Annotated in this window: 47 protein-coding genes and 2 pseudogenes (1 of these 49 cut by a window edge); 24 read left to right on the forward strand and 25 right to left on the reverse strand. The window is 69.4% G+C overall.

Going from position 1 to position 44,526, the window contains the following annotated elements:
* On the reverse strand, nt 1-1,241 hold the 5' portion of the coding sequence (locus tag ABT127_RS27925; RefSeq protein ID WP_351455591.1) for a DUF2254 domain-containing protein. The gene continues 85 nt to the left of window position 1, outside the view; only the first 1,241 of its 1,326 coding nucleotides appear in the window; its start codon is at nt 1,239-1,241; the stop codon falls past the left edge of the window.
* Nucleotides 1,242-1,315: 74 nt separating this feature from the next.
* Entirely contained in the window at nt 1,316-1,726 is a 411-nt protein-coding gene (gene arr / locus ABT127_RS27930) for an NAD(+)--rifampin ADP-ribosyltransferase (RefSeq protein WP_351455593.1), read from the reverse strand.
* Between the two features lie 250 nt (nt 1,727-1,976).
* Between arr and ABT127_RS27935 the strand changes: the two genes are divergently transcribed.
* Nucleotides 1,977-2,504 (forward strand): DUF6417 family protein, encoded by a 528-nt coding sequence (locus ABT127_RS27935; protein WP_351455596.1) that lies wholly within the window; start codon nt 1,977-1,979, stop codon nt 2,502-2,504.
* A gap of 186 nt (nt 2,505-2,690) precedes the next feature.
* On the opposite strand, the gene ABT127_RS27940 is transcribed toward ABT127_RS27935, so the two are convergent.
* Nucleotides 2,691-3,272, reverse strand: coding sequence for a TetR/AcrR family transcriptional regulator (locus ABT127_RS27940; RefSeq protein ID WP_351455599.1), 582 nt, complete (start codon nt 3,270-3,272; stop codon nt 2,691-2,693).
* A gap of 79 nt (nt 3,273-3,351) precedes the next feature.
* Between ABT127_RS27940 and ABT127_RS27945 the strand changes: the two genes are divergently transcribed.
* The 3 genes from ABT127_RS27945 to ABT127_RS27955 all read left to right on the forward strand — a co-directional run bounded on the left by ABT127_RS27945 (nt 3,352) and on the right by ABT127_RS27955 (nt 5,120).
* On the forward strand, nt 3,352-4,125 hold the full coding sequence (locus tag ABT127_RS27945) for an oxidoreductase (RefSeq protein ID WP_351455602.1): 774 nt from the start codon (nt 3,352-3,354) through the stop codon (nt 4,123-4,125).
* 92 nt (nt 4,126-4,217) lie between these two features.
* A complete protein-coding gene (locus ABT127_RS27950; RefSeq protein ID WP_351455605.1) occupies nt 4,218-4,586 on the forward strand; it encodes a VOC family protein in 369 nt (122 codons plus the stop codon).
* A gap of 321 nt (nt 4,587-4,907) precedes the next feature.
* The gene (locus tag ABT127_RS27955) at nt 4,908-5,120 is read left to right on the forward strand and encodes a hypothetical protein (protein WP_351455607.1); all 213 of its coding nucleotides are present in this window, start codon (nt 4,908-4,910) and stop codon (nt 5,118-5,120) included.
* A 52-nt stretch (nt 5,121-5,172) separates the two neighbouring features.
* Here ABT127_RS27955 and ABT127_RS27960 read toward each other — a convergent pair whose 3' ends face one another.
* Nucleotides 5,173-6,111 (reverse strand): alpha/beta fold hydrolase, encoded by a 939-nt coding sequence (locus ABT127_RS27960; RefSeq protein WP_351455609.1) that lies wholly within the window; start codon nt 6,109-6,111, stop codon nt 5,173-5,175.
* A gap of 230 nt (nt 6,112-6,341) precedes the next feature.
* Here ABT127_RS27960 and ABT127_RS27965 point away from each other — a divergent pair, with 230 nt between their 5' ends.
* Nucleotides 6,342-6,950 (forward strand): TetR/AcrR family transcriptional regulator, encoded by a 609-nt coding sequence (locus ABT127_RS27965; RefSeq protein ID WP_351455612.1) that lies wholly within the window; start codon nt 6,342-6,344, stop codon nt 6,948-6,950.
* 71 nt (nt 6,951-7,021) lie between these two features.
* Nucleotides 7,022-7,879, forward strand: coding sequence for a DUF4328 domain-containing protein (locus tag ABT127_RS27970; RefSeq protein ID WP_351455613.1), 858 nt, complete (start codon nt 7,022-7,024; stop codon nt 7,877-7,879).
* An 18-nt stretch (nt 7,880-7,897) separates the two neighbouring features.
* On the opposite strand, the gene ABT127_RS27975 is transcribed toward ABT127_RS27970, so the two are convergent.
* The 5 genes from ABT127_RS27975 to ABT127_RS27995 form a co-directional block, all read right to left on the reverse strand.
* Nucleotides 7,898-8,749 carry an STM4011 family radical SAM protein gene (locus tag ABT127_RS27975; protein ID WP_351455616.1) on the reverse strand — a complete coding sequence of 284 codons (852 nt, stop codon included), beginning with the start codon at nt 8,747-8,749 and terminating at the stop codon, nt 7,898-7,900.
* Nucleotides 8,750-8,756: 7 nt separating this feature from the next.
* The gene (locus ABT127_RS27980; protein ID WP_351455619.1) at nt 8,757-10,136 is read right to left on the reverse strand and encodes an STM4012 family radical SAM protein; all 1,380 of its coding nucleotides are present in this window, start codon (nt 10,134-10,136) and stop codon (nt 8,757-8,759) included.
* Nucleotides 10,133-10,939: an STM4013/SEN3800 family hydrolase gene (locus tag ABT127_RS27985; RefSeq protein WP_351455712.1), complete on the reverse strand. Its 807-nt coding sequence runs from the start codon at nt 10,937-10,939 to the stop codon at nt 10,133-10,135. The genes ABT127_RS27980 and ABT127_RS27985 overlap by 4 nt, the downstream gene beginning before the upstream one ends.
* An 88-nt stretch (nt 10,940-11,027) precedes the next feature.
* Entirely contained in the window at nt 11,028-12,266 is a 1,239-nt protein-coding gene (locus tag ABT127_RS27990) for an STM4014 family protein (protein ID WP_351455620.1), read from the reverse strand.
* Nucleotides 12,263-13,222, reverse strand: coding sequence for an STM4015 family protein (locus tag ABT127_RS27995; RefSeq protein ID WP_351455622.1), 960 nt, complete (start codon nt 13,220-13,222; stop codon nt 12,263-12,265). The genes ABT127_RS27990 and ABT127_RS27995 overlap by 4 nt, the downstream gene beginning before the upstream one ends.
* A 173-nt stretch (nt 13,223-13,395) precedes the next feature.
* Between ABT127_RS27995 and ABT127_RS28000 the strand changes: the two genes are divergently transcribed.
* Nucleotides 13,396-13,722: a DUF8820 family protein gene (locus tag ABT127_RS28000; protein ID WP_351455625.1), complete on the forward strand. Its 327-nt coding sequence runs from the start codon at nt 13,396-13,398 to the stop codon at nt 13,720-13,722.
* A 66-nt stretch (nt 13,723-13,788) separates the two neighbouring features.
* Entirely contained in the window at nt 13,789-14,943 is a 1,155-nt protein-coding gene (locus ABT127_RS28005; protein WP_351455627.1) for a DUF6745 domain-containing protein, read from the forward strand.
* A gap of 87 nt (nt 14,944-15,030) precedes the next feature.
* On the opposite strand, the gene ABT127_RS28010 is transcribed toward ABT127_RS28005, so the two are convergent.
* Nucleotides 15,031-15,480, reverse strand: coding sequence for a spore-associated protein (locus tag ABT127_RS28010; protein WP_351455629.1), 450 nt, complete (start codon nt 15,478-15,480; stop codon nt 15,031-15,033).
* A gap of 235 nt (nt 15,481-15,715) precedes the next feature.
* Between ABT127_RS28010 and ABT127_RS28015 the strand changes: the two genes are divergently transcribed.
* Entirely contained in the window at nt 15,716-16,408 is a 693-nt protein-coding gene (locus tag ABT127_RS28015; protein WP_351455632.1) for a DUF2470 domain-containing protein, read from the forward strand.
* Nucleotides 16,409-16,421: 13 nt separating this feature from the next.
* Complete coding sequence (locus ABT127_RS28020; RefSeq protein WP_351455635.1) at nt 16,422-17,255, forward strand: siderophore-interacting protein; 834 nt, start codon at nt 16,422-16,424, stop codon at nt 17,253-17,255.
* A gap of 21 nt (nt 17,256-17,276) precedes the next feature.
* On the opposite strand, the gene ABT127_RS28025 is transcribed toward ABT127_RS28020, so the two are convergent.
* The 3 genes from ABT127_RS28025 to ABT127_RS28035 all read right to left on the reverse strand — a co-directional run bounded on the left by ABT127_RS28025 (nt 17,277) and on the right by ABT127_RS28035 (nt 20,742).
* A complete protein-coding gene (locus ABT127_RS28025) occupies nt 17,277-18,554 on the reverse strand; it encodes an MFS transporter (protein WP_351455636.1) in 1,278 nt (425 codons plus the stop codon).
* 100 nt (nt 18,555-18,654) lie between these two features.
* Entirely contained in the window at nt 18,655-19,707 is a 1,053-nt protein-coding gene (locus ABT127_RS28030; protein ID WP_351455639.1) for a hypothetical protein, read from the reverse strand.
* 411 nt (nt 19,708-20,118) lie between these two features.
* Nucleotides 20,119-20,742: a DJ-1/PfpI family protein gene (locus ABT127_RS28035; protein ID WP_351455641.1), complete on the reverse strand. Its 624-nt coding sequence runs from the start codon at nt 20,740-20,742 to the stop codon at nt 20,119-20,121.
* 89 nt (nt 20,743-20,831) lie between these two features.
* On the opposite strand from ABT127_RS28035, the gene ABT127_RS28040 reads away from it, so the two are divergent.
* The gene (locus ABT127_RS28040) at nt 20,832-22,169 is read left to right on the forward strand and encodes an aminotransferase-like domain-containing protein (RefSeq protein WP_351455643.1); all 1,338 of its coding nucleotides are present in this window, start codon (nt 20,832-20,834) and stop codon (nt 22,167-22,169) included.
* A gap of 221 nt (nt 22,170-22,390) precedes the next feature.
* On the opposite strand, the gene ABT127_RS28045 is transcribed toward ABT127_RS28040, so the two are convergent.
* Both ABT127_RS28045 and ABT127_RS28050 read right to left on the reverse strand, forming a co-directional pair.
* Entirely contained in the window at nt 22,391-22,705 is a 315-nt protein-coding gene (locus ABT127_RS28045; protein WP_351455646.1) for a hypothetical protein, read from the reverse strand.
* 4 nt (nt 22,706-22,709) lie between these two features.
* A complete protein-coding gene (locus tag ABT127_RS28050) occupies nt 22,710-23,285 on the reverse strand; it encodes a zinc metalloprotease (protein ID WP_351455647.1) in 576 nt (191 codons plus the stop codon).
* A 291-nt stretch (nt 23,286-23,576) separates the two neighbouring features.
* Between ABT127_RS28050 and ABT127_RS28055 the strand changes: the two genes are divergently transcribed.
* The gene (locus ABT127_RS28055) at nt 23,577-24,026 is read left to right on the forward strand and encodes a hypothetical protein (RefSeq protein ID WP_351455714.1); all 450 of its coding nucleotides are present in this window, start codon (nt 23,577-23,579) and stop codon (nt 24,024-24,026) included.
* Nucleotides 24,027-24,381: 355 nt separating this feature from the next.
* Here the strand turns inward: ABT127_RS28055 and ABT127_RS28060 are convergent.
* A pseudogene (locus ABT127_RS28060) lies at nt 24,382-24,813 on the reverse strand (LysR substrate-binding domain-containing protein); the annotation flags it as partial.
* Here ABT127_RS28060 and ABT127_RS28065 point away from each other — a divergent pair.
* Both ABT127_RS28065 and ABT127_RS28070 read left to right on the forward strand, forming a co-directional pair.
* A pseudogene (locus ABT127_RS28065) lies at nt 24,812-25,153 on the forward strand (SDR family NAD(P)-dependent oxidoreductase); the annotation flags it as partial. The pseudogenes ABT127_RS28060 and ABT127_RS28065 sit on opposite strands and share 2 nt — an antisense overlap.
* A 345-nt stretch (nt 25,154-25,498) precedes the next feature.
* A complete protein-coding gene (locus ABT127_RS28070) occupies nt 25,499-26,191 on the forward strand; it encodes an alpha/beta fold hydrolase (RefSeq protein ID WP_351455649.1) in 693 nt (230 codons plus the stop codon).
* Nucleotides 26,192-26,199: 8 nt separating this feature from the next.
* Here the strand turns inward: ABT127_RS28070 and ABT127_RS28075 are convergent, their stop codons facing one another.
* Nucleotides 26,200-26,415 (reverse strand): three-helix bundle dimerization domain-containing protein, encoded by a 216-nt coding sequence (locus ABT127_RS28075; RefSeq protein ID WP_351455651.1) that lies wholly within the window; start codon nt 26,413-26,415, stop codon nt 26,200-26,202.
* A 200-nt stretch (nt 26,416-26,615) separates the two neighbouring features.
* Here ABT127_RS28075 and ABT127_RS28080 point away from each other — a divergent pair, with 200 nt between their 5' ends.
* Complete coding sequence (locus ABT127_RS28080; protein WP_351455654.1) at nt 26,616-27,455, forward strand: MBL fold metallo-hydrolase; 840 nt, start codon at nt 26,616-26,618, stop codon at nt 27,453-27,455.
* A 282-nt stretch (nt 27,456-27,737) separates the two neighbouring features.
* Here the strand turns inward: ABT127_RS28080 and ABT127_RS28085 are convergent, their stop codons facing one another.
* Entirely contained in the window at nt 27,738-28,142 is a 405-nt protein-coding gene (locus ABT127_RS28085) for an FKBP-type peptidyl-prolyl cis-trans isomerase (protein WP_351455656.1), read from the reverse strand.
* Nucleotides 28,143-28,392: 250 nt separating this feature from the next.
* Here ABT127_RS28085 and ABT127_RS28090 point away from each other — a divergent pair, with 250 nt between their 5' ends.
* Nucleotides 28,393-29,781, forward strand: a complete 1,389-nt coding sequence (locus ABT127_RS28090; RefSeq protein ID WP_351455658.1) for an NsdA family TPR-like regulatory protein — start codon at nt 28,393-28,395, stop codon at nt 29,779-29,781.
* 281 nt (nt 29,782-30,062) lie between these two features.
* On the opposite strand, the gene ABT127_RS28095 is transcribed toward ABT127_RS28090, so the two are convergent.
* From ABT127_RS28095 to ABT127_RS28105, 3 genes are read right to left on the reverse strand one after another with little or no spacing between them, the layout of a single operon-like run.
* Nucleotides 30,063-31,337 (reverse strand): methylaspartate mutase, encoded by a 1,275-nt coding sequence (locus tag ABT127_RS28095; protein ID WP_351455660.1) that lies wholly within the window; start codon nt 31,335-31,337, stop codon nt 30,063-30,065.
* Nucleotides 31,318-31,779, reverse strand: coding sequence for a cobalamin-dependent protein (locus tag ABT127_RS28100; RefSeq protein WP_351455661.1), 462 nt, complete (start codon nt 31,777-31,779; stop codon nt 31,318-31,320). Before ABT127_RS28100 ends, ABT127_RS28095 begins: the two co-directional genes overlap by 20 nt.
* Before the next feature lie 41 nt (nt 31,780-31,820).
* Nucleotides 31,821-32,786 carry an aldo/keto reductase gene (locus ABT127_RS28105; protein WP_351455664.1) on the reverse strand — a complete coding sequence of 322 codons (966 nt, stop codon included), beginning with the start codon at nt 32,784-32,786 and terminating at the stop codon, nt 31,821-31,823.
* A gap of 92 nt (nt 32,787-32,878) precedes the next feature.
* Here ABT127_RS28105 and ABT127_RS28110 point away from each other — a divergent pair, with 92 nt between their 5' ends.
* On the forward strand, nt 32,879-33,727 hold the full coding sequence (locus tag ABT127_RS28110; protein ID WP_351455667.1) for an ATP-grasp domain-containing protein: 849 nt from the start codon (nt 32,879-32,881) through the stop codon (nt 33,725-33,727).
* Here ABT127_RS28110 and ABT127_RS28115 read toward each other — a convergent pair.
* The 3 genes from ABT127_RS28115 to ABT127_RS28125 all read right to left on the reverse strand — a co-directional run bounded on the left by ABT127_RS28115 (nt 33,660) and on the right by ABT127_RS28125 (nt 37,024).
* Nucleotides 33,660-34,769: an amino acid kinase family protein gene (locus ABT127_RS28115; RefSeq protein ID WP_351455670.1), complete on the reverse strand. Its 1,110-nt coding sequence runs from the start codon at nt 34,767-34,769 to the stop codon at nt 33,660-33,662. The genes ABT127_RS28110 and ABT127_RS28115 overlap by 68 nt on opposite strands.
* The gene (locus tag ABT127_RS28120; RefSeq protein WP_351455672.1) at nt 34,762-35,796 is read right to left on the reverse strand and encodes an aspartate-semialdehyde dehydrogenase; all 1,035 of its coding nucleotides are present in this window, start codon (nt 35,794-35,796) and stop codon (nt 34,762-34,764) included. Before ABT127_RS28120 ends, ABT127_RS28115 begins: the two co-directional genes overlap by 8 nt.
* A gap of 616 nt (nt 35,797-36,412) precedes the next feature.
* Nucleotides 36,413-37,024 carry a TetR/AcrR family transcriptional regulator gene (locus ABT127_RS28125; RefSeq protein WP_351455675.1) on the reverse strand — a complete coding sequence of 204 codons (612 nt, stop codon included), beginning with the start codon at nt 37,022-37,024 and terminating at the stop codon, nt 36,413-36,415.
* Between the two features lie 86 nt (nt 37,025-37,110).
* On the opposite strand from ABT127_RS28125, the gene ABT127_RS28130 reads away from it, so the two are divergent.
* From ABT127_RS28130 to ABT127_RS28145, 4 genes are all read left to right on the forward strand, one after another.
* Complete coding sequence (locus ABT127_RS28130) at nt 37,111-37,536, forward strand: nuclear transport factor 2 family protein (RefSeq protein WP_351455678.1); 426 nt, start codon at nt 37,111-37,113, stop codon at nt 37,534-37,536.
* The gene (locus ABT127_RS28135) at nt 37,533-38,381 is read left to right on the forward strand and encodes an NmrA family NAD(P)-binding protein (RefSeq protein WP_351455681.1); all 849 of its coding nucleotides are present in this window, start codon (nt 37,533-37,535) and stop codon (nt 38,379-38,381) included. Before ABT127_RS28130 ends, ABT127_RS28135 begins: the two co-directional genes overlap by 4 nt.
* A 534-nt stretch (nt 38,382-38,915) precedes the next feature.
* Entirely contained in the window at nt 38,916-39,563 is a 648-nt protein-coding gene (locus ABT127_RS28140; protein WP_351455684.1) for a fascin domain-containing protein, read from the forward strand.
* Between the two features lie 405 nt (nt 39,564-39,968).
* Entirely contained in the window at nt 39,969-40,322 is a 354-nt protein-coding gene (locus tag ABT127_RS28145; protein ID WP_351455686.1) for a hypothetical protein, read from the forward strand.
* A 104-nt stretch (nt 40,323-40,426) separates the two neighbouring features.
* Here the strand turns inward: ABT127_RS28145 and ABT127_RS28150 are convergent, their stop codons facing one another.
* Nucleotides 40,427-40,801 (reverse strand): hypothetical protein, encoded by a 375-nt coding sequence (locus ABT127_RS28150; RefSeq protein ID WP_351455689.1) that lies wholly within the window; start codon nt 40,799-40,801, stop codon nt 40,427-40,429.
* A gap of 248 nt (nt 40,802-41,049) precedes the next feature.
* Between ABT127_RS28150 and ABT127_RS28155 the strand changes: the two genes are divergently transcribed.
* The 3 genes from ABT127_RS28155 to ABT127_RS28165 all read left to right on the forward strand — a co-directional run bounded on the left by ABT127_RS28155 (nt 41,050) and on the right by ABT127_RS28165 (nt 43,999).
* Entirely contained in the window at nt 41,050-42,846 is a 1,797-nt protein-coding gene (locus ABT127_RS28155) for a SpoIIE family protein phosphatase (protein ID WP_351455692.1), read from the forward strand.
* Between the two features lie 106 nt (nt 42,847-42,952).
* Nucleotides 42,953-43,270: a hypothetical protein gene (locus ABT127_RS28160; protein ID WP_351455694.1), complete on the forward strand. Its 318-nt coding sequence runs from the start codon at nt 42,953-42,955 to the stop codon at nt 43,268-43,270.
* Nucleotides 43,271-43,486: 216 nt separating this feature from the next.
* Nucleotides 43,487-43,999 (forward strand): GNAT family N-acetyltransferase, encoded by a 513-nt coding sequence (locus ABT127_RS28165; RefSeq protein ID WP_351455696.1) that lies wholly within the window; start codon nt 43,487-43,489, stop codon nt 43,997-43,999.
* Nucleotides 44,000-44,526: the final 527 nt, after the last annotated feature.

Here is a 44,526-nt window from a genome sequence, read left to right on the forward strand (position 1 = left end):
AGCTCCCGGTGGCGCAGCAACGGCTCTCGACGTCCCTCGGGAACGAGCGACAGGAGATCGTCGAACCCGGCGAGCAGCCGCCGCGTGACTTGCGGAGTACCCGCTGCGCACCCCCGGATCTCGGTGAACGCGAGGTCGACCAGTTCGTCCCAGCCCGGTACCGGCTGCACCAGCCGGACGGCGCCGCCGCGATCCCGGTACCGCAGCGTGTCCAGCGGTCCCCGCCCCACGGCCGCGAGGAACTGCACGATCCGGTCGATCGCCTGCACCGCGGTCGTCGGGTCGTTGACGGCCGCGGACAGCGCTCGCAGCGCGACATCGGCAAGCACGCGCAGACCGAACCCGAGGTCCTGGTGGAAGGCACGCTCCACTCCCACGAACACGCACGACCGCAGCTGGCGTCGGGACGGCGCAGTTCCACCGTGCACCGAGAACATCATCGTGCCGGGCACCACGAAATCCCCGGTCCGCGGGATCATCCGGAGGACGACACCGCGGCGGCGCGCGATGCGTACGAGCCGCGCGATGTTCACGTCCCGGAGCACCCCCGCCCGGCCCTCGTACGCCACGCGGCCGGTCTCCGGGCCGAGATCGCCGGCGCCACCGTCCCCGTACGGCATCCGCGCCACGACCCGGAACGCCTCCCAGGCGACCCGGTCGACGACGTGGCCCACACGCATCATCCGAAGTGTCGAATTCACGTACATGACGAACAGCAGCAGACTCAACGCCACCGACCCCAGGGTGAGGAACGCCTGAAGAAAGGGCACCGTGGTGACGCGCTTCGGGTCCTGCTCTCCGTCGTACGAGGTCAATACCAGCAACGAAAGCAGAAACGTGGCGAGAAAGACGGCGAACGTGAGCTTGGTGATCCTGCTCCGGACGAAAAGGCGCACCACGCGCGGAGTGAGCTGACCGCCCGCCATCTGCACGGCCACCAGCGAAATGCTGAACACGACACCGATGAAGGTCATCATCGCGGAACTGATGGTGGTGACGACGGTCTTCACGTCGTCGGCGATCCCCATCAGATCCTTGACCGCGTCGAACTCACCGCCGTCCTGGAGTGCCGCGACGATCGCCTCGTCGGCCCAGGAAGTCGCCCACCACACCAGGCACACCACGACCATCGCCGCTGTGGGGGCGAACCAGAACGTGTCGCGCAGATGTTCCCGGAGCGGGGACAAAGCCCGAGGACGCCGCGCCTTTCCACGCGCGACAGTTACCATCCAGTCACTCATGGTGAGACTCTAGGGGTCCAGGTCACAGCCGGAGCGCGGACCCGCTGGCTGTCCGGACCGAACCGCGAACAGTCTCAGTTGATGATCTCGGCGCGGCCGTCCCTGCGCATTGCCGCCAGCCGGTCCCGCCACATCTTGAGGGCCTCGGGAGTCTGCCGCGTCCAGTCGGTGACCTCGCCGACGATTCGGAGCGGTTCCCTGCTGCGATAGGAGCGAGTGGGATTCCCGGGGAACTTCTTGTCGGTGACGTTGGGATCGTTCTCGAAGTCTCCGGTCGGTTCGACGGCGTACACCCGCGGGGCACCGTCGCCGGCGGCGAGTTCGGCAGCGAGTCCCGCACCGTCGCGCAACGCGGTGAAGTAGATGTGATTCATCACGACTTCGGGACGGTAGTTGGACCGGAAACCTGCGCTGAGGTGGTCCCCGACCTGCAAGTCGGCCTTTGTGCCGTGAAAGAACGGCCCGTCATCCAGCGCATCACTCATTGGCGGAACCTATCAAACCAACCCGCCGAGACGGAGGGCCGTCGGCGCGGACATTCTCGAACGCGCGTGCCTCGTGTCCGTCGTCTCTCCCTTTTCGGGTGGTGACCGGCGAAACCGGTCTCCATGGCTGCCCGTGCGCGCTAGCGTCGCGCCATTGCCAGGGCTGGGGAGGTCGCGGGTGGGGCGGTCAGGCGGACACATTGTGCTGTTGCAGCGTGTCGCAGACGTGCAGGGTGGAGAAGATGGCTGGGTGACCACCGGCCCGGGTCTGGATGCGCGGTGCGCGGGGCCCGCCGTCAAGCTCGGGCTGCTGCGCGAAGCAGCCGCTGACGACTTGGCCGAGCTGTCGATCAGAGCCGGCCGGTCCGTGCTCTGGGCGGTGCAGCTCACGTCGGACGGTTGGGATGTACTGCTGTACACGCGGCAGCGTGTGCCGCCAGTGGTCGCGCCGCCGGAGCCAGGCTTGCAGAAGGTGGCCCTTCGCCGTTTCGACCTCGATGTCCTGAAGCGGTTCGTCGCGCTGGGGGAGCGTCTGCGGTGGGGTCCGGAGGAGGGCCTGGCCGCGGCCGTCGAGGCGGCGCAGTTCGATCCGCCGTCGAACAGGTGGATCGTGTACGTGGACGGGGCCCAGATGGATTCCATGGCCCGGGCCTATTTCCTTGAGCGGCAGGGTGGTTCGGCGGCTCCGGCGAACAGGTTCGCCCGCGTCTACGGGGTGACCTATGCGCCACAGCCGCTCGACTTCGCCCCTCTTCGAAGCGGCGGCCGAGCGGACTGACGTCGGTCCACGTGTGCGCTGCGTCGGCGCCCTTGAGCCGACGCACGCGCGCTCCGCGAGTCCGGCGAGCTCCGGTGGCCCCCGCGGCCCTGACCACTACGGTCGGCCGGTGCGACGTCGCCTCCGTCGCAGCGCTCGGGGCGGTGCCGGCCCGGACTGTTCCCGATGGGATGGCGTGCGGAGCGGTCAGTCGCGCACGGGCGGGTGTGCCGTGTGGCGCAGACCGTCGCAGAGGATGGCGGCGATGCGCCGCGCGTCGTTCTCCCATCCGGCGGAGCGCATTCCGCAGATGCCGCCGAGTGCTCTGAGGACGATGCGTCCGCTGACGTCGTCGCGCAGCAGTCCCGCTTCCACCCCGGCGTCGAGCAGTTGATCGAGGGCGTGTGCCATGTCTTCGCGTGCCTCGTCGAAGACGGGTGAGTCCGTCGCCATGATGCTCTCGAGTGCTTCGCCCATGCCCTTGCCGGTGGCCGAGTGGTCCACGAGCAGCAACAGGAAGGCGCGCAGGGCTTCGTCGGCGGGGCGTTCCGCCAGCAGTCGTGCGGGGGCGGCGCACAGCTCCGCGACCTCCTGACGGTAGACCTCGGCGATCAGGGCTTCACGGGTGTCGAAGTGTCGGTAGAGGGTGCCGACCGCCACACCGGCCCGCCTGGCGATCTCCTCCACGTGCGCGTCCGCATCCCCGGCCAGGAATGCCTCGCGGGCCGCCGCGAGAAGCGCCTCGCGATTGCGGCGCGCGTCCGCGCGCAGGGGACGTGACGAGGGCAACGCTCCTCCAAAGGTGAGTCTGGTTCCGTTTATGTGTACCGTTTCCGGAGTCGGGTTCATCTTAGCGAAGGAGCAGGCCATGACGGATATCGATGAAGGGCTGAGGGGGCTTCGGGTCCTGGTCACCGGTGCCAGTCGTGGACTGGGTGCCGCCACCGCGCGGCGCTTCGCGGCGGCAGGCGCCACTGTGATCACTGCCTCGCGCACCGCACCGTCCGAAGACATGCCGGGCGCATTCATCGCGGCCGACCTGCGCACCGAGCGCGGCGTGGCGAACCTCGGGCGGCGAGTGATCGAAGAGTTCGGCGGGATCGACGTCCTGGTGAACAACGCGGGCGCCACGACGCCCTCGACGCCCACCTTGGAGCGCACGGACGCCTCCTGGCTCCAGGACCTGGACATGAACCTGCTCAGCGCGGTCCGGCTCGACCGCGCCCTGGTGCCTGGAATGGTCGAGCGCGGCCGCGGAGTCGTGGTGCACGTATCTTCCATAGCCGGCCAGTTGCCCCAGCCCGGCGACGTCTCCTACGCCGCGGCCAAGGCGGCACTCAACGCCTACAGCCGCGAACTGGCCGTCTCTCTCGGCGGGCGTGGCGTGCGCGTCGTCTGCGTCCTGCCCGGCTTCGTCGCGACCGAAGGCGCGGTCGACCACCTTCAGCAGATGGCCGACCGTCAGGGCTTGGCGTACGCCGACATCGAGCGCCAGATCGTCGATCACCTGAACGTGCCGATGGGGCACCCCGGCGCCCCCGAGGACGTCGCCGAGATGATCGCATTCCTTGCCTCCAGCCGCGCCAAGTGGATCACCGGCGCCCAATTCCGCGTCGACGGCGGCATCCTGCCGACCGTTTGAACGCGCGGGCACAGCTGAATGCCCAGGCACGGCTGACACTCAAACACGGCTGAACACCCGGATCTGAAAACGCCGAAGAACAGGACCACACCATGGTTGTCACTTTGAGTTCCGTCGTCATCGACGCCGCTGAGATCGAGCCTGAGAGCGCGTTCTGGCACCGGCTTCTCGGCGGATCGATCACCCGCACCCCGACCCACCACTTCATTCAGGTGGCGGACCTTCCGGTCATCGTCGTCCAGGCCGCCGCGGGACACCTTCCTCCCGACTGGCCCGACGGCACCTCCCAGCAGATGCACCTCGACCTCACCGTCGACGACCTCCTGAGCGCGGACCGCACAGCTCTCGACGCCGGTGCCATCAGGCTGCGCCCGACGGGCGACGCCGCCATGGAGCCCCGAACCGGCAGCGCGGTCTACGCCAGCCCGGCCGGGCACCCGTTCTGCCTGCGATCGGTGTGACCGCCGTGCACTGCCACTGATTCGAGCGGTTCTGCTGCGTTGCTGCGGGAAAGATCTTCACGGCTGTCACCGCCCCCGCGCGCCAAGCAGGGGCCGGAGAGTAGCGACGCACGGCCCTGATGGTCGGCGGGCAGCAGGAGCTCTCTTCCGGACCCGTGCCGGACCTTCTACCGTGGCAACGGACGAAGGGGGGGAACCGATGCAGTGCCCACATTGTGGTGGCAGTGCCCAACAAGGACCGGACGGCTCCTGGTCCTGCCCTCAGTGCGGTCCCATCAGCGGCATCGTTCTCGCACCGGAGCCGACGGTAAGGTGCAGCGCATGAGCGCCCCCCAGAAAGATGCCGTCACGCAGGCAGAGGCCGCCGCTTCCTTCCTTGCCGCGCAGCAGATCACCGAGCGGGCGTGCGAGAAATGCGGAACCAGCATCGCGGGCGTCAACGGCCGCTACGCCTGTGGTGGCTGCGGGTGGACGAACCACTGGTCGGAAGGCCTCTCTCAACTGCCCGAGGCGAGTGACGACGCCGCGGGCTGAACCGGGCAGGCGGTTCCTCGGGGGCGACGCTGCCTGCGACGGTCGACGGGTGTCAGTCGACGTCGCTGATGAAGTCCGCTAGCGCGGCAGCGACAGCTTCGGGCTGTTCGTCGGGGATGAAGTGTCCGGCGTCGGCCACGACGATTCCGGTGGTGTTGTCGGCCCACGGGCTGAGGGAGGCGGCCATGTCCGGAACGGAGCCGTGGCTGCTGGAGATTCCGAGGAGCGGCACAGTCAGGTGTCGCCGTTCGAGCGCCTCGCGGTTCTTGCGCGCCGACTCCGCGGCATCTCGGTAGTACGCGAGGGAAGCGCGCAGGCCGCCCTCGACGGCAACGGCCGCCGCGTAGTGGTCGATCTCGGCGTCGTCGAACGTGTCGGGAGACAGAGCCTTTGCCTTCAGGAACCAGTCGACGTACAAGCGTTCGCGGCCGGCAAGCAGCCTCTCGGGCAGCTCGGGCACGATGTGGAACGCGAAGTGCCAAGTTTTCCATGCTCGATCCGGGTCGGTGGGAATCGCCTCCGGGAGAGTGATGCCGGGAATTCCGGCGTCGAGCAGAGCGACCTCGCGCAGGTGGCTCTCGTAGGTGAGGGCAAGGGAGAAAGCGACCCAGGCGCCGATGTCGTGGGCGACGAGGGAGTAGGTCGACACTCCCAGAGCCTTCACGGCGGCGTGGACGTGCGCCGCGATCGCGTGCGTGTCGTAGCCGGCCTCGGGACGCTCGGAGTGGCCCTGACCCGGCAGGTCGATCGCGATGACGCGGAACCGGTGGGCGAGACCGGGCATCACCTTTCGCCAGGCCCACCAGGTCTGCGGGAACCCGGCGAGCAGGACGACGGCCGGGCCGCTCGCCCGTCCGCCTTCGACGGCATGAACGCGGACGCCGTCCGCGTCGACCCAGCGGTGGGTGAAGCCGGGCAGATGCTGCAGGGGCAGGTCGTCGACGGGATTGCCTTCGGGGGCGTACGGAGTGCTGGTTGCCGGACTTGTCACGGGAATCCTCCATCGATGCCAGGGGCGCGGTTGGGACGGCATGGCCGACAGCGGTGGTTGGCGCCGCATGGTGCACGTCTCGCGCGGTCGCGAAGTACACGGCACGCCCGGCCATGACCGCGCCTGAAGGCTACACATCTTGAACTGATCGGTTCAAGATAGAATGGTGCGCAGCACAGTCCGCACCATCGACGTATCGATGTATTGACTCATCAGCGAGGAAGTGCCGCGTGGCAGGCAAGAAGCAGTTCGACATGGACGCGGCGCTCGACGCCGCGATGACCCAGTTCTGGCGCGACGGCTACGCCGACACTTCCTTGGACGACCTGTCTCGGGCGACCGGCCTGAACCGCAGTTCCATCTACTCCTCCCTCGGCGACAAGGACACGCTCTTCCTGCGCTGCCTCGATCTCTACGCCACGCGCTATGGCGAGAAGTACGACGCCGCCTTGTCCTGTGCAGCCTCGGAACCCGTTGCCGCTGTCCGTGCGTTCTTCGACGTGACCCTGGAGCGCATCGCCGATCCCGAACTGCCCGATGGATGTCTGATTGCCCAGTCGGCCATGGCGATCCCCGTGCTGAGTCCGCCCGTCGCGGCACGCGCCGAGCAGGCGCTCGGCTTCCAGCGCCGGCGCTTGCGCACTGCCCTGAAGGCGGGCGGGCTGGCCGACCACGACGCCGAGGCCTTCGCCGTACACGTGGCGGCTGTGAACCAGTCGCTCGCCGTCATGAGCAGGGCCGGTGCGAGCCCGGCGCAGCTCCTGGCCATCGTGGGCGTGACCGTGGACGCTCTGGCCGGGGTTCCAGAAGCTCGCCGTCCGGCCGAGCGGCTGCCCTGAGGTAGCGTTCGCAGGTCGCGCGGCCGGGGGGCCGGAGGAAACGCGGCGGTCCCTGGGGAGGGTGCGCGGCCGTGCTGTGCAAGAAATGCGGGAAGAACCAAGCCCTGGTCGAGGACGGGCTGTGCTCCCGGTGTGCGGCCGCCGTGGTCGCGGAGCTGACGCCCGCGCCGGGGCCGGATCCGGTCCCGGACGCGCCACTGCCGCCGCGGGCATGGTCCGCTCCGTACGACCCCGAGGCCCGCTGGACGCTCCTGCGCTCGCCGAACGGGCTCGGCACGCTGGCCGTGGTCCTGCTCTGCCTGGTCGCCGCGGCCGATCTCGCCGCGGTGCTCGCGGGAATCGGTGAGTACCGAAACCTGGTCGAAGCGGCGGGCAGCGGCTGGTCCCGACTCGACGAGGCCGACGCGCGGCGCGTCGACGAGTTGTACGTGTGGTCGGGCCGGATCCAGCTGCTGACCCTGGCCGTATCGGCGGCCTGCTTCATCGCCTGGTTCCTGCGGGTGCGGGACAACGCCCACGTGTTCGTGCCGTCCGGGCAGAGCAAGGCGCGGGCCTGGGCGATCTTCGGCTTCTTCGTCCCGGTCGTGAGCCTGTGGTTCCCGCGCCGCATCGCGCTCGACACCTGGCACGCCAGCACCGGTGCACCCGAAGTCGGGCGCGAGCGGAGTTGGAGGGTGGACCTGTGGTGGTTCCTGTGGCTGGGCGACCTGCTGGTGGGCCGGATCGCGAGCAGCAGGTACGACAGCGCCGAGACGCTGGACGAGATCACGTCGGCAACCGGGTTGGTGATGTTCGCCGACGCGCTCGACATCGTGGCGGCCGGTGCTGCCGTCGCCTTCGTCCGGGCGCTGACCGGTTTGCAGAGCCAGAAAGTCCGAGCGCGGATCGCGTCGCTGCCGGCTGTCGCCGAAGGCTCGTCCCGCAGCTGATCTTGGTAAAGGCGCTCCTCAGGAGAGCGGCGTCGCCGGTATCCGCTCCAGGACCCCGCCCGCGAAGACGTCGTACAACGGCAGGGTCTCCAGATGGACGTAGCCGATGTGACAGTCGCAGACCGCCAGCGGGCATGCCCGGGGCGCGAGCGCCGCACGCCAGGAGCCGTCGTACAGGTTGCCCAGCTCCGCCCGGACGAAATGGCAGCGGCGCACCGTGCCCTCGCCGTCCACCGAGACGACCGAGGAACCGGTGCGGCAGGGCAGTCCGGCCGAGCGGTGCGGGTGCCTGCTGTACGGGAAGAGGGGGTCGACGGCCGTCCAGGCCGCGGCCTCCTCGTCCGTGTACGTGCGGCCCTCCGCCGCGTTCACCCACAGGTACACCTCGGACGGAAGCGCCCTGCGCAGCGTGCGGGCCTGCTCCAGATGCTCGGGAAAGCCGACCACACCGACGCTGAACCGCACACCCCGGCGCGCCAGCTCCCGGGTCTTGCCGAGGAACCGCTCGTAGGGTGTCTGCCCCGGGTGGAACGTGCACCACAGGGCCAGCGTGTCCAGATCGGCGTCGGCGAGCCACTCCGTGCGGCAGCTCAGATTGGTCTGGATGGCGACGCGCGCGACGTGCTCGTGGTGCGAGAGCTCGACCATCGCCCTGCGGTACCAGGACCGCACCAGCCCTTCGCCCCACGGCGTGAACAGGACGGACAGCCGGTCCTCGTGCTGCCCGGCCGTCCAGTCGGTGAACCGCTCCAGAGCCGCGCGGTCCGCCCGCAACTGAGCGGTGGAGTCGCGCCGCTTGGCGAACGGGCAGTACGGGCAGTCGTAGTCGCACGAGGACAGCGGCCCCCGGTACAACAGCGTCAGATCCATCGGTCGCTCACCTCGGTTCGTACGCGGCCATCGCGGCGCGCACCTCGGGGGAGAACAGCTCCGGCCCGAGCGCGTCCGAGTGCGCCAGGCCCTCGGGCGTCAGGCGCAGCCGCCCCGCGTCGTCCCACGGCTCCAGCCAGCCGCGCGCGGCGAACACGGCGAGCTCGGCCGGAAAGTCGTCGAACGGGCCCGCGCCGAACCGCATCCGGTAGTCGTCCAGTGGCATGCCCTCGGCCTGCAGCAGCGACTGCAGCAGATGACGGCGGCGCGCCTCCCGCCCGTCGACGCGGCGCCCGTGCCGCGCTCGCGCGAACTCCTCGGACGTGGTGGCCGTGTAGCCGTCGATGATCGCGCGGATCTCCCGCATGTCGACGGCGTACTCGAAGGAGTAGTGCAGCGACGAGGTGTACGAGCGGGCGCCGCAGCCCAGGCCGATCATGCCGTCGGTCTGGCAGGCGTAGTCGTCCGGCCCCTGCACAGGGGCGTCGGCACGCCGGAACATGCGCATCGACACCTGCTCGTAGCCGTGTTCCAGGAGGTGGTCGCGGCCCTGGCGGTACAGGCGCAGCCGCTGCTCGTCCCAGGCCTGGTCGGTGAGCGGAGCGGCGCTGCGGCCCAGGCCCGTCAGCGGCCGGACGTAGAGCGGGTAGAGGTACAGCTCTTCGGGGCGCCAGGCGAGCGCCGCGTCGAGGGAGGTGCGCCAGCTCGCCGGAGTCTGGCCGTCGATGCCGTAGATCAGGTCGATGTTCAGCACGGGGATGCCGGTGTCCCGGATGCGGGTGAGCGCCGCCTCCACGTCCGCGCGGCGCTGCGGCCGGACCGCGGCGCGGGCCTCCGCGTCGACGAAGCTCTGCACGCCGATGCTCAGCCGGGTCGCGCCGCGCTCGGCGAGGACCGCGAGCCGGTCCGCCGTGGCCGTCGAGGGTGAGGTCTCCACGGACAGCGGCACCGCCCGCAGGTCCGCGCCCGTCCGCAGCTCCGCGATGTCGCACAGCCGCGCCAGCTCGTCCGCTTCGAGGAAGGTGGGCGTGCCGCCGCCGAACGCCGCGTTGGCGAACCGTACGTCCGGACCGTCACCGAGTGCCTCGCGCACCGCCACGGCCTGCCGCTCCAGGGCATCCAGATAGCGGCCCGTCAGCTCGTCCGGGGCACCGATGCGCGTGAACAGATTGCAGAAGCCGCAGCGGACCTCGCAGAACGGTATGTGGAGATAGAGGGAGAGCGCGCCCTTGGGCTCGTCGCGCCACAGGTCGCGCAGCGCGGGACGCTCGGGCAGCGGCCGGTACGCGGTCTTGTGCGGGTACGCGTAGACGTAACTCTGGTACGGGCGTGGGGCGTCGGCGGGCACGGTCCCGACGGGTCCGGCTGCTTCGGCGATGGTGGTCATGCGGTCGGCTCCAGGAAGAAGTGGGCGTAGGGCACGGTCCAGACCGCCTCGTGGCCGAGGCGGTGGCCGGTGAAGCCGTCGTCCCCGTAGGTCGTGCCGTGGTCGGAGCAGACGACGGCGAAGCAGCGGCGCCGCGCGCTCATCGCCGCGAACAGCCGCCCGACGTGCCGGTCGATGTACTCCAGGGCGGCCGCGTGGGTCTCCCGGGTGTCGCCTGCCGCGCGCGTGGCGCCCGGCAGGTGGAACCAATTGGGCTGGTGCAGCGCCGCCGCGTTCACGAACAGGAACAGCCTCTGCTCGTGGGGGAGTTCGGCGACGACCTGTTCCGCGCGCGTGACCTGCGATTCGAACGACGTGGGTGAGGCGACCCCGAACTCCGGCTCCCAGTGGCTCTCCTGGAAGAGTGCGGGCAGGACGCTCCCCAGGGCGCCCTGCCCGTTGAAGAAGCCGACACCGCCGACGCACACCGTTCGGTACCCGGCCGCGGCCAGGCCCGACACCAGGTCCGGGGTGTCGAAGACGTAGGTGCGGCCCGCCGTGGACTCACTGCCCGCGAACCGCGCCGCGAACAGCCGCGGATGCGGGCCGGGCGTCGCGGGCGTCGGCAGGAAGCCCGCGAACATCGCCTGGTGGGAGGCGTACGTGAAGCTGCCCGGTGCGTGCCGCTTCTCCCAGGCGCCGCCCGGCAGATGACGCGCCAGGTGAGGGATGCGGCCCCTCTCGGCCAGCTCGACGGCCACGTCGTGGCGCAGCGTGTCGAGGGTGAGCAGCAGGAGGTCGTCGCGGCCCACCACCTCGTTCATGTCGGGCATGTGGGGCATCGCGTGATCAGCCGTCGTGCTGTTCGCGCTGCTCGTGGTGGTCGGGGCGGTCGGTGGTGGCGAGGTGGTGTCAGGTACGGGCATCGCGGGTCCTTGCAAGCTGGTGTGCGGCGGCGGGAGCCGCCCGGTGCGGGGCGCCGAACGCGGCCGGGGCCCGCGCGGGGTGCGCGGCGTCGGGGAAGTGGCGGAGCACGGCGGCGACCTGGGCCGCGTACGTGTCCCGGCCCTCGGAGCCGCTGCCGGGCAGCCCGGTCAGGCGCGGCAGCAGATCGCCGAAGGCGTTGACCTCGCCGACGGCGAAGCGCCGCCAACCCACCGAGGGCAGCAGGTCGACGCCGACGCAGAGGGTGCGCGGGAAGCAGGCGGCGGCGCGCTCGCACAGGTCGAGGGCGTGCGACCAGCAGGCGCCGGATGCCCGCCGGGCGGCGGCCCACTCGCCGCGCAGGCCGCCGAGGTGGAGGTTGGTCAGAGGGGTCCGGCTGGTGCGCACGACAGCGTGCGTGGCGCGCCCGGCGACCACGACGACGCGCAGATCGGCCGCCCTTCCGTGCAGCGACGCCTTCGGCAGCCAGCGCTCGATGTGCAGCCCGTCCGGGGCCAGCGCGTCCACGATCGCCGCGATGTCGGCCTCCCGTGTGTAGCGCCGCACACGCAGGGAGTTGTGCAGGGCGCCGTCGACCGCCTCGACCGACGTCGTGGCGCGGATCCGGCCGGGGCCGGCCGTCTCCAGGGCGAGCACCCCGGAAGCAGAAGAGCCGTGGGCCGGCTTGACGAACACCCGGGGCATCGCGTGCTCCTCCATCAGCGCCCGCACGTCGTCCCAGCCGCGCACCTCGACGGTGCCGCCGGACGTGGGGGAGGCCGGGACGGCGACTCCCGCATCGTCGAGGACACGGTGGCAGCGGCGCTTGTCGAAGAGCACGGCCACGTCGTCGGGATCGTCGAGCCGGACCCCGCCGTCGAGAGACCGCACGGCCGTCAGGAACCGCCGGTACCACCGGGCTCCGCCTTCGATGCGCGTCGGATCGGACACGTCCCGCAGGGCGCGCTCGACCTCCTCGTCCTCACCCGCCGAGTCGATCCGCACGATCTCGTCGTCGGCGAACGAGGCGCCGCCGTCGCGCAGTACGTCACGCCACGCGACCACGCGGGGAGCCGACAGTCCCGCGTCCCGCACGGCGTCCGTGAACAGATCAACCCGGCGATTGCCGGGATTGCCGACGACCGCGAGACGCAGCGGAGCGGGGTGGGACGCGGACGTCGCCTCCGGTGCGCTGCCCGCCCCCGCCGGTGCCGTCCGCCGGGTCATTCGCCGACCGAGACGTACCGCCACACGGTGTCCCCGTCCCGGTCCTCGTCCGCGTCACCGGAGTCGAGGTCGACCTCGACACCCGCGGGCACCAGGGAGTCCAGGAACCGCTGACGCAGTCCTTCGCTCAGGTAGTTGTGGTGCAGGTCGAGCCTGCTCAGGTGCGTCAGCGGCTGGCCCGCGAGGAGCGCGGTGGCGCCGTCGTCGGTGAGGACGCCCATCGACAGATCGAGCGTGTCGAGCCGGGCCACCACCGGGGCCGCCGCCACGGCCGCCGCGACGTCGTCCTGGATCTCGCTGTTGCACAGGGCCAGGTGCTTCAGGGCGGGCAGCCGGCTGCCCGTCAGCAACGGCTCCACGTCGGCGACCGTGCTGTCGCCGCCGTAGTCCGACGTGCCCAGCCACAGCGCCAGCCGGGTCAGGGCGGGCAGGTCGCTCGCCGCGATGCCGCGCACCACCTCGGCGGGCAGACCGCCCGTCTCCACGGTGAGTGAGCGCAACCGCTCGTGGCGCACCGCGGGGAACGCCAGGCTCGTCCCGCCGCGGACCGCGAACTCCGTCAGCTCCGGGAAGCCGTTCAGCAACGGCGTCACGTCGCTCTGCGTGATCCAGGAGATCTCGCACTCCTCGAAGACCATGTCCCCCAGGAACAGCGCGCGCAGCGCCGTCAGTCGGTCCCGCGCCTGGAGCAGCGCTGCGATGACCGGCTCCGATCCCTCCTCGTACGGGTCGCTCCACGAGCCGACGACGATCGCCTTGACGCCGCCGAGGTCCACGGCCTCGGCGAACCGGGCGAACGCCTCCGGCCACGACTCCTCGCTGTCGTACGACTCGACGGAGATCCGCCACGCGACGGCATCGGGGGAGGGCAGCGCCGACGCCTGCTCGGCGTCTGCCGCCGGGAAGTCGAAGGTGGGCAGGCCGTGCAGCTCCTGCAAGTGGTTTCCGATGGCCATGTCCGCCCCGTTCCCGATCTGTTCGCGCCGTCCGCGATCTCCGCTGGAACTGAAGTTGTACCAACCGGCACTGACAACGGCGGCCGCGGGGCGCCCGGCCGCCGTTGTCAGACCCTGCCCCTACGGTCGGAACCGACGCGGCCGCACTCGGCGGGCCGTGGGACGGGAGAGTCATGTACCGGCAGGGAGACGTGCTGATCGTGCCGCTCGCGGAGGGCGCGGTGCCTCCGCACGTGGCGGACGCTCCGGACGAGCCGCGGGACGCCCGCGGGCGGCTGGTGCTCGCGCTGGGCGAGGTCACGGGCCACGCTCACGCGGTCGTCGGCCCCGGCCGACTGGTGCGCGAGCCGGGCCTGTTCGGTCCGATGCTGCTCCAACTGCCGGACGGCGGGCGAGTCGTGCACGAGGAGCACGCGGCGATCCCGCTGCCCAAGGGCTGGTACCGGGTGATCAGGCAGCGCGAGTACGTGCCGGGTTCGGTGCGGATCGTGGCGGACTGAGCGGGGCGGGGCGGGACAGGGGCAGGGACGGGGCGACGAGTGAGTGGCGACGGAGAGATGCGCGGGATGACCGACACGTTGAGGGCACAGCAGATGACGCCAAGGTCGGGGACGGGTGCACCGGCCGAGGTGGTGGGCCAGGAGGGTGCGGGGAGCGGCGCGGCGGACCTGGCGCACTGGCGGGCGGTCGCCGCCGCCACCGGACCCGCCGACCGGGAGGCGGCCGAGGCCGGGGTGCGGCGCGCCTACCGCGGTGCCGGGCTGGCCGAGCCGAAGCGCATCCTGTGGGCGGACTCGCCACGTGCCGCCGTGACACTGCTCGTGCGGCTCGCCGAGGCGGGCGAACTGGGCTCTTCCGTAAGGAACCTGGTGCGCAACGGGCCGTGGGCCCAGGCCCGAGAGCGGCTGCATGCGCGGCTCGGGCCCGGCGGTTGGGGCGCGCACTGGAACGCCACGGGAGGTCGTCTGTGGGACACCACTCAGATGCTGGTCGACCGCATCAGAACGGGCATCGTGGTGGAACTGGCCGCGCCGTCCCGCACGGTCGCGGGCGCACGTGACCGGAAGAGCGAGATGGCGATCCGGCTCATGCTCCTGGACGCCGTGCTCGGCCAGCAGGAGGCCGCCTGGCTGAGCGCTTTCGATTCGTCCGCAGCGGGGTCCGGAGCGGAGCCGGACTCCCGGCTGGACGGTTTGGCGCAGGTGGCCCGGTCGGCCGGCTGGTGGTGGCCGTACGAGCGGGTGGCCGTGGTGTGCGAGCGGCCCACGGAGCTGCACCGCGACGAGGCCGGCCGCCTCGACAATGCCACCGGACCCGCCCTGGCCTTCCCCGACGGATTCGCGCTGCATGCCTGGCGCGGCATGCCGGTGCCCGCCGACTTCCTGGCCGGGCTCGCCGGGCTGACCCCGCAGCGCATCCGCGACGAGGAGAACGCGGAACTGCGCCGCGTGATGCTGGAGCACTTCGGCTACGACCGCTACCTGACGGAGTCCGGGGCGGAGCCCGTGCACCGGGACGTCACCGGCATCCTGTGGCGGGTCCAGCTCCCCGGCGACGAGGACGTGGTGATGGTCGAGGTCGTCAACTCCACCCCGGAGCCCGACGGCACACACCGCACCTACTGGCTGCGCGTGCCACCGCGCACGAGAACCGCGCGCGAGGGCGTCGCCTGGACGTTCGGACTGGAGGCCGACGCGTACGAGCCGCAGCGCGAGACGTGAGTTCATGGCCGCGTACGCGGCGACGTGGGCCCCGCGCACAGGCCTGGTGCGCGGAACCCACGTCGTGAAGCGGACGACCGGTGAGGGTCAGCGGATCGAGGTGACCCGGTGCTCCTTGAGGGCGCTGCAGTTGGAGCCGTAGATGGAGACGTAGACGTTCTTGATGTTGCCGCCCCAGTCGACGCAGTGCGCCTTGCCGTAGACGGAGACCGGTCCGGCGTACGAGGTGAAGGCGCCGCTGTCGGAGGCACCCTGGCCTGTGTCGCTCACGTACAGCCATGCCGACATGTCCACGGCCGTTCCGGGGTTGCTCCGGATGGTGGCGACACAGTTGCGGCCGTTGGCGGAGTTGTAGGTCAGGTAGATGGTGCCGAGCGAGCCCACGGCTGCGGAGTTGACCGTCTTGTAGCCGCTGCCGCACACCTTCTGCGGCGTGGTGTTGGCTGCCGCGGACGCCGGTGACGCCAGGACGGCGGTGGAGCCGGCTGCAAGTGCTGACACGGCCGCCAGCGAGAGCACGGAACGCGTGAGTCGCATATTTCCCCCTTGTGGTCTTACTTGCTGCTTTCTCTCACTAGTTGTGACAGGCCTGATGGGTGAAGGGTTGTCATGGGTTTTACGGAATGGCTGAGAGGCGTAGTTCTGGCTGGGATTCGTCGCTCCGGCCTCCGGGTGTCGACGCTTTAGGCCTCCCGCACCGTGAATGCACCCCGGGGTGTCCTTGCGGTACCTCATTAAGTAAGGTGAGCCTTACCTAACCCGAGGAGGGAAGATGGTCCCCTTTGTGACTCCTCCGGAGCCCACCGACGCCGAACGCGCCCGGACGATCCTGGCTGCCGCCGATTCTCTGACGCTGAGCGTGAAACGCGGTGACCTCCGGTACGAGTGCGTGGCGCTGCACACCGTCGACGCGGCATCCCGCCTTCTGCTGCTCGACCCGGCGGACCCCTGCCTCACCGCCGCACTCGCCGCCGCTTCCGGCTCCGGCCTCGCGGCCTACGCGGAGTTCACGGACATCGCGCCGATCGCCGTACATGACCGGGTGCGCGCCCGCCTCGCGCTCAGCGGCCGCCTCACCCCGGCCGGTCCCGACACGCTCGTCCTCCGGCCCGCACGGGCCGCCCTCTCCGTGGACGACACCGTGCGCACCCTGGACGCCGCGACGCTCGGCGCGGCGACCCCCGACCCGCTGGCGGCGCACGAGGCGGAACTCCTCGGCCACCTCGACACGGGCCACGCCGACATCCTCGTCCAACTCGCCGAGCTGGTACGGCAGGGCGACCTGTCCGGCATCGACCGGATCCGGCCCCTCCGCCTCGACCGCCAGGGGCTCGTCCTCCGCTTGGAAGGAGACGGCGGCGCCATCGACGACGTACGCCTCGGCTTCCTCACGGAGGCGCAGGGCCCCTACGACGTGGGCCTGCGCATCCAGGAGCTGCTCGACCCCGCCACCGCCCGCCACTGAGGAGACATCGGCCATGCCACGGGGAAACATCGCGACCACCCGGACCAGGCCCGAGACGCAGGGGCCGCTCCGGATCCACGTCGTGCGGCGCGAGCGGCTCTCACCTCACTTCCTGCGCGTCACCCTCGGCGGAGGCGACATCGACCGCTTCCGGCCGATGGGCTACGACCAGTGGTTCCGCCTCTTTCTCCCGGCGCCCGAGGGTACGGCGGCTTCTCTCGACCGGGTGCCTGAGCGGCTGAACACCATCAGCTACCTCAAAATCCTCACCGCTCCCAAGGGATCCCGGCCCGTCCTGCGCAACTACACGGTGCGCGCCCACCGCCCGCACGGCCCCGAAGGCCCGGAGCTGGACGTCGACTTCGTGCTCCACGGCCACAAGGACGGCGCGGTCCCCGGTCCCGCCGCGGCCTGGGCGGAGAACTGCTCCGCCGGGGACGCCGTCGTCCTGGTCGACGAGGGCATCGGCTACCACGCGCCGGACGGAGTGCGCCACGTCGTGCTCGCCGCCGACGAGTCGGGGCTACCCGCCCTCGCCGGGGTGCTGGCCTCCCTGCCCGCGGACACCACAGGCCTTGCCGTAGTCGAGGTGCCGTCGCCCGAGGACCGGCAGAAACTGCTCGCGCCGGACGGTATCGAGGTCGTCTGGGTCGAGCGCGGCGTCACCGGCCCGCCGGTGCCAGGGGCGGCGGCGCTGGCCCGCGCCCGCGAACTCCCGCTCCCGGGCGTCCCGTTCTACGGCTGGGTGGTCGGCGAGTCCCGTCTCGCCACCGGTCTGCGCCGCCACTGGGTGGCGCAGGGCGTGCCGAAGGACCACATCATGTTCTGTGGCTATTGGAAGCACTGACCGCCCTCCGGAAACGACCGTCTATCGCTCGAGCTCCCGGTGGGCGGTCTCCGGCAGCCGAAGGTAGACCGCCGACGACACGAGGCAGAGCACGGCGACGTACCAGGGGAACAGTCCGCTGTGGCCGATCTCCTTGAACCAGGTGCCCATGTACGGTGCCGTGCCGCCGAACAGCGCCACCGTCAGCGAGTAGGGGAATCCGATCCCGGCCGCCCGCACCCGGGCCGGGAACACTTCCGCGTTGACCGCTGCCGAGATCGACGTGAAGCCGGTGAGCAGCACCATGCCCGCGCACTGCGTCAGCAGCAGCGAGCCGAACGACCCCGTCAGCACGTGCAGCAACGGCACGCTCAGAAGCGCGAACCCGAGCCCGAAGAAGAGCAGCAGCGGCTTGCGGCCGAAACGGTCGGAGAGCATCCCGCCCACCGGCTGCAGGAGCGCGAAGAACGCGAGCGAGATCGTGCCGGCGAGCAGCGCCTGCGACTTGTCGATGTCCGTGTTCAGCTCCGCGTACGTCGGCAGGTACGACGTCCACGTGTAGTACGCGAGGGTGCCGCCCGCGGTGATGCCGCAGATGAGGAGCGATTGGCGCGGGTGGTGGCGCAGCGCGTCGAACAGGCCGGGCCGCTCCCGGCGCTCGGTACGGGTCTCCTGCGCGCCCTGCCGGATCCAAAACCCGACGAGACTGAGCAACGCCCCCGCCAGGAACGGCACCCGCCAGCCCCAGCCGTCCATCTGCCCCTCGGCGAGGACGCTTACCAGCAGCGCGGCGACGCCCGACGCGATCAACTGGCCGATCGACGTGGACACGTACTGGAAGGACGAGAACAGCCCGCGTCGACCGGGGCCCGCCGATTCCACGAGGAAGGTCGTCGATGCCGCGAACTCCCCGCCCACGGAGAGGCCCTGGAGCAGTCGGGCCAGCACCAGGACGACCGGCGCGAGGACGCCCACGGCCGCGTACGTCGGGGTGATGCCGACCAGCAGGCTGCTGCAGCCCATGAGCAGGATGGTCACCGTGAGGGCGGCGCGGCGGCCGTGCCGGTCCGCGACCGCGCCCATCAACAGACCCCCGACGGGCCGCATGAAGAATCCGACGGCGAAGACGGCGAAGGTCGACAGCAGCGGGACGAGCGAGTTCTCGGCGCTCTTGGGGAAGACCTGGTCGGCGATGTATGTGGCCAGGAATGTGTATGCGTACCAGTCGTACCACTCGACGGCGTTGCCGACGGAGGCGGCGAGGAGTTGGCGGACCGGGTGAACAGGGCGGGTGGTGGTCGTGGTGGTGGTGTCTGTCATGATCCTGACCCGTTCCCAGGAGCGTCCCTGTTCACGCGGGGGAGATCAAGGCATCCATTGCTGTCCACATGAGCACGAAGGCGATGTAGGGGCCGGGTGGTCAGCGGAGGGTGCGGAGGAATATATCGGTTTTGCCGTTGGTGTCTTCGGGGACGAGGTCGTCGGCCGTGGACCGGAAGACCACCTGGCGCCCGCCGGCGCTGACCGCGTCGATCCCGGCCTGGGCGGGGCGGTCGGTGACGGTCTCGTCGGTGCCCGTCTCCAGGTCGCGCAGTGTGAGCGGTGCCGGGCCGGTCGTACCGGAGGGGGTGTGCAGAAGGTAACGGCCGGTGGGGTCGATGGCGACGCCCTTCACGCCGGGTACCTGCAAGGCGGTGCCGGAGGCGACGTCGTAGACATACGTGTCGGGCCCCGAGAGGTAGACGACCTTGCTGCCGTCGTCGCTGAGCTGGACGAGCTCGGCCGCTCTGTCTGGCCCCTCGATCGGGTAGACAACGTTGTTGTCGGCCCAGTCCCACAAGAGTATGTCCTGCTCACCGCCGTCCTGGTAGGCGAGACGGGTCCCGTCGCCGCTGATGGACGGCCGGATCGCTGCGGTGTTGTGGATGATGTCCACGGTCTGCAGCTCGCCGGTGTCCGGTCTGCGGACCTCGACGCGCTGATTCTGCTCCGGGTACCTGAAGCTGACACTGAACGCCTGCTGGCGTTCGCTCGCGCCCATGGAAGCCTCGCAGCTGTTGAGCGAGCAGGTGTAGGAGGTTGACCATCCCAGGCTCAGATGGTTCTGGTAGAGGGCCATCTGGTCGAACCTGGGTGCCAGATAGGCGAGGACCTGCCCGTCGCTACTGAGCATGGGCGGCGCCGTCGGAGGCCCGCCGAACTGCCGGTTCTGTCCCGTCGTCAGATCGCGGAGGAACACCCGGTAGTTCCTGCCGGTGCTACCGGGGGTGAGGTTGTTCGCGTACGAGGAGAAGACGACGCGGTCGCCGGCTGGTGCGATCGACGCCTGGGCGGAATCGTCGTTGGCTTGAGTGCCGTCGGCCGCGACGCTGACCCTCTCGATACCGACCGAGCGGACGTCGGCACCGTCCGAGCCGTCGACGGGCCTGGCCCAGGCCGATCCAGGTGTGACTGCCGTGATTACGCAGACCACGGCCGCTGCGCTCAGGGCGACCCGTGCACGTCTGTCTGCAACCCGGTTCGAACTTCCCCGCATGTCTCCCCCAGACAACTTCCGCCTCAGTACCCCGTTCGGAGAACCATCGACATGCAAACGTCACGGAGCGACGCGGTCAACGCGTAGATGCGCCAGATGACCTGTCGGGGGTTGTGGTTTCGGCCATCCGAGGACCGTTCCGTCACTCGGCCATCACCCGTCACAACGAAGACAGACAGCCCCTGCAAGAAGAATGCCGTGGGACCGCTTTCGGTGCCGCGGCGCCCGGTCGCGGAGTTGTCGGGGGAGGATCACATGGTCGCTGAGGGTACCCGGAGACCCTGCACCGCCCGGATGCCGTCGCGCAGGTCGCGGCTTCCTGGCCGGCCATTGCTTGCTACTGGTTGGTCAGACGAGCACCGGTGCGGGAGTGGGCAGGTAGGGGCTGATGTTGCGCCAGGCGCGCTCGATGTATTCCTCCTTCTCACCGACCGGGGCCACATAGTGCAGCGCGCCTTCGGCGGCGTCGTGGCCCTCGAGGCGGGCGATGATCCAGGCCGCGAGATAGTGCGAGGCCAGGCATCCGCCCGCGGTGGCGATGTTGTCCTTGGCGTAGAAGGGCTGGTTGAGGACCTCGATGCCGGCGGCGACGACCCACGGCTTCGTGGTCAGGTCGGTGCAGGCAGGAATGTCGTTGAGCAGACCGAGCCTCGCCAGCACGAGCGCGCCGGAGCACTGAGCCGCGATGAGCTGGCGCGAGGGGTCCAGGCCCCGCAGGACGTTCATGATCGCCGGGTCTTCGGTGACCTCGCGGGTGGCGATGCCGCTGCCGACGACGACGGCGTCAGCGGTGCACGCCTCCTCCAGCGTGGACATCTGCTCGATGACCACCCCGTTCATCGACGTCACCTTGGGGCTGGGGGTCGCGACGGTGACGCGCCAGTCATCGGTCTTGATGCGGTTGAGCACACCGAGCGCGATCAGTGAGTCGAGCTCGTTGTAGCCCTCGAAGGTGAGGATGGCGATGTGCACGGCGGCTGTCCTTTCCGGATGAGTGGGAATCGACGGTAAGGATCCGCGAGCAGGACAGTCAAAGAATTGTCATGGATACAATTCGGTGCGTGGCAGCCTCGCGATACAAGAAGCTGGTCGACGCGCTCGCATCCGACATCCGGACCGGGCGGCTCGCCCCGGGGGTGCGGCTGGCGACCCACCGAGGGCTCGCCGCCCGCGAGGGCATCGCCGTGGTGACCGCGACCCGGGTGTACGCCGAGCTGGAAGCGATGGGCCTGGTGAGCCGGGAACAGGGCCGCGGCACGTTCGTACGGGACATTGCGGTCCCCGCCGGTCAGGGCATCGATCAGCAGGCCGTCGCCACGGACGCGGTCGACCTCAACTTCAACTACCCGTCGCTGCCCGGCCAGGCCGATCTCCTGCGGCAGGCCCTGCGAGAGGTGGCCACCTCCGGTGATCTCGACTCGCTGCTGCGCTACCAACCACACCGAGGACGTCCACAGGACAGGGCCTCCATCGCACGACACCTCAGACGCCGGGGCATCACCGCCGACGCGGATCAGATCCTCATCGCCAACGGTGCCCAGCACGGCCTGGCCATCACCGTCATGGCCACGCTGAGCGCCGGCGACGTCGTCGCGGTCGACTCACTCACCTACCCGGGTTTCAAGGTGCTCGCGCACGCCTTCCATCTCGACCTGGAGCCCATCCCCACCACCGCCGACGGGCCGGATCTCGATGCCCTGGAGAAGCTGTGCGCGACCCGTCCGGTGCGCGCGATCTACACCATGCCCACGCTGCACAACCCTCTGGGCTGGGTCATGCCGGCAACCGACCGCACCCGCCTGATCAGGATCGCCCGACAGTACGGTCCGCTCATCATCGAGGACGCCTCGTACGCCTACCTGGTCGAGGACCCTCCACCGCCACTGGCCGCAACCGCACCGGACATCACCGTCTACGTCTCGGGACTGTCCAAGAGCATCGCCACGGGCCTGCGGGTCGGCTTCGCCCTCGCCCCGCCACCTGTGGTGCCCTCGCTCGAACGCGCCATCCGGGCGACCACCTGGAACACCCCCGCCCTCACCACCGCCATCGTCTGCCGCTGGCTCGACGACGGCACGGTGGACCACCTGGAAGCGGAGAAACGAGAAGACGCCAAGACGCGCCAGGCCCTCGTCAGGCAGGAGCTGGCGGGCCTCACGCTCATCGGCCACCCCGCGTCCTACTTCACCTGGCTGCCACTGCCCGACGACGTACGCGCCGACCGCCTGACCGCCACGCTCGCGCGCCGACACATCTCGGTCACCACGGCGGAGCCGTTCACCACCTCGACGCACACACCGCAGGCGATCCGCCTCGCCCTGGGCTCGACCGATCTGGATTGTCTCCGGTCGACGCTTCGCACAGTGCGCAGCGTCACCATCGAGGACGCCTACGCCTGAACTCGGGCTCCAGCGCTTCTGCCGGCAAACGAACGTGTGACGACAGGCGGCCCACACGTCCAATGGACCCATGCGATCCGGGGGTTCACGGCGACTCGACTCTTTTGCCGACTGGCTCGGGCGAGGGCCACGTAGAGCATGCGATGGTCGTCATTGGTATGGCTGAGCCCTTGCCGGACCCCGTGGACGTCGGTCTCCTCAAGGCGGACCCCAACGTGATCTCACTCGCGGCCCTTGGCTTGGTGGCAGGTCAGTCCGAGTCGGATGGCCTGTTCCGGCGTGGTTTCTATGGCTTTGTAGATGTTCCAGTCGACTCCGTTGATGCGCCGGTTGTCGTCGGCGTCGAAGACCGTGGCGGTGAAGACGGCGTCGGCGGTCTGGGAGACCACTGCGGGATCGTCTGGATCGTATGTGGTGAGGGCCTCGGACCGGGTCGGGGTGTCGGACCACTGCTGGTAGCCCAGCCAGCCGGCGCCGGTCAGGGCCGCAGCCAGGGTGAGAGCGCCGGCCAAGGCGGCGATGCGCGTGCGGGTCATGCGTTCATCCCCGCAGCTTGTGGTAGTTGGTGCGGTCCCTGTCGGTGGGCAGAGCGTGGGTGGGTACGTCGTCGATCTCCTTGGCCATCAGCGCGGGATACCAGCCGGGGCTCTTGTGGCAGAAGCCGAGAGCGTGGCCCAGCTTGTGTGCGGCCACCATCCGCCGGTAGTTGGTGTTGCCGTACCTTTTGCCGTTGTCGAGGTAGGCGCGGTTGAGGTAGAGGGTGTCGGCTCCTGGGCTCGAGGTGTAGCGGCCCAGGACGCCCTTCCAGTTCTCTCGGCTGCTGTTGATGTCCTGCCACTGGAGGTCGGCGATCGAGCTGGCGTTGTCGGGCCTGAGTTGGATCTGGGTGAGGCCGTGTGTGCTCCACGCTTTGTGCGCGTGCCGGTATGCGTCGTTGAACTTGGTCTCGTCCTCCCAGCGCACCTCCCTGCCGTCCACTGCCGACCGGCCGCGGGAGTCCTTCTGTCCGTCCATGCACTTGGCCGGAGCGGAAGCCGTGAGGACGGCCGGCGGGTGCGGCAGAGCGAGCAGGGCAGCCGCCAAGGCGGCGGTGCCCCATGCGAGTTCGGTGGGCATGAATCTCCCAGAGGACGAAAGCGGAAGATGGGCGGTTCGGTGATCGTGCCCTCGGTCGGGCGAGCGCGTTCAGCGCGTGGGCCACCCTCAAGGGGGGCAGGCTGTCGAGCAATTTGCCGAAGGTGCGCTTGTCGGCCCGGGGCGAAGGGCAGGACGGTCAGCAGGCATGCCCGGCGGGTCTGCGCCACCGCGGAAGGCGCGCTCTCAGCGAGTGGTCGGTGCTGACCGGAGCGAGGCCGAGCCCTTGAGGACGCCGTCGAGTAACGAGTGGAGCAGTGGCAACATGTGCTGATGGGGATAATCGATAGCGGCAATGAGGCCATCCAGTACGTACGGTTCCAGTCGCCTCACCGCAACAGTCGAGGCAACCACACCGGCGTCTTCGGGCTCGTCAACAATCTGGCGAGGGAGGGAAGACTCTCGGATGAACAGGAGTCCTTCCGCCGCCGCAACAACAGGTGGTACGACGCCGCGTACACCGATCCCTCGACCGTTGACCGCCGTGTCTACGACGACGAGGTGAACCCTGGCGCGGCGGCGTGGTTCAAGCCGTCAGCCACTCATCTGCTCGCTCGCGTCTCCGGTTATCTGGAGATCCTGTCCGCGCACGGCATCGCCTGCCAGGCTCTGCGGTCCGCGGACCCGGGACGGGTCATCTACGAGGACGATGTACAGATCGTGGTTGTGCCACACGCACTGAACGCAACAACTGCCCATGAGCGCACCAACACCCGGAAGTGACGCGGCGCGCGGCCAGGTCACGCGTCAGATATTGCGGTCAGCCTGGCCGCCATCCTTGCCACAGGGCTGATCTACATGCTCATCGCCCGCCCCTACGACCGCTCGCATGCCCCCGAGAACGACGCCCTTGAGATCGCCCGGCAACGCCGGGAGTGACCCGAGAGAACTGACTCGGCGCTCCTCGAAGGAGACCCCGCGCACCTGGGTCGCAGCTACCCGCCGCAGACGACCCGGCGCTGACATTCCGTCACCTCACCGCCTACGGGCTCCTCGCCGACGCTGACCACACCCAGCCGAGCAGGGCGTCTCCCGCTGCCGCCAGTCGGCAAGAATGGCCGCGCTCTCACGGGTGGAACTACTGGAGACGCGTCGCAGTGCGGACGAGGTCGGCGACGGCTCTGGATCGACTGTGTGGCGGCCAGGCGATCACGGTGGTGACTTTCGGCGCGTCCAGCACGGGCACGGCGGCGAGGTCGCCGGGCAGTTGGGCCCGGCACGACTCCGGTGAGACGGCGCAAGCCCGGCCGAGCGCGACGAGTTGCAACAACTGCGCGTGGTCACGGACCCGCGGGCCGGGCGGATAGGTGCCGTCCGGGCCGGGCCAACGTGGCAGAGGAAGCCCTGGCAGCCCGGTGATGTCGGCCATCTGCACATGGGCCCGATCGGTGAGCGGATGCCCCGCGGGCAGGACCGCAACCTGGCCCTCCGTACTGAGTTCTTCGGTGTCGAACCCGGCCGCCGAGTCGAACGGCCGGTGCAGCAGCGCCACGTCGGCCCGGCCCTCGCGTCGCTCCGCTTCGCCACGAATCGTGAACATGTCCAGCAGTGTCGGCTCCCTCACCTGGCAGTCAGGAACCGCTGCTGGGGAGACGACGGGTCCGGTGGCCGCGTACGCGTCGTCGAAGACGTTCTTGAACGCCGTCACCCTCCAGTACGCCCAGGAGCTGAGCGGCACGAACATCCTGATCAACGCCGGTTGCCCCGGCTACGTCGCGACCGACCTCAACGGCTTCCGGGGCGTGCGCACCCCCGAACAGGGCGCGGCGATCGCCATCCGGCTCGCGACGCTGCCCGACGACGGCCCGAACGGCAAGTTCTTCGAGGACGCCGGCGTAGTGCCGTGGTGATGTGCACCGGGGGGTAGGCCCCGGAGCTGGGAAACGCAGACCCCGAAAGAGTGAGTTGCTCGTCGGCGAGGGCTCGAAGCGCCGGGCGTCTGCTGGCGCTTTGCGATGGGAGGGGGGCGAGAAGGCGCTGGATACGTCGGGCCCCGCGGATCTGAGATCACAACGGCACAGCGACCGTGACGACGGAAGCCACGATGAATCCTGCCGTTGCCGCAGGGAATCTACGCCGAATCTCCTGGTGCCCCGAACGCGACCTACGTCCATTGTCAGAAGCGGTGTCGACCAACCCGCCCTAGCCTCAACTTGCCCGTTGCACCAGTCGTCACCGGCAAGAGGGGGAAGGCCATGAACGCAGTCTCGGAACCTCGTAACGTCGTTCTTGTGCATGGTGGGTTCGTCGACGGATCTGGCTGGCAGGCCGTGTACGACCTGCTGGTCGCCGATGGCCACCACGTGAGCGTGGTGCAGAACCCGACACTGTCGCTGGACGGCGATGCGACGGTCACACGGCGTGTGATCGCGGCGCAGGACGGGCCGGTGGTCCTCGTGGGCCACTCCTACGGCGGTGCGGTCATCACCGAAGCCGGGCAGGACGACAAGGTCGTCGCGCTCGTCTACATCGCGGCGTTCGCGCCGGACAAGGGCGAGTCGGTCGGCACTCTGATCGCCGACCCACCGCCCGGCGCCCCGGTCCCGCCGATCCTCCCGCCCCAGGACGGCTTCCTCCTCCTGGACGCTCAGAGGTTCCCCGAGGCTTTCGCCGGCGACCTGCCCGTGGAGCAGGCCCGGTTCATGGCCCATTCCCAGGTCCCCTGGGGCGTGGAAGCCCTCAACGGCGCAGTATCCCAGGCCGCTTGGCAGACCAAGCCCAGCTGGTACCTGGTGGCCACCGACGACCACATGATCCCGCCTCCGGCGCAGCGGGCCATGGCCGAGCGGGCAGGGGCCACTGTTGCCGAGGTCGCGGCAAGCCACTCCGTGTACCTGTCGCAGCCTGACGCGGTGGCCGATCTCATCCGGCAGGCCTTCGCCTCCTGAGCAGACCGTTAGCCCTTTGGGCCGGGCGGTTTGCCAAGGACGGCGCGTGCCTTGCGTTCAACGAGTACGGGAACGAAGTCACGCACCGGCCGCCCGGCGAAATCCTCGTGGGCCTGCACGACGGCGTCTGCGACTTCATCAGGAGTGCGCGTCGCCGTGTAGGCCTGCGAGTGGCGTTCGATGAGCGCCCGGATCGCTTCTTCCTCATGGGCGTCGATGGCCACTGCACCCCCTGAGCTGGAGGAACTCTGGTCAGCAGTCACCGGCATTCTCGCGCGCGAACGCCTCGGCGGGCTGCTCGTTGCAGCGAGCCGCCGGGTGCATAGTCGCCATTCGGCCACCCCAGTTGGGACTGCAGGGCCACGCTCATCAGGGTCATCGGCATGTCGATATCCGGCTCGTACTCCAGCCGGAGCGTCACCCAGTGGGAACCGGGCACCATGCGGACGGCAAGCCTGTCCCGCAATTCGTCCTCACGGCGGCGGAAGAAGGCCCGCACGAACGGTTGCTGATGCCGGTGTTGGTGAGTGGGCAGGATGATGGAGGGGCGGGTTCTGGTGTCATCGTCAAAGCAGGGCGTATCGGCCACGGGAAGGGACTTCCGATCTGTCGCACCTGCGGCGTGCAGTACGAGGCGCCGCGCCCCGACTGCCCGGTCTGCCTGGACGAGCGGCAATACGTGGGCTGGGAGGGCCAGCAGTGGACCACGCTGGCAAGGCTGCGGGCGGATGGGCATCGCGGTCGGCTCGATGTGGAAAGACCCGGCGTCATCGGCGTGGGTGCGGTGCCGTCGGTGGCGGTCGACCAGCGTGCGCTGCTGATCCGCTCACCGTCGGGCAACGTGCTGTGGGACTGCGTGGGTTACCTCGACGACGACCTCGCCCATGAGGTCGAGGAGCTGGGCGGGATCAGCGCGATCGCTGTCAGCCATCCGCACTTCTACGGTGTGATGACCGAGTGGGGCCGGGCCTTCGACGCTCCGGTGTACATCCATGAAGCGGACCGCGAGTGGGTGGGGCGGCCCGATCCTCTGATCAAGTACTGGGCGGGCGACACTCACCCGATCGCACCCGGCATGACCTTGATCAACGCGGGCACGCACTTCGCCGGAGGCACGGTGCTGCACTGGGCTGACGACCCCGAAGGCCGCGGCGCGCTGTTCAGCGGCGACATCTTCATGGTGGTGATGGACCGGCGCTGGGTGAGCTTCATGTACAGCATCCCCGACTTCATCCCGGGCGGAACCGTGGCTGCCGGCGAGTGAAGTGAGCGTCGGCCCATGCCTCGTAGGGGAGGTTGCATCTCATGCCGGCCGCTCGTGCCGGGCGATCTCGGTGATGCCCGGCGCCGAAGACCTCCATAGGCATCGGCGCAAACGGAGGCCAAGCAGCTCGCCCGCAGCATGAGTGCTTGCGCCAAGTCGTGCCGGTGCACTCACGGCGGGCTCGACGTCCTGGAAAGCTACAACCAGATTCCGGCCTTCGACGAGGTCTGCAGGGGCACGAAGCTCCAGACGTCAGGGCCACTCCAGTCGTCCGCAGGTGCGTTAAGAGTTGCTCCACCCGGCGGTCCCGGAATACGAGTCAAGCAGGTCCACCACGAAGACGAGGGTCGAGCCCGCCGGGATCAATGGTGACGGCGACTGATTGCCGTAGCCGAGACGTGGGGGAATGATGAGCTCGCGTCGGCCGCCGACCTTCATCCCTTTCACCCCGCGGTCCCAGCCCTTGATGACCCTGCCACCGCCCAGGGCGAACTTGAACGGCTGACCCCGGTCCCAGGAAGCGTCGAACTCCTTCCCGGTCTCGAAGGTCACCCCGACATAGTGGACCCTGACCACCATGCCCGACTTCACCTCGGCCCCGTCCCCGACGACTAGGTCCCGGACGGTCAACTCGGTAGGAGCGTCACCCTCCGGAACGTCGACCTCGGGCTTCGTCAGTTCACTCATTGCACCCTCACTGCTCTCCGTCGAATGCCCTCCGCGCGGGCCGTCCGGACGCATGGACACTCCATGCTGTAGAGACACGCTACCGAGAAAGCGGAATCCCCGGAGCGTGCCAAATCCAGCGCCACAGGTCATGAACTTGCGCAGCGCCAGTGAAAGTGTCCCTTTCTGGCCGGCATAAGGGGTTCTGCGCGACTGCATTGACGCGGGCTCCGGTGGGGAGAATCCCGGGACACGACATGCGGTGTTGGTCGTGGCGTCGAGAACCGAGGGCGGCATGGCGAACGGTGGCCGTAACGAGCGTCTTGCCGCTCTCCTGGTCGAGTCCGGCTGGAGCGCCGCTGAGCTGGCCCGGGCCGTCAACGCCCTGGGCTCGGCCCAAGGGCTGCGGCTTCGGTACGACCGCACCTCGGTGGCGCACTGGCTGTCCGGCTCCCGACCTCGCAGTCCGGTTCCCGACCTGGTGGCCGCCGCTCTGACCAGTCGCGTCGGCCACTTGATCACCGCGCAGGACACCGGGCTCGCCCAGACCTCGCAGGCCCCTGTACTGGTGAACTCCGCCCAGCCCAGGGAGATACAGATGGTGCGACGACTCCTCGATCTATGGCACGCCGACGCCGATCCACGACGCCGCGCTCTCCTCGCTCACCACGACTACCGGCTCTCCGCGCTCACGCTGCCGGCATGGCCGCCCGCCTCGCGCTCGACTGTCGAGCAGTGTGCCGAAGACGGCAGCCCGGAGCCTTCCACCGTGACCCTACGCGAGATGACCCAGACCTTCGCCCAGCTGGCCGACCAGCACGGAGGACGGCTCATCCGCCCGCTGCTCGCAACGTACTTGCGCGACACCGCCTCCCCGTACCTGGCCGCGCCCACCCCCTTGGACCCAGGGCAGCGGGAGGTGTTCACCGGCACCGCCCAACTGACCCACCTCCTGGCCGGCATGGCCGACGACAGTGGCCACCTCGGACTTGCCCAGGACTACTTCCACGGGGCTCTGCGCCTCGCGCGGGCCGTCACGGACGGCCGCCAGTACGCGATCACGCTGCGGGCCATGAGCGCGCAGGCCCTCAGGCTCGGACACGTCGCACAAGCCCTGCGTCTGGCCGACGGAGCCCTGACCACTCTCGGGCCCTGTCGTGACGGCGCGGTGCAGTCCTTCCTTCTCAGCCAGCGCGCCCACGCCCGTGCCCGGACGGGGGAGCGGCGCCTGGCCCGCGCCGATCTGCGGGCCGCGGAGACCCATCACGAGCGGGCCTCCAGTGCCTCCGGTCCCTTCAGCACGTACCCCAGGGCAGGTCTGGAGTATCAGCGGTTCCAGACCCTGAGCGCGCTCCAGGACCGAGCCCCCGCTCTCGCTGCCCTGGAAGCCAGCGTCAGGCACCGCGCAGAGGGCGAACGCAAGGCGACTGCACTGACCCACGCCCGCCTTGCCGAGGTCCACCTGAGCGCGGGACGCCTGGATGCCGCCGTCCCGCACGTCCAGGCATTCCTCGATCGCTACCCCCTGCTGCACTCCGCCCACACCGAGACCGCCCATCAGCGTCTGGACGAGGCACTGGCCCGCTTCCCCCGCCAACGCGAAGCCCTCGCTCTACGCGATCAGGCCCGTGCGGTGCTGCACCCTCTGGCCGACACCTGAGGACGTAGCACCAGGCGCGCCTGACGAGGAGCCGGGGAGGGGACCCTTTTCTGCCGGGCAGCACGCGCCGATGAAGGGAGTCTCCCCCTCACTGTGCCGCGGGGGTCTTTCCGCATGGCAACGATGGCTGGAAGCAGGAACCGGTATGGCGCTCAACGCGAAAGGATCGTTCACGGGTCACCGATTCCAGCCCCGGCCCGCGCTCTCCCGGCCTGGCGAGGGAACCCCTCACAAGCCTGACCGTCGGTTGAGCCGAATGCCGGGCTCCATCTCCGTACGCGTCAGTTCTGCTCGTCGTAGGTTCGCTGGTTGTAGCCCAGGTCCACGAGGAGTTCCTCGCTGTCGGAGCGCTGGTCCCGTGGCTGCTCCACCCGCTGGGGATCGATGGCCATCGCTCCGGTGTCGGTCCAGATCAGGTAGCCGTCGGGCGCCACCGAGCTGCGGGCCGTGTTCCGGTTGTCGGGATGAATGCAGTAGGGCACGTCGAGAACTCCCCGTCGGAAGGCTGCGACGAGCGCTTCGTCGATGTGGGAGCCGCACGCCAGCGCCGACTCGATGAGCGAGGCCGCAGCGCTCGCCAGCGGGGCGTCGTCCGGGATCCGCTCCCCGGTGCGGAGCCGTTCCTTTCGCGCGATCGCGGCCGCGCGTCGAAGAGCGGTGGCGTTCTCCTCGATGGTGGGGATGCGTACGGCCTCGGCTGAGGTTTTCACGATGAGCCGCTCGGCTCCGCCTGCGACGGCCAGGGCTGCCGCCCTCTCGTTGAGCGTGGTGGCGCCGTCGGAGGTCTCGGGGAAGAGACCCATGAACGTGTAGAGGACGACGTGCCAGTCGCAGTCCGGCAGGTACCGCCCGGCGAGGGTGCGCAGAGCGCGGAGAGCGCGCGTGTCCTGCGCGTGGTGGGTCTGCTGGGCATAGCTGAGGGAGATGTCCCGGATTCCGTGGGTACGGAAGAACATTCCCTCCAACACAGTGATAGCCAGCAGGAGTTCGGGTGGGCACAGCTGGCCGAGCATGCAGCCGCCGAAGGACTCGATGTGCGGCCTGAACACGGTGTCCCGGGATGCGGCGAGGATCTCGCAGGCTTCGGCCCAGGCGGTGACGGCGTCGCCCAGGGGCAGCGCGCTGTACGGGAGGCAGTAGGAGATCGGTCCGCCTTCGGTGAGGGCGATGCCGACGTCGAGTCCGGCTTGGACGATGTCCTGGGGCTCGGCGGATCCGTGACGTATCTGTACGGGGAAGTGGGGGGCCTGGATGCCGTCGAGTACCGCGCGTGTCTGCGAGCGGTCGGCTGTGACGACGGGGTAGCCGTTGAGGGATTCTCCGTGGCGTACGGCGGCGCGGGCGGATCCGTAGGCACCGGTGCGGGTGTAGGCGTCGACGGTGAGGGTTCCCACGCTCCAGTCGTCGGCGTCGCGTACGGCGGCGAGCCCTTCGCGCATGAGACGGGGGTCGGCGAATCCCATGCGAGGCTGGACGGTGAGGTGTTGCCGGGCCTCTGCGGTGCGGACGTAGCGGGTGAAGGACGGGCGGGCCCTGTCAGCGGCTGCTGCGCACATGAGAGTTCTCCCGTTCGTCGTTCTTGCGCGCGATCTCCTGCACGATGCGCCGAAGTTCCGCAGGCGTGTCACTGGTCTCGTCCGCTTGCTCGATGAAGGTGTATCCGGCGTCGTCGAGGCGGGCGAGGTCGTCGTCGGGCAGGTGACCGGAGGTGGTGAGCTTGCCGCCGACGGCGAAGGCCACTGCCGCGAGTTCGGGTGCCGTGCGCAGGTTGTCGGCGAGGCGGACCGCGTCGGAGACGCCGTGGCCGTTGACCGTGCTGACCAGCACGAGGTCGGGGGCCTGGGTGCGGGCTGCGTCGAGGTAGTGGGAAGCCTGTGTGCACACAGGCAGCACTTGCGTGGTGCAGCCCAGTTCCCGCAGGGCGAGATCGAGGTAGACCAGGTTCCACATGTGGCTGTCGGAGGCCACGGTGCCGACGATGATGTGCGGGGTGCTCATGTGCATTCCTTCGGTGGGGGAGTGGCGCGTTCGTCCGGGGCTCAGGTGCGGGAGCCCTGGGCGGCCGGCAGGTCGTCGAGGACCTTGAGGTCGCTGTCGCTGAGGTGGAGGTCGCCGGCGCGCGCGTTCGTGCGCAGATTGCGCAGACTCTTGGTTCCGGGGATAGGGATGACGCGCGGTCCTTGGGCGGTGATCCAGGCGAGGGCGACTTCGGCCGGGGTGCGCTCATAGCGCTGGGCGAGGGCGGTGACGGTGTCGACGAGGGCGAGGTTCGCGTCGAACTGCTGCTTCTGGAAGCGCGGCATGTGACGGCGCTGATCGTGCTGGGGCAGGTCGTCGGCACGGGTGAAGCGGCCGGTCAGGAATCCGCGGCCGAGCGGTGCGTAGGCGAGGAACGCGATCTCGTGCGCCCGGCAGTACGGCAGCACCTCGGGCAGGGCGTCGCGGGTCCAGAGCGAGAGTTCGGACTGGACGCTGGTGACGGGGTGGACGGCTGCCGCGGCCGAGATCTGCGCCGGTGTCACCTCGGACAGCCCCAAGTGCCGTACCTTCCCCTGCCGGACGGTTTCCGCGAGCGCTCCCCAGGTCTCCTCCAGGGGTACGTCGGGGTTGACGCGGTGGAGTTGGTAGAGGTCGATGTGGTCGAGGCCGAGCCGGCGCAGGCTGGCGTCGACCGACGCGCGGATGTGCTCGGGCCTGGCGTTGTTCGAGTAGGTGGGTTTGCCGTCGGTGTCGTCGTCGAGCACGAGGCCCACCTTGGTCGCGACCGTGACCGTGGCGCGGTCCATGAGTTTCAGGGCGCGGCCGACGAGTTCTTCGTTGGTGTACGGCCCGTAGACGTCGGCGGTGTCGATCAAAGTGACGCCCAGCGTCTGGGCCTGTCGCAGGACGGCGAGGGCACTGTCCTCGTCGCGTCCTTGTGGATCGTAGGCATGCGTCATGCCCATGCAGCCCAGTCCGATGCGACCGACGCTGGGGCCGCCGACGGCGAGTGAGACCCGGTCCATGTCAGAACTCCTGTCAACTTATGTACTGAATAGTGACTTTCAAGTGCATTTGGTAGATTCGTCGCTTCGTGTCACGACCGAGAGGAGAGGCGATGTCCGGCCTGCTGCTGGTTACCGATCTGACCTACGAGGCCGCCGGGCGGCGCTACTGCGACGAGGACATCGCCCTGGCGGAATGGCTGCGGGCGACATGGCCCGTGGCGATGACCAGTCCCCGGCAAGCGGCCGAACTGGTCGACCGGTTCGATGTCGCCCTGGTGCGCAACAGCGGTCCGGTGACCGGCTACCGTCGCGAGTACCAGGCGTTCCGGCGGCGCGTCGCCGAAGTCGGCACCCCGGTCTACAACCCTCTCCACGCCCGCGCGGACATGGCGGGCAAGGGATATCTGATCGACCTCACCAAGGCCGGGGCCGCTGTGGTGCCCACGGCCGACCACCTGGACGCGGCCCGCCTGCTGGCCGACGGCAACGACTGCATCCTGAAGCCTGTCGACGGCGCCGATTCGCAGGGGCTGCGTCGGGTGACCGCCGCCGATCTGGAGTCGGCCGATCTGACCGGCATGATCGTCCAGCCGCTGGTGGACTTCCGCTACGAGGTGTCGTTCGTCTTCGTCGACGAAACGTTCCACTACGCGCTCTACGCTCCCGATCCCGAGCGGCGCTGGGAGCTCGAGCCGTATGAGCCGTCCGAGCAGGATCTGCGGTTCGCCCGCTACTTCATCGACTGGAGCGGGCTCTCCCACGGCGTACAGCGGGTCGACGCCTGCCGCACCAACGGCGGGGAACTGCTGCTGATGGAGCTGGAGGACCACAATCCCTACCTTTCGCTGCTGGCTCTTCCCGCCACGACCCGGGACTCCTTCCTCTCGGATCTCACGAAATCGTTGGGGCGTCTGATGGAGGAGAGTCGGCCGGGCCTGACCGCGCAGCCGGACGAGTGAGGTCCGCATGAGCGCCGCGTCCCCACTCCAGGGCCTGCTGCTCGTCGCGGGCCAGCAGGTGCCGCACATCGTCGCCGACCACGGTCACCAGACGCTCGCCGGTGATCCGTCCCGGGAGGCGCCGCTCCTTCAGAAAGCGGGAGACGTCGAAGTAGCCTCCGGTCACCACCACGACGGGGCGAGCGCTGATCTGGGGAACGACGAGGTTCAGGCCTTGGGACGCGAGGTGGGACTTCAGCGTGTGCACGTCGTACGCGTCGGGCAGTTCGATCACTGTTGATCGGCGGTCCATCACGACGAGGGGCGGGCTGCCGCACGGTCCGATGCGGGACCCGACACGGAAGTCGTCCCGGTTGAGCCGGCACACCAGGGTCGTCCCGCCGTGCTGGGCGGCGCGGACCGCTTGCGGGTGCAGCACCTTGGCCCCGTGCTGTGCACACAGCAGTGCGCGCTCCCAGCTGACCTGTTCCAGCAGGCGGGCGTCGTCGACGAGACGCGGATCGGCGGAGAAGATGCCCTCCACGTCCGAATAGATCTCGCACTCGTCCAACTGCAGCTCCGCCGCGAGGAGAACCGCGCTGAGATCCGACGTGTTCTTGCCCAGGTAGCGCGGGTCCTCGCCCGCGCCGGCTCCCTGCCCGCCGGGCACCACGACCAGGTCATGGTTGCGCAGCGTCCTCTCCAGTCCACGGGTGTCCACGCGGATGCTGTCGACCGCGGCCGTGGTCTGGCGCAGGCCGATGTCGCCGCCGAACAGCGCCCCTGTGCGAAGGCCCGCGTCGGTGGCCGCCGCGCGGAGCAGCGCGGCGCCCTGGGAGTCCGCGAGCGTGATGGCACTTCCCGCGACCGGCGCGCCCGCGTCCGGGGCGACGTCCGTGACGAGCTCGCGCAGCTCTTCCGTGGTGCCGGGCATGCCGCTGACGACCACGACCAGGCGCTGCCCGCCGCGCACCCGTTCGGCCAGGTGCTGCGCGACCCGGCGGAAGCCTTCCGCGTCCGGGAAACTGGATCCGCCGAACTTCAGCACGTGCAGATCAGTCACGGCGAACCGCCTGCCGCGCCAACGACTCGGCGATCTGGAGCGCGTTCAGGGCCGCCCCGATGCGCAGGTTGTCCGCCACCAGCCAGAACATGGTCCGGTGCTCGTGCTCCGGGTCCTTGCGGATCCTGCCGACGTGCACCAGATCCGCCTGAGGGCTGCACCGAGGTGTCGGGGGCCCGTCACTCCACACCCGTACCTCGCAGGCCGTGGCCAGCAGCTTGCCGACCTCGTCGGCGGAGGCCGGGGTGGCACATTCCACCACTACGGACTCGGCATGGCCGTTGACCACGGGAACGCGCACACAGGTCGCGGTCAGATCCAGTTCCGGCAGTTGCAGAATTCGCCTGGCCTCCTGGCGCATCTTCCGTTCCTCCAGCGTCCACCCGTCGTCGAGCAGTTCGTCGATCAGCGGGACGACGTTGAAGGCGAGCGGCGGGTCGAACACATCGGCCGGCGCCTCGGCACCGGGATCGTCCAGAGCCTGCCGAGAACCGTCGAGGAGTTCCTGGGTGCCGGCGTGGCCACGCCCTGAAGCCGCCTGGTAGGTGCTGACGGTGACCCGGGTGAGGCCGTAGTTCTCGTGGAGGGGCTGAAGGAGTCGCACCAGGGGGATGGTGGAGCAGTTCGGGTTGGCGATGATGCCGCTCGTCGGCAGGCGCCGCAGAGCTCCTGCGTTGACCTGGGGCACGACCAGGTGCGCGTCCGGTCGCATCCGGAAGGCGTTGCTGTTGTCGACCACGAGGCATCCGCTGGCCGCCGCGCGCGGCGCGTGCGTGGCGCTCGCCTCGGTCCCGGCCGAGAAGAACGCCAGATCACGCCCGGTGAAGTCGTACTCTGCGAGATCGTGGACCGTCAGCAGGTCCGCTCCCATCCGTACGGTGTCACCGGCGGAGCGCGCGGACGCCACCAGCTCGACATCACGGGCCGGAAACCCGCGGGCACTCATCAGCTCGAGGAACGTGCGACCCACAGCGCCGGTGGCACCTACCACGGTCACCCGCGGACGGGCGAGGCGATCAGGAGTCATGTGAACTCCCTGTGCCCGCCCCGATATCGAGTACATCGTCGTGTTGCATCACCGCTGACGGCCCGAAGGCGGGGGCTTCGGCGTACTGCGCGTAAGTCAGGACGTTCAGGCTGTCGTCATGAACAGCCGCGCTCTGGTCGTTCCGCTTGCTCGACAAGTCGCACTCCGATCTCGGGCCCGCCTCTCTCCGCGGGCACGCTGAATCCTCTGGTGCCCCGACATATGGAGTGTGTGCGACCGTAACGGCGTGAATGCGTGCGTGCGTTGAACGGTTGCGCGCTTGTGAACCACTGCGCGGCTCGCTCCCTCGCGCGCCTCGCCTCTCCCGAGGGAGGCGTCCGCTGAGCGCCGACCTGGCCGGACGGGCCGCGCTCCAGCACACTCGGGATCAGCGACTCCCTCATGCTTCGGCTCGAACGCCGCGGGGCGTCAACACCGCCCAGCAGGGCGGGTGGTGTCCAGTTGCGGCGGGTCGTGCCTGCCTCCGCTGTCGCTGCGCCAAGGGCTGTCCCGTCAGCGCGCGTCGAGAGGGGCGTGCACGTTTGCGCTCCGCCCGCGGTCCATAGCGCACATCCCCAGGACGGTGGCCCCGGTCAAGGACTCGCCCGATCTTCGGTCACTCTTCCGAGGTCGCTCCTTGCAGCGGAACGGAGCCCAGGAACCTGGCGGCGAAGCTCGCCAACTGCTGCCGCATGCTTTCCCGCGAAATGTGCTGTTCTCCGACCAGGTGCTCGACGAGGTCGGCTCGTGTCGCGGCGAGCAGGGCGTGAGCGGTGAAGTCGCTGTCGGTCATGCCGGGGATCTGCTCCAGTACGGCTTGGAGCAGGCTGCGCCACCGCTCGTAGTGCTCCGCTTGGTACGGGCTGCTGCTCCCGCTGTCCTCCAGGGCCAGTGCGAGGCGCCGGTTGTCGAGCTTGAAGCACAGGACGGCATCGAGCAGGGCAGGTACGCGATCCTGCGGTGGGGTCGTGGGCCCCAGGGGCGGTGGGCCGCTCTCGACGGCCTGCCTGACCGGTTCGAGCCGTGCCTCGTACAGCGCGCGGAGCAGCCCGGCGCGATCGCCGAAGGCCCGGAAGAGCGTGCCCTTGCCGACGCCGGCCGCAGCCGCGACGTCGGCCATGGTCACGTCCTCGGGACTTTCACGGCGGGTGAAGAGGGCGTCGGCAGCGGCGAGCACGGCCTCCCGGTTCCGGATGGCGTCCTTGCGGGACGACTGGCGTTCGGGCATGCCGCTCTCCTTGTTTGCAAAACGGACCCGTGGTCCATATCGTTGAAGCGGACCCAGGGTCCGTATCTTATGACTTGAGGATACCCATGTCCGCACCGACGTCCCCGGCGGATCTGTACCGCCACAGTCTGCGACTGCTGCTCGACAAGGACATTTCCGCGTGGGTCGACCTGTGGGCCGATGACGGCCTCATGGAGTTCCCCTTCGCTCCCGACGGCTGGCCCCGGCGTCTGGAGGGCAAGGAGGCCGTCGCCGCCTACATGCGCCACTATCCCGACCACATCGACCTGCATGACTTCCCTGACCTGCGGATTCACCAGACCACCGATCCACGGACCATCGTGGTCGAGATGCGCGGTGTCGGCCGCTTGGTGGAGAGCGATGCCCCCTTCGACATGACCTACATCGCCGTCGTGACCGTCCAAGACGGGCACATCACCTCCTACCGCGACTACTGGAACCCCCTCGCCGTCCAGGAACCCGCCGCCGATTTCACCGGGAGCAACCGATGACCATCGCCGGCACCACACTCGTCATCGGCGCCACCGGCACCACCGGAAGCCGCACCGCCGCACAGTTGTCGGCCGCGGGCCACCGCGTCAGAGCCGCCAGCCGCCGGGCGACCCCGGTCGCCGGCGCCGAGCCGGTCCCCTTCGACTGGTACGACCCCGCCACCTACGCGACCGCCCTCGACGGGGTCGACCGCGTCTACCTCATCCCGCCCCTGGGCGACTCCGACCCCGCGGCGACCATGCTGCCGTTCCTCCACCAGGCCCGCAGCGCCGGCGTGGACCGCGCAGTGCTGCTGAGTTCCTCGGCCATCACCGAGGACAGTCCGGCGCTGGGAGCGGTGCACCGGGCTCTGCCCGATCTGTTCGAGCAGTGGGCGGTACTACGGCCCTCGTGGTTCATGCAGAACTTCACCGGCACACACGCGCACGCTCGCAGCATCCGCGACGAGGGCATCATCTGGACCGCGGCCGGAAGCGGCCGGGTCGGCTTCGTCGACGCCGAGGACATCGCGGCCGTCGCCTTGCGCGCTCTGACCGACGAGCAAGCCCCCAACGCCGATCTCCTCCTCACGGGACCCGAGGCACTCGGCTACGACGACATCGCCGCGATCATGGGCGAGGTCACCGGTCGGCCCGTGCTCCACCGCCGTCTGTCCTACGAGCAGATGCGCGATCGCCTCACGACGGAGGTGCCGGTGGAGTTCGCCGCAATGCTGGCCGACATGGACCGTGCCATCGCCGGAGGGGCGGAGGATCGCATCACCGACACCGTCCACCGCCTCACCGGTCGGCCCCCGCGCGCCTTCCGGTCCGTCCTTGAGAGGGAGATGCCGTGCAGCAGGTGAAGTTCCAGGGCGATCAGTAGTTCTGGTTCAAGACCCTGCGGAACCTCGGCCCGGCCGTCTACGGCGGTTCGGACTCGGTGAAGTCGTAGCAACCGCCTCCCAGATCACCTCCGGCGACTGCGACGGGTGGTACGACGCCTGTCGGTCCACCGCCAAGCGTCTGGACAGCCGAAGCCCGTGCACGCCACCCCAGAAAGGCATACGGCGGCGGGGTAACCCCGGCAGTCGAAGCGGGCATACCCGCCCTGGTGCCGGCGCACCACTGCCGGAGACCGAGGAAACGCCAAGTGGCCCTTGAATTAACGGAAACTCACGGAATCCATAACGCTAAAGATTTCCTCTCGGATCCTTCTGATTGACGACTGATCCGTTCCTTTTTGCACAACGGCGTCTCTATCCTGATCGTGCTTCGCCAAGAGGGCGTGGCGGCCGCCGACGCACCCGGGGAGGGGCGCGGAAAGCGGTTTGTTGGGGGGTGCGGAGAAATTCGTCTCGCCACCCTGGTGTCCGCATGATGAAAGCCGAGGAATTCCCGTGAGACGTACGACTTCCGTTCTGCTGTCCCTGAGCGCCCTGGCGGCGGTCACCGGTCTGACCGTTCCCTCTGCGGTCGCCGCCCCGGCGGCCGATCGGCCGGCCGTCCCCGCCGGCTGGGAGGCGGTGGACGCGTCCGAACTGGCACGCGCGACGGACGGGGCGGACGCCCGGAGGGCCCCGCGCGCCGCTGCCGAACCCGAGCAGCTGGCCCTGCAGTCGGTCCGCAACAACCGCTTCGTGGCGACCGAGGTGAACTACCCGGCCCCGAACACCGGTGTGCAGCGCGCCCGCTCCGCCGCAGTCGGCGGATCCTGGGAGAGCTTCGCCTTCGAGTGGGACGAGGCCACCCAGACCTACGCGCTGCGCTCCCTCGCGAACAACCGCTACGTGGCCGTGGAGAAGAACTACGCGGGCAGCGCGCAGAACATCCTGCGCGCTCGCTCCACGAGCGTGGGCGGCTGGGAGCGGTTCGTCCTGTACTACAACGCGGAACTGGACCGCTATGCGCTCCAGTCCACGCTGAACGGTCTCTTCGTCACCATGGAGAACAGCTACACCGGCTCGCTCCAGTACGCGCTGCGCGCCCGCTCCGCCGAGGTCTCGGGTTCGTGGGAGCAGTTCGCCCTCTACAGCATCGGCGCCTGACCTCGCCCGACAGTTCGCAGGCATTGAGCCCCAGTCGCGCGGCGACGGCGGCCGAGCCGGGCAGGGGCCCGTGGTCCTCGACCATCCGCAGCGCGTGGTCGATCTTGACGTGCGCGATCCACACGTCGGCGGTCCCGTCGCTGCCGCGCACTTCGATGTCGTACGCCTGACGCACGTCAGACCCGCGCGATGGTGGCAGCGGGTCTGACGTGTGCCACCACGAGAGACGCGGTTCCCCGGCGAAACGACCGCTGCGGTCCTGGCAGGGTCTCGGGGTTGTCGCGTAGCTGGCCGTCGCGGAGCTGTCCAGGGTGCGGAAACTGCGTGGCTGCGTAGTGAGCGGTGCCGGTATCGTCCGGTCTCGCGACCCGCCCTACGGCGGCCTACGTCCAGAGAGCGATCCAGATGACCAGCCAGCAAGCAACGACGACCCTGTGGCGGCCCACCGGCCCCAAGGAGCTGGAGCTGGTTCGGGAGCTGAACTGGCGTGCCTGGCCGCCCCGGCTGCCGGAGCAGCCGATCTTCTATCCGGTTTTCAACGAGGACTACGCGGTCAGGATCGCGCGGGACTGGAACGTGAAGCACGACGGCGCCGGATTCGTCACTCGTTTCGAGGTGGAGACGGAGTTCTTGAGCCGGTATCCGGTCCAGCAGGCCGGCGGGCGGACCATCCTCGAGCTCTGGGTTCCCGCCGAGGAGCTGGACGACTTCAACGCTCACATTGTCGGTGCAATCAAGGTGGTCCACGAGTTCCGCTGAGACTGGGCAGCCGTCGGAGCCGTCCTGGACAGCAGCCCCTTGTCGGCATACACGTGAACGTACCCACCCGGTACGAAGAAAAGGGACCGTTCCTGTTGCGCTGATCAGTTGCCGGTCACCCGCTGAAAGATCTCGGAGAACTCGCCGTTCTCGATCAGTCCGGCGATGACGTCGGTCATGCTCTCGATGCCGGGATCCCTGACGATCAGGCCGTCCGAGACCCAGAAATACCGGCCCCCGAGGGCCTCGTCGGTCCCTGTCCAGAGTCTCATCAGGCGCTCGACCTCGGCGATGGTGAACACGGTCGCGGTCCAACGAGATCCATCGCTCAGGGTCACGAAAACATCGACGTTGCAGATCTCGTCCAGGTCCTCGCCGGCGCTGGGCAGGAACGACGCCTGGAAGCCGTCCTTGCGGACCCGATACCAGGGTTCGTCCCACCCGCGCTCGTCCGGCTCGGACGATGTGCTGTGACTCATCGCGCGAGTGTCCCCGGGTGGGGCATCGTTCTCAACCGAGATCCGGACGCGGCATGAGGCACGCGGCCCGGCGTGCCTCCCCCGTTCGTCGCCGTTACCCCGGATGGGTCAGCCATCCCGAAGTCGGTGACCAGGCGGGACAAGGCACCCCGAACACCTCCCGTGAACCCCGTGCGCAGGCGCGTTGTCGCTGCCCGGCGCACCATGGAAAGGCGGCACGGGAACCAGGAGGGACGGGAGCGGCACAGGTGGGCGTAGAGCGCGAAGACGGCAGCGCGGGCGTCGACGACGCCGAGCTGCGCCAGCTCCAAGCCCTCAACCGGATGCCGGGCCCCTCCGGGGAGGTCCCCACCGGCACCGCTCCGCGCCCCCGCAACCGTGACGCCGAACTACTGGTCACCGGGCACGCCCTCGCCCAGGTCACCTCACTGGGGGAAGCCCTCGACCTCGTCGCCCAGCTCGCAGGCCCCCACTTGCCACTCGGCGCGCAGGCCGTCTTCCGCGCCGACCGCGAGGTGCTGCACTGCGTCGGCAACGTCGGCCTGCACGACGAGGACGACACCCATCGCATGCTGCGACTGCCCCTGGACTCCGTGCACCCGGCCACCCAGGTGGCCCGCACCGGCCGCCCGGTCTTCCTCGCTTCCCCCGAGGAGTTCCAGGAGCGCTTCCCGGTCGGCTGGCAGCTCTCCGACCGCGACAGTCATCGCACCTGGGCCTTCCTGCCGCTCTCCACGTACGGGCAGCTCACCGGCGTGTGGATGGCCGCCTTCGACGCCCCCACCCCGCTCACCGACGAACGCGGCACCTTCCTGCTGACCGTGGCGCGCCTGCTGGGCCAGAGCATCGAGCAGACCTACGACGGACAGGCCGACCGTGCCCTCTCGCAGAGCCTGCGCAGCAGCATGAGCCGCATCGGTCCCGGCGTCGACGGCCTCACCCTCGCCGCCCGCTACGTTCCCACCGGCGGCGGCCTCATGGTCGGCGGAGACTGGTTCGACAGCATCACCCTGCCCAGCGGCCGTCTCGGCCTGGTCATCGGCGACGTCCAGGGCCACGACGTGCACGCCGCCGGGCTCATGTCGCAACTGCGCACCGCGATCCACGCATACGCGGCCGAGGGGCACGGCCCCGACGCCGTACTGGTGCGGGCCTCCCACTTCCTGAACTCTCTCGGCGAGGGCCGCTTCGCCACCTGTATCTATCTGGAGGCCGACCCCGCCACCGGCACGCTGCGCATCGCCCGCGCCGGACACCCGCACCCCGTGCTGCGGCTGCCGGACGGCACCAGCTTGCTCAAGCACGTACGCGGGGGACTACCGCTCGGCCTCGACCTCGGCGAGGACAACTACCCGGTCAGTGTCGTCACCCTGCGCGCCGACGAGATTCTCATGCTGTGCACCGACGGCCTCATCGAATCCGGCGGCCACGACATGTACTCGGGGTGGCTCCGTGTGCGCGACGCCCTCGCCCCCGGCACCCCCGACGACCTCGACGCCATCGCCGACCGGCTGATGAACGCCGTCGTCGACGCACCGGCCACCGCCTCGGGCGAACGGCCTGCGGGCTCCTCGTTCACCGAGGACGACATCGCCTTGCTGCTCCTGCGCCGCGACCCCTCAGGCGCGCGGGCCGTGCGCTCCGGGCGGCACCTGCGCTTCACCCTCGAACAGGACGAGGCGCAAGGTCTCGCCGACGCCCGCATCGAATTCCAGGGACTCCTCCACGACTGGACGCGCCCCGAGCAGGTCGACACCGTCCTGCTGCTGGTCTCCGAACTCCTCGGCAACGTCCTCGTGCACACCGAACAGGCCGCCACCCTGCGCGCCGACATCAGCGGCGCCCGAGGCGCGCGCCGGCTGCGCGTGGAGGTCACCGACCGTAGCGACGATGTTCCGCACCGCCGAGCACCGGGAGAACTCTCCTCCTCCGGCCGCGGCCTGCTCCTGCTGGACCTGCTGGCGCAACGGTGGAACATCCGCCCCGAGCCGGAGGGCAAGACGGTGTGGTTCGAGGTCGACGAAGACGGCCCGGACGAGCCCTGACACCGCGCGGTGGCCGGGAGCGCGGGCTGCGGCACCTCGGTCGCCGGACCTCTGGAACAGCTCAAACCGCCCATGCAGCGGGGGGGGTATCCCGCATCATGGAGTGATGATCATCAAGTCCAAGCGTGAACTGAACGTCCTCGTCCTGCGTGACGCCGACCGCATCGCCGACGCCGTCCACCATGCCCTCCGTAATGCCTCCGACTCCGAACGGCCGGGCCTGGAGCGGGCCGCCGCCCTCATCGCGGAACAGGCGGCCGCGAGCGAGGCGGGGGTGCGCGGGCGCTGGGTGCGCGATCAGTTGGCGGCGGCGGGGTACGAAGGGCCCGCCGACACGGTTCAGGCGATCAAGATTCTCCGTCGGGCCCAGCCGTCGTTGAGTCTTTACGGGGCTGTGCAGTTGGCCAAGGACGCGGCGAAATAGGGGGCCGGGCAGCTGGAGATGGTGGCGGCGCTGTCCATCGTCCTCCTCACGCGCTGGCAGAACCCGGAACAGCAGCTCAGTGCCCTGAGGTCGCGGCGTGCCCGGATCTTCTCCGCGTCGCGGGCCGTAGCCTGACTGTCTCGTCCGGTCCTTGCTGAGAGTCAGGGTCCGCGGGGCCACCGCACGAACACCTCCCGGGACGGATTCACCATCGCCATGGGCAACACCTGGATCACGCGCGCCGAAACCAGCGCCGACATCACCGCCATCCGCGACATCAACCTCGCAGCCTTCCCGACCCCTGCCGAGGCCGACCTCGTCGACAGCCTGCGTGCGGACCCGACCGCCTGGATCGCGGGGTGCTCCCTCGTAGCAACGGACGAGAGTGACCGCCCGGTGGCGCACGCACTGCTGACTCGCTGCCACATCGACTCCACTCCGGCCCTCTGCCTGGCCCCGTGCGCCGTCCGACCGGAGCAGCAACGAGCGGGTGCCGGCACCGCGGCGATCCATGCGGCCTTGGCCGCAGCCCGGTCCATGGGAGAGCACCACGTGGTGGTTCTCGGACACCCGGCGTACTACCCCCGGTTCGGGTTCACCCGCGCCTCGACCCACGGCATCGGCTTGTCCATCGACGTTCCCGATGACGCTCTGATGGCACTCAGCCTCGACGCCGAGCATCCCCTCCCCAGCGGAACGGTCCGCTACGCCGCCGCGTTCGGGATCTGATCTCTTTTCTTTGGCGCGGGCCGAACCAGGTGCAGCGCGGGCACCGTTCGCCTATCGCGAAGCGCTCTCCCGTGGCCAATACCGGAAACGGAATTCCGCCCTCTGGGGTAGTTCAGGGCATCACCTGAAAAGCCGGGGCGACTGGTGGGTCGGACGGGTGGGCTGCCCGCTCCCGTTGGCGCCGGGTGGGTCGAAGTCGAGCGTCTCCTGAGCAGTCGGCCGGGCACCGGCTGGACAGGGGTGGGTGCTTGGTTCTGGTGGCCAGTTGGGCCCGCTGCGTGGGTCTCGTCGTCAGTGGCCGGGTGACGTCAGAGTGCGGCGTCGCCGGCGGTGGCCGGGCCTCCGGTTCGTGCGGTCGGTCGGCGTTGTATCTGGTGAGGTCGATCAGGCCGGGGAGTCTGATCTGAAGATCTTCCGTAGTTTTTGTGTGGTCGTTGTGGTGGTGGGGTGGGTATGCCGTGTGCAGTTTTTTGTTGGTGGGGTGAGTGTGTGGATTGTGGTGGGTGTTGGGGGCGGTTTATTTTGCT

Origin of the sequence: Streptomyces sp. NPDC001904 (assembly GCF_040297005.1) — a bacterium.
Taxonomy (GTDB): domain Bacteria; phylum Actinomycetota; class Actinomycetes; order Streptomycetales; family Streptomycetaceae; genus Streptomyces.

Excerpts from the sequence above, each read along its gene's own strand:
- arr (WP_351455593.1), bottom strand. The coding sequence starts at position 1,726 with ATGAGTGATGCGCTGGATGACGGGCCGTTCTTTCACGGCACAAAGGCC.
- ABT127_RS27945 (WP_351455602.1), top strand. The coding sequence starts at position 3,352 with ATGACGGATATCGATGAAGGGCTGAGGGGGCTTCGGGTCCTGGTCACC.
- ABT127_RS27950 (WP_351455605.1), top strand. The coding sequence starts at position 4,218 with ATGGTTGTCACTTTGAGTTCCGTCGTCATCGACGCCGCTGAGATCGAG.
- ABT127_RS27955 (WP_351455607.1), top strand. The coding sequence starts at position 4,908 with ATGAGCGCCCCCCAGAAAGATGCCGTCACGCAGGCAGAGGCCGCCGCT.
- ABT127_RS27975 (WP_351455616.1), bottom strand. The coding sequence starts at position 8,749 with ATGGATCTGACGCTGTTGTACCGGGGGCCGCTGTCCTCGTGCGACTAC.
- ABT127_RS27980 (WP_351455619.1), bottom strand. The coding sequence starts at position 10,136 with ATGACCACCATCGCCGAAGCAGCCGGACCCGTCGGGACCGTGCCCGCC.
- ABT127_RS27985 (WP_351455712.1), bottom strand. The coding sequence starts at position 10,939 with ATGAACGAGGTGGTGGGCCGCGACGACCTCCTGCTGCTCACCCTCGAC.
- ABT127_RS27990 (WP_351455620.1), bottom strand. The coding sequence starts at position 12,266 with ATGACCCGGCGGACGGCACCGGCGGGGGCGGGCAGCGCACCGGAGGCG.
- ABT127_RS27995 (WP_351455622.1), bottom strand. The coding sequence starts at position 13,222 with ATGGCCATCGGAAACCACTTGCAGGAGCTGCACGGCCTGCCCACCTTC.
- ABT127_RS28000 (WP_351455625.1), top strand. The coding sequence starts at position 13,396 with ATGTACCGGCAGGGAGACGTGCTGATCGTGCCGCTCGCGGAGGGCGCG.
- ABT127_RS28005 (WP_351455627.1), top strand. The coding sequence starts at position 13,789 with ATGACCGACACGTTGAGGGCACAGCAGATGACGCCAAGGTCGGGGACG.
- ABT127_RS28010 (WP_351455629.1), bottom strand. The coding sequence starts at position 15,480 with ATGCGACTCACGCGTTCCGTGCTCTCGCTGGCGGCCGTGTCAGCACTT.
- ABT127_RS28015 (WP_351455632.1), top strand. The coding sequence starts at position 15,716 with ATGGTCCCCTTTGTGACTCCTCCGGAGCCCACCGACGCCGAACGCGCC.
- ABT127_RS28020 (WP_351455635.1), top strand. The coding sequence starts at position 16,422 with ATGCCACGGGGAAACATCGCGACCACCCGGACCAGGCCCGAGACGCAG.
- ABT127_RS28025 (WP_351455636.1), bottom strand. The coding sequence starts at position 18,554 with ATGACAGACACCACCACCACGACCACCACCCGCCCTGTTCACCCGGTC.
- ABT127_RS28045 (WP_351455646.1), bottom strand. The coding sequence starts at position 22,705 with ATGACCCGCACGCGCATCGCCGCCTTGGCCGGCGCTCTCACCCTGGCT.
- ABT127_RS28050 (WP_351455647.1), bottom strand. The coding sequence starts at position 23,285 with ATGCCCACCGAACTCGCATGGGGCACCGCCGCCTTGGCGGCTGCCCTG.
- ABT127_RS28055 (WP_351455714.1), top strand. The coding sequence starts at position 23,577 with ATGGGGATAATCGATAGCGGCAATGAGGCCATCCAGTACGTACGGTTC.
- ABT127_RS28070 (WP_351455649.1), top strand. The coding sequence starts at position 25,499 with ATGAACGCAGTCTCGGAACCTCGTAACGTCGTTCTTGTGCATGGTGGG.
- ABT127_RS28085 (WP_351455656.1), bottom strand. The coding sequence starts at position 28,142 with ATGAGTGAACTGACGAAGCCCGAGGTCGACGTTCCGGAGGGTGACGCT.
- ABT127_RS28095 (WP_351455660.1), bottom strand. The coding sequence starts at position 31,337 with ATGTGCGCAGCAGCCGCTGACAGGGCCCGCCCGTCCTTCACCCGCTAC.
- ABT127_RS28100 (WP_351455661.1), bottom strand. The coding sequence starts at position 31,779 with ATGAGCACCCCGCACATCATCGTCGGCACCGTGGCCTCCGACAGCCAC.
- ABT127_RS28105 (WP_351455664.1), bottom strand. The coding sequence starts at position 32,786 with ATGGACCGGGTCTCACTCGCCGTCGGCGGCCCCAGCGTCGGTCGCATC.
- ABT127_RS28110 (WP_351455667.1), top strand. The coding sequence starts at position 32,879 with ATGTCCGGCCTGCTGCTGGTTACCGATCTGACCTACGAGGCCGCCGGG.
- ABT127_RS28120 (WP_351455672.1), bottom strand. The coding sequence starts at position 35,796 with ATGACTCCTGATCGCCTCGCCCGTCCGCGGGTGACCGTGGTAGGTGCC.
- ABT127_RS28125 (WP_351455675.1), bottom strand. The coding sequence starts at position 37,024 with ATGCCCGAACGCCAGTCGTCCCGCAAGGACGCCATCCGGAACCGGGAG.
- ABT127_RS28130 (WP_351455678.1), top strand. The coding sequence starts at position 37,111 with ATGTCCGCACCGACGTCCCCGGCGGATCTGTACCGCCACAGTCTGCGA.
- ABT127_RS28135 (WP_351455681.1), top strand. The coding sequence starts at position 37,533 with ATGACCATCGCCGGCACCACACTCGTCATCGGCGCCACCGGCACCACC.
- ABT127_RS28145 (WP_351455686.1), top strand. The coding sequence starts at position 39,969 with ATGACCAGCCAGCAAGCAACGACGACCCTGTGGCGGCCCACCGGCCCC.
- ABT127_RS28150 (WP_351455689.1), bottom strand. The coding sequence starts at position 40,801 with ATGAGTCACAGCACATCGTCCGAGCCGGACGAGCGCGGGTGGGACGAA.
- ABT127_RS28160 (WP_351455694.1), top strand. The coding sequence starts at position 42,953 with ATGATCATCAAGTCCAAGCGTGAACTGAACGTCCTCGTCCTGCGTGAC.
- ABT127_RS28165 (WP_351455696.1), top strand. The coding sequence starts at position 43,487 with ATGGGCAACACCTGGATCACGCGCGCCGAAACCAGCGCCGACATCACC.